Origin of the sequence: Roseisalinus antarcticus (assembly GCF_900172355.1) — a bacterium.
Lineage (GTDB): Bacteria > Pseudomonadota > Alphaproteobacteria > Rhodobacterales > Rhodobacteraceae > Oceanicola > Oceanicola antarcticus_A.
In genome coordinates this window covers 1-49,349 of the sequence record NZ_FWFZ01000026.1, presented here as the reverse complement: position 1 = coordinate 49,349, position 49,349 = coordinate 1, and the positions used below count along the sequence as shown (strand labels likewise).

The 49,349-nt window shown below is 68.0% G+C and carries 54 protein-coding genes; 22 read left to right on the top strand and 32 right to left on the bottom strand.

Annotation, left to right across the window (positions count from 1 at the left end; genetic code table 11):
- Positions 1 to 319: 319 nt before the first annotated feature.
- Positions 320 to 2,059 (top strand): SulP family inorganic anion transporter, encoded by a 1,740-nt coding sequence (locus ROA7023_RS17920; RefSeq protein ID WP_085880400.1) that lies wholly within the window; start codon positions 320 to 322, stop codon positions 2,057 to 2,059.
- Positions 2,060 to 2,236: 177 nt separating this feature from the next.
- Here the strand turns inward: ROA7023_RS17920 and ROA7023_RS17915 are convergent, their stop codons facing one another.
- From ROA7023_RS17915 to ROA7023_RS17885, 7 genes are all read right to left on the bottom strand, one after another.
- Positions 2,237 to 3,472 (bottom strand): cytochrome P450, encoded by a 1,236-nt coding sequence (locus ROA7023_RS17915; protein ID WP_085880399.1) that lies wholly within the window; start codon positions 3,470 to 3,472, stop codon positions 2,237 to 2,239.
- Between the two features lie 15 nt (positions 3,473 to 3,487).
- On the bottom strand, positions 3,488 to 4,195 hold the full coding sequence (locus ROA7023_RS17910) for an ABC transporter ATP-binding protein (protein ID WP_085880398.1): 708 nt from the start codon (positions 4,193 to 4,195) through the stop codon (positions 3,488 to 3,490).
- The gene (locus ROA7023_RS17905) at positions 4,188 to 4,934 is read right to left on the bottom strand and encodes an ABC transporter ATP-binding protein (RefSeq protein ID WP_085880397.1); all 747 of its coding nucleotides are present in this window, start codon (positions 4,932 to 4,934) and stop codon (positions 4,188 to 4,190) included. The genes ROA7023_RS17910 and ROA7023_RS17905 overlap by 8 nt, the downstream gene beginning before the upstream one ends.
- On the bottom strand, positions 4,931 to 5,881 hold the full coding sequence (locus ROA7023_RS17900; protein WP_085880396.1) for a branched-chain amino acid ABC transporter permease: 951 nt from the start codon (positions 5,879 to 5,881) through the stop codon (positions 4,931 to 4,933). The genes ROA7023_RS17905 and ROA7023_RS17900 overlap by 4 nt, the downstream gene beginning before the upstream one ends.
- Before the next feature lies 1 nt (position 5,882).
- A complete protein-coding gene (locus ROA7023_RS17895; protein WP_085880395.1) occupies positions 5,883 to 6,743 on the bottom strand; it encodes a branched-chain amino acid ABC transporter permease in 861 nt (286 codons plus the stop codon).
- Between the two features lie 72 nt (positions 6,744 to 6,815).
- A complete protein-coding gene (locus ROA7023_RS17890; RefSeq protein ID WP_234992297.1) occupies positions 6,816 to 7,988 on the bottom strand; it encodes an ABC transporter substrate-binding protein in 1,173 nt (390 codons plus the stop codon).
- A 116-nt stretch (positions 7,989 to 8,104) separates the two neighbouring features.
- Positions 8,105 to 8,581: a GFA family protein gene (locus ROA7023_RS17885; RefSeq protein ID WP_085880393.1), complete on the bottom strand. Its 477-nt coding sequence runs from the start codon at positions 8,579 to 8,581 to the stop codon at positions 8,105 to 8,107.
- 76 nt (positions 8,582 to 8,657) lie between these two features.
- Between ROA7023_RS17885 and ade the strand changes: the two genes are divergently transcribed.
- Positions 8,658 to 10,352: an adenine deaminase gene (gene ade, locus ROA7023_RS17880; RefSeq protein ID WP_085880392.1), complete on the top strand. Its 1,695-nt coding sequence runs from the start codon at positions 8,658 to 8,660 to the stop codon at positions 10,350 to 10,352.
- Between the two features lie 156 nt (positions 10,353 to 10,508).
- Here the strand turns inward: ade and ROA7023_RS17875 are convergent, their stop codons facing one another.
- The gene (locus tag ROA7023_RS17875) at positions 10,509 to 14,078 is read right to left on the bottom strand and encodes a hydantoinase B/oxoprolinase family protein (protein ID WP_085880391.1); all 3,570 of its coding nucleotides are present in this window, start codon (positions 14,076 to 14,078) and stop codon (positions 10,509 to 10,511) included.
- 75 nt (positions 14,079 to 14,153) lie between these two features.
- Here ROA7023_RS17875 and argE point away from each other — a divergent pair, with 75 nt between their 5' ends.
- On the top strand, positions 14,154 to 15,311 hold the full coding sequence (gene argE, locus ROA7023_RS17870) for an acetylornithine deacetylase (RefSeq protein ID WP_085880390.1): 1,158 nt from the start codon (positions 14,154 to 14,156) through the stop codon (positions 15,309 to 15,311).
- Here the strand turns inward: argE and ROA7023_RS17865 are convergent.
- Positions 15,308 to 17,713 (bottom strand): heavy metal translocating P-type ATPase, encoded by a 2,406-nt coding sequence (locus ROA7023_RS17865; protein ID WP_085880389.1) that lies wholly within the window; start codon positions 17,711 to 17,713, stop codon positions 15,308 to 15,310. The two genes, argE and ROA7023_RS17865, sit on opposite strands and share 4 nt — an antisense overlap.
- Before the next feature lie 174 nt (positions 17,714 to 17,887).
- Between ROA7023_RS17865 and ROA7023_RS17860 the strand changes: the two genes are divergently transcribed.
- From ROA7023_RS17860 to ROA7023_RS17850, 3 genes are read left to right on the top strand one after another with little or no spacing between them, the layout of a single operon-like run.
- Entirely contained in the window at positions 17,888 to 18,658 is a 771-nt protein-coding gene (locus tag ROA7023_RS17860; protein ID WP_234992296.1) for an SDR family NAD(P)-dependent oxidoreductase, read from the top strand.
- Between the two features lie 37 nt (positions 18,659 to 18,695).
- Positions 18,696 to 19,526, top strand: a complete 831-nt coding sequence (locus tag ROA7023_RS17855) for an SMP-30/gluconolactonase/LRE family protein (protein ID WP_085880388.1) — start codon at positions 18,696 to 18,698, stop codon at positions 19,524 to 19,526.
- A gap of 59 nt (positions 19,527 to 19,585) precedes the next feature.
- A complete protein-coding gene (locus tag ROA7023_RS17850) occupies positions 19,586 to 20,554 on the top strand; it encodes an aldose epimerase family protein (RefSeq protein ID WP_085880387.1) in 969 nt (322 codons plus the stop codon).
- On the opposite strand, the gene ROA7023_RS17845 is transcribed toward ROA7023_RS17850, so the two are convergent.
- From ROA7023_RS17845 to ROA7023_RS17825, 5 genes are all read right to left on the bottom strand, one after another.
- Complete coding sequence (locus ROA7023_RS17845) at positions 20,545 to 20,940, bottom strand: ACT domain-containing protein (RefSeq protein WP_085880386.1); 396 nt, start codon at positions 20,938 to 20,940, stop codon at positions 20,545 to 20,547. The two genes, ROA7023_RS17850 and ROA7023_RS17845, sit on opposite strands and share 10 nt — an antisense overlap.
- On the bottom strand, positions 20,937 to 21,863 hold the full coding sequence (gene argF, locus ROA7023_RS17840) for an ornithine carbamoyltransferase (RefSeq protein WP_085880385.1): 927 nt from the start codon (positions 21,861 to 21,863) through the stop codon (positions 20,937 to 20,939). Before argF ends, ROA7023_RS17845 begins: the two co-directional genes overlap by 4 nt.
- Positions 21,864 to 21,939: 76 nt before the next feature.
- Positions 21,940 to 23,118: an aspartate aminotransferase family protein gene (locus tag ROA7023_RS17835; RefSeq protein ID WP_085880384.1), complete on the bottom strand. Its 1,179-nt coding sequence runs from the start codon at positions 23,116 to 23,118 to the stop codon at positions 21,940 to 21,942.
- 96 nt (positions 23,119 to 23,214) lie between these two features.
- On the bottom strand, positions 23,215 to 24,576 hold the full coding sequence (locus ROA7023_RS17830; RefSeq protein ID WP_143535623.1) for an FAD-dependent oxidoreductase: 1,362 nt from the start codon (positions 24,574 to 24,576) through the stop codon (positions 23,215 to 23,217).
- A gap of 8 nt (positions 24,577 to 24,584) precedes the next feature.
- The gene (locus ROA7023_RS17825; RefSeq protein ID WP_085880408.1) at positions 24,585 to 25,391 is read right to left on the bottom strand and encodes an ABC transporter permease; all 807 of its coding nucleotides are present in this window, start codon (positions 25,389 to 25,391) and stop codon (positions 24,585 to 24,587) included.
- Positions 25,392 to 25,529: 138 nt separating this feature from the next.
- Between ROA7023_RS17825 and ROA7023_RS17820 the strand changes: the two genes are divergently transcribed.
- A complete protein-coding gene (locus ROA7023_RS17820; protein WP_085880383.1) occupies positions 25,530 to 26,126 on the top strand; it encodes a GcrA family cell cycle regulator in 597 nt (198 codons plus the stop codon).
- Between the two features lie 46 nt (positions 26,127 to 26,172).
- On the opposite strand, the gene ROA7023_RS17815 is transcribed toward ROA7023_RS17820, so the two are convergent.
- The 3 genes from ROA7023_RS17815 to ROA7023_RS17805 form a co-directional block, all read right to left on the bottom strand.
- Positions 26,173 to 26,649, bottom strand: a complete 477-nt coding sequence (locus ROA7023_RS17815; protein ID WP_085880382.1) for a transglycosylase SLT domain-containing protein — start codon at positions 26,647 to 26,649, stop codon at positions 26,173 to 26,175.
- Positions 26,650 to 26,717: 68 nt separating this feature from the next.
- Positions 26,718 to 27,524: a hypothetical protein gene (locus ROA7023_RS17810; protein ID WP_085880381.1), complete on the bottom strand. Its 807-nt coding sequence runs from the start codon at positions 27,522 to 27,524 to the stop codon at positions 26,718 to 26,720.
- Positions 27,521 to 27,964 carry an ABA4-like family protein gene (locus ROA7023_RS17805; RefSeq protein ID WP_085880407.1) on the bottom strand — a complete coding sequence of 148 codons (444 nt, stop codon included), beginning with the start codon at positions 27,962 to 27,964 and terminating at the stop codon, positions 27,521 to 27,523. Before ROA7023_RS17805 ends, ROA7023_RS17810 begins: the two co-directional genes overlap by 4 nt.
- Before the next feature lie 110 nt (positions 27,965 to 28,074).
- Between ROA7023_RS17805 and ROA7023_RS17800 the strand changes: the two genes are divergently transcribed.
- Positions 28,075 to 28,671 carry a TetR/AcrR family transcriptional regulator gene (locus ROA7023_RS17800; RefSeq protein WP_159458577.1) on the top strand — a complete coding sequence of 199 codons (597 nt, stop codon included), beginning with the start codon at positions 28,075 to 28,077 and terminating at the stop codon, positions 28,669 to 28,671.
- A 312-nt stretch (positions 28,672 to 28,983) separates the two neighbouring features.
- A complete protein-coding gene (gene rimO / locus ROA7023_RS17795; RefSeq protein WP_085880379.1) occupies positions 28,984 to 30,357 on the top strand; it encodes a 30S ribosomal protein S12 methylthiotransferase RimO in 1,374 nt (457 codons plus the stop codon).
- 87 nt (positions 30,358 to 30,444) lie between these two features.
- Here rimO and ROA7023_RS17790 read toward each other — a convergent pair whose 3' ends face one another.
- Complete coding sequence (locus ROA7023_RS17790) at positions 30,445 to 30,978, bottom strand: tetratricopeptide repeat protein (protein WP_085880378.1); 534 nt, start codon at positions 30,976 to 30,978, stop codon at positions 30,445 to 30,447.
- 161 nt (positions 30,979 to 31,139) lie between these two features.
- Between ROA7023_RS17790 and ROA7023_RS17785 the strand changes: the two genes are divergently transcribed.
- Positions 31,140 to 31,508, top strand: coding sequence for a thiol-disulfide oxidoreductase DCC family protein (locus ROA7023_RS17785; RefSeq protein WP_085880377.1), 369 nt, complete (start codon positions 31,140 to 31,142; stop codon positions 31,506 to 31,508).
- Here the strand turns inward: ROA7023_RS17785 and ROA7023_RS17780 are convergent.
- Positions 31,505 to 31,783 carry a DUF6455 family protein gene (locus ROA7023_RS17780; RefSeq protein WP_085880376.1) on the bottom strand — a complete coding sequence of 93 codons (279 nt, stop codon included), beginning with the start codon at positions 31,781 to 31,783 and terminating at the stop codon, positions 31,505 to 31,507. The genes ROA7023_RS17785 and ROA7023_RS17780 overlap by 4 nt on opposite strands.
- A 132-nt stretch (positions 31,784 to 31,915) precedes the next feature.
- Between ROA7023_RS17780 and trhA the strand changes: the two genes are divergently transcribed.
- Positions 31,916 to 32,569 carry a PAQR family membrane homeostasis protein TrhA gene (gene trhA / locus ROA7023_RS17775; RefSeq protein WP_085880406.1) on the top strand — a complete coding sequence of 218 codons (654 nt, stop codon included), beginning with the start codon at positions 31,916 to 31,918 and terminating at the stop codon, positions 32,567 to 32,569.
- Positions 32,570 to 32,577: 8 nt separating this feature from the next.
- Here the strand turns inward: trhA and ROA7023_RS17770 are convergent, their stop codons facing one another.
- A complete protein-coding gene (locus tag ROA7023_RS17770; protein ID WP_085880375.1) occupies positions 32,578 to 33,303 on the bottom strand; it encodes a M48 family metallopeptidase in 726 nt (241 codons plus the stop codon).
- A 147-nt stretch (positions 33,304 to 33,450) separates the two neighbouring features.
- Here ROA7023_RS17770 and ROA7023_RS17765 point away from each other — a divergent pair, with 147 nt between their 5' ends.
- On the top strand, positions 33,451 to 33,690 hold the full coding sequence (locus tag ROA7023_RS17765; RefSeq protein WP_085880405.1) for a DUF8831 family protein: 240 nt from the start codon (positions 33,451 to 33,453) through the stop codon (positions 33,688 to 33,690).
- A gap of 11 nt (positions 33,691 to 33,701) precedes the next feature.
- Here the strand turns inward: ROA7023_RS17765 and ROA7023_RS17760 are convergent, their stop codons facing one another.
- Positions 33,702 to 33,956 carry a DUF167 domain-containing protein gene (locus ROA7023_RS17760; protein ID WP_085880374.1) on the bottom strand — a complete coding sequence of 85 codons (255 nt, stop codon included), beginning with the start codon at positions 33,954 to 33,956 and terminating at the stop codon, positions 33,702 to 33,704.
- Between the two features lie 91 nt (positions 33,957 to 34,047).
- On the opposite strand from ROA7023_RS17760, the gene ROA7023_RS17755 reads away from it, so the two are divergent.
- The 4 genes from ROA7023_RS17755 to ROA7023_RS17740 are packed head-to-tail and all read left to right on the top strand — an operon-like array spanning position 34,048 to position 37,135.
- A complete protein-coding gene (locus ROA7023_RS17755) occupies positions 34,048 to 35,157 on the top strand; it encodes a histone deacetylase-like amidohydrolase (RefSeq protein WP_085880404.1) in 1,110 nt (369 codons plus the stop codon).
- 60 nt (positions 35,158 to 35,217) lie between these two features.
- On the top strand, positions 35,218 to 35,796 hold the full coding sequence (locus ROA7023_RS17750) for a nitroreductase family protein (protein WP_085880373.1): 579 nt from the start codon (positions 35,218 to 35,220) through the stop codon (positions 35,794 to 35,796).
- On the top strand, positions 35,793 to 36,482 hold the full coding sequence (locus ROA7023_RS17745) for an EI24 domain-containing protein (RefSeq protein ID WP_085880372.1): 690 nt from the start codon (positions 35,793 to 35,795) through the stop codon (positions 36,480 to 36,482). Before ROA7023_RS17750 ends, ROA7023_RS17745 begins: the two co-directional genes overlap by 4 nt.
- Positions 36,479 to 37,135, top strand: a complete 657-nt coding sequence (locus ROA7023_RS17740; RefSeq protein ID WP_085880371.1) for a DUF2306 domain-containing protein — start codon at positions 36,479 to 36,481, stop codon at positions 37,133 to 37,135. Before ROA7023_RS17745 ends, ROA7023_RS17740 begins: the two co-directional genes overlap by 4 nt.
- Here the strand turns inward: ROA7023_RS17740 and ROA7023_RS17735 are convergent.
- Positions 37,122 to 37,409, bottom strand: coding sequence for a DUF1467 family protein (locus tag ROA7023_RS17735; protein WP_085880370.1), 288 nt, complete (start codon positions 37,407 to 37,409; stop codon positions 37,122 to 37,124). The two genes, ROA7023_RS17740 and ROA7023_RS17735, sit on opposite strands and share 14 nt — an antisense overlap.
- A complete protein-coding gene (mce, locus tag ROA7023_RS17730; protein ID WP_085880369.1) occupies positions 37,409 to 37,813 on the bottom strand; it encodes a methylmalonyl-CoA epimerase in 405 nt (134 codons plus the stop codon). Before mce ends, ROA7023_RS17735 begins: the two co-directional genes overlap by 1 nt.
- 157 nt (positions 37,814 to 37,970) lie before the next feature.
- On the opposite strand from mce, the gene ROA7023_RS17725 reads away from it, so the two are divergent.
- Positions 37,971 to 38,687, top strand: coding sequence for a response regulator (locus tag ROA7023_RS17725; RefSeq protein ID WP_085880368.1), 717 nt, complete (start codon positions 37,971 to 37,973; stop codon positions 38,685 to 38,687).
- Positions 38,688 to 38,803: 116 nt separating this feature from the next.
- Positions 38,804 to 38,980, top strand: a complete 177-nt coding sequence (locus ROA7023_RS24540; protein ID WP_159458576.1) for a hypothetical protein — start codon at positions 38,804 to 38,806, stop codon at positions 38,978 to 38,980.
- A gap of 20 nt (positions 38,981 to 39,000) precedes the next feature.
- Here the strand turns inward: ROA7023_RS24540 and ROA7023_RS17720 are convergent, their stop codons facing one another.
- The 7 genes from ROA7023_RS17720 to ROA7023_RS17690 all read right to left on the bottom strand — a co-directional run bounded on the left by ROA7023_RS17720 (position 39,001) and on the right by ROA7023_RS17690 (position 44,823).
- The gene (locus ROA7023_RS17720) at positions 39,001 to 39,603 is read right to left on the bottom strand and encodes a sugar transferase (protein ID WP_085880367.1); all 603 of its coding nucleotides are present in this window, start codon (positions 39,601 to 39,603) and stop codon (positions 39,001 to 39,003) included.
- On the bottom strand, positions 39,600 to 40,397 hold the full coding sequence (locus ROA7023_RS17715; protein ID WP_268808012.1) for an NAD-dependent epimerase/dehydratase family protein: 798 nt from the start codon (positions 40,395 to 40,397) through the stop codon (positions 39,600 to 39,602). The genes ROA7023_RS17720 and ROA7023_RS17715 overlap by 4 nt, the downstream gene beginning before the upstream one ends.
- Before the next feature lie 17 nt (positions 40,398 to 40,414).
- Entirely contained in the window at positions 40,415 to 41,584 is a 1,170-nt protein-coding gene (locus tag ROA7023_RS17710) for a DUF1501 domain-containing protein (RefSeq protein WP_085880366.1), read from the bottom strand.
- A gap of 2 nt (positions 41,585 to 41,586) precedes the next feature.
- Entirely contained in the window at positions 41,587 to 42,966 is a 1,380-nt protein-coding gene (locus tag ROA7023_RS17705; RefSeq protein ID WP_085880365.1) for a DUF1800 domain-containing protein, read from the bottom strand.
- A 95-nt stretch (positions 42,967 to 43,061) separates the two neighbouring features.
- Positions 43,062 to 44,105 (bottom strand): succinylglutamate desuccinylase/aspartoacylase family protein, encoded by a 1,044-nt coding sequence (locus ROA7023_RS17700; protein WP_370739244.1) that lies wholly within the window; start codon positions 44,103 to 44,105, stop codon positions 43,062 to 43,064.
- 76 nt (positions 44,106 to 44,181) lie between these two features.
- Positions 44,182 to 44,406 carry a DUF1150 family protein gene (locus ROA7023_RS17695; RefSeq protein ID WP_085880364.1) on the bottom strand — a complete coding sequence of 75 codons (225 nt, stop codon included), beginning with the start codon at positions 44,404 to 44,406 and terminating at the stop codon, positions 44,182 to 44,184.
- A 3-nt stretch (positions 44,407 to 44,409) separates the two neighbouring features.
- The gene (locus ROA7023_RS17690; protein WP_085880363.1) at positions 44,410 to 44,823 is read right to left on the bottom strand and encodes an Hsp20 family protein; all 414 of its coding nucleotides are present in this window, start codon (positions 44,821 to 44,823) and stop codon (positions 44,410 to 44,412) included.
- Between the two features lie 156 nt (positions 44,824 to 44,979).
- Between ROA7023_RS17690 and ROA7023_RS17685 the strand changes: the two genes are divergently transcribed.
- The 3 genes from ROA7023_RS17685 (at position 44,980) to ROA7023_RS17675 (ending at position 46,831) form a co-directional block, all read left to right on the top strand.
- A complete protein-coding gene (locus ROA7023_RS17685; protein ID WP_085880362.1) occupies positions 44,980 to 45,201 on the top strand; it encodes a YdcH family protein in 222 nt (73 codons plus the stop codon).
- A 66-nt stretch (positions 45,202 to 45,267) separates the two neighbouring features.
- Positions 45,268 to 45,768: a 5-(carboxyamino)imidazole ribonucleotide mutase gene (gene purE, locus ROA7023_RS17680; protein WP_085880361.1), complete on the top strand. Its 501-nt coding sequence runs from the start codon at positions 45,268 to 45,270 to the stop codon at positions 45,766 to 45,768.
- On the top strand, positions 45,761 to 46,831 hold the full coding sequence (locus ROA7023_RS17675) for a 5-(carboxyamino)imidazole ribonucleotide synthase (protein ID WP_085880360.1): 1,071 nt from the start codon (positions 45,761 to 45,763) through the stop codon (positions 46,829 to 46,831). Before purE ends, ROA7023_RS17675 begins: the two co-directional genes overlap by 8 nt.
- Here the strand turns inward: ROA7023_RS17675 and ROA7023_RS17670 are convergent.
- Positions 46,828 to 47,607 carry an esterase/lipase family protein gene (locus tag ROA7023_RS17670; RefSeq protein WP_234992294.1) on the bottom strand — a complete coding sequence of 260 codons (780 nt, stop codon included), beginning with the start codon at positions 47,605 to 47,607 and terminating at the stop codon, positions 46,828 to 46,830. The genes ROA7023_RS17675 and ROA7023_RS17670 overlap by 4 nt on opposite strands.
- A gap of 98 nt (positions 47,608 to 47,705) precedes the next feature.
- Here ROA7023_RS17670 and ROA7023_RS17665 point away from each other — a divergent pair, with 98 nt between their 5' ends.
- The gene (locus ROA7023_RS17665; protein ID WP_085880359.1) at positions 47,706 to 48,152 is read left to right on the top strand and encodes an NUDIX domain-containing protein; all 447 of its coding nucleotides are present in this window, start codon (positions 47,706 to 47,708) and stop codon (positions 48,150 to 48,152) included.
- An 89-nt stretch (positions 48,153 to 48,241) separates the two neighbouring features.
- Here the strand turns inward: ROA7023_RS17665 and ROA7023_RS17660 are convergent, their stop codons facing one another.
- Positions 48,242 to 49,096, bottom strand: a complete 855-nt coding sequence (locus tag ROA7023_RS17660; protein ID WP_085880358.1) for a GGDEF domain-containing protein — start codon at positions 49,094 to 49,096, stop codon at positions 48,242 to 48,244.
- Positions 49,097 to 49,349: the final 253 nt, after the last annotated feature.

The window sequence follows — 49,349 nt, the reverse complement described above, 5'->3', positions numbered from 1 at the left end:
ATGGCTCTTCGGAAAATAGGGCCTCAGCCGCGCCATCTGAGCCTCGCTCAGCCAATACAGATCGCTCATCATGCCCCCTTTGGTTCGGGGACGATGAATCACGCAGACCGCGCAGCCTCAACCCGTTTAATGGGTCCTGAGCCTAGGGCCTGGAGCGGGTCACCCGTTCAACCTTCGTCCTCGCCACCGGGGTTCCCGACCGGACGGCAAACATCCAACCTGATGAATGTTTCCGCCGGAGGGGGCTGGTCATAACACATTTCATAATCTAAATGTATCAGCGACTCGGGACCTCTCCCGCAAAGCCGGAAAGACTCAGATGGCGAACAGCATCACAAGATACCTGCCCATTCTCGACTGGGGCCGCCGCTATGACAGGGCCGCCTTCGGCGCGGACATGATCGCGGCGGTGATCGTGACGATCATGCTTATTCCGCAGTCGCTGGCCTATGCCCTGCTGGCCGGCTTGCCGCCCGAGGCGGGGCTCTATGCCTCGATCGTCCCGATCCTCGCCTACGCGGTCTTCGGCACGTCGCGCGCCTTGGCGGTCGGACCGGTGGCGGTCGTGTCGCTGATGACGGCCGCCGCGATCGGCCAGGTCGCCGAGGCCGGGACCATCGGCTATGCCGCCGCCGCGCTGACTCTGGCGCTTCTGTCGGGCGCGATGCTGCTTGCGCTGGGGCTGCTGCGGCTTGGATTCATCGCGAACTTCCTCAGCCATCCGGTCATCGCCGGCTTCATCACCGCCTCCGGCATTCTGATCGCGACCAGCCAGCTGAAGCATATCCTCGGCGTCGAGGCTTCCGGTCACACCCTGCCCGAGATGCTGCACGGCCTCTGGACCCACCTGCCCGAAACCAGCCTGCCGACCCTCGTCATCGGCGTCTCGGCCACCGCGTTCCTGTTCTGGGTGCGCAAGGGGCTGAAGCCGCTGCTGATCCGGTTCGGCCTGTCGCAGGGCGCGGCCGGCATCGCCACCAAGGCCGGCCCGGTGCTGGCCGTCGTCGTCACCACCGCGCTTGTGGCGCTGCTGGGGCTTCAGGACAGGGGTGTCTCCATCGTCGGCGCCGTGCCGCAAAGCCTGCCGCCCCTCACCCTGCCGCCGCTGTCGTTCGAGTTGCTGTCGGCGCTGGCGGTGCCGGCGCTGCTGATCTCGGTCATCGGTTTCGTCGAATCGATCTCGGTCGCGCAGACGCTGGCCGCGAAGAAGCGCCAGCGCATCGACCCCGACCAGGAGCTGATCGGGCTGGGCGCGGCCAACATCGGCGCGGCCTTCACCGGCGGTTATCCGGTCACGGGCGGCTTTGCCCGGTCGGTCGTCAACTTCGACGCGGGCGCCGAGACGCCGGCAGCCGGCGCGTTCACCGCGATCGGCCTGGCCATCGCCGCGCTTGCGCTGACGCCGCTGGTCTTCTTCTTGCCGAAGGCGACACTGGCCGCGACGATCATCGTGGCCGTGCTGTCGCTCGTCGACTTCAAGATCCTGCGGACCGCCTGGACCTACAACCGCGCCGATTTTGCAGCGGTCGCGGCGACCATCGCCCTCACCCTGGGCTTCGGGGTGGAAACCGGCGTGTCCTCGGGCGTGATCCTGTCCATCGCCCTGCACCTGTGGCGCAGCGCCCGGCCCCATGTGGCCGAGGTCGGGCTTGTCCCCGGCACCCAGCATTTTCGCAACCTCAAGCGACACGAGGTCGACCTGCACCCCGAGGTGCTGACACTGCGTATCGACGAGGCGCTGTGGTTCGCGAATGCACGGTTTCTCGAGGACCTGATCCTCGATCGTCTCGCCACCAACGCGAAGCTGCGCGAAGTGGTGCTGATGTGTTCGGCGGTCAACAATATCGACCTGTCGGCGCTCGAAAGCCTCGAGGCGATCAACGCGCGGCTGGCCGACCAGGGGATCCGGCTGCACCTGTCCGAGGTCAAGGGCCCGGTGATGGACCGCCTCAAGCGCTCCCATTTCCTGGATGCGCTGTCAGGCAAGGTGTTCCTGTCCCAATACGATGCCTGGACGTCGATTTGCGACGGTTGTGACAGCCGGAAGGCAGCCGAATAGCAGGTCCGGGCCGGTCGCGGTTCGCTTTACCCAACCTTTACCGGCGCCGTGCAAGAAGCGTCAGGAGCCACGATCCTGACGCAGAATGCGAGCGCGATGCCTTCCACATATGACTTGCCAAGCCGCCTGGCCGGACGGCCCCTTTCCTTGCAACCGTATGCCCCCGACATCCGCCGCCTAGGCCCGGCGGCGGGGCGCGATCCGGACGGGCAACGTGGCCAGCGCACGGATCGCATTGTTGGGCCGCCAGACGGGGGCCCCGTCCAGCTCCAGCACGTCCACCCGGGCGGCAAAGGCGGTCAGGAAAGCGTCAAGCTCGGCCCGCGCCACGGTCTGGCCCACGCAATTGTGCACGCCCACGCCGAAGGCGAGGTGCCCGACGGGCCGCCTGTGCACCACGAAGTCACCGGCATCCGCGCCCCAGCGCTCGGGGTCGAGGTTGGCCGCGCCGAGCGAGCACAGGATCTTGGTTCCCGCCACGATCTGCACGCCCGCGACCTCGGTGTCGCGCCCCGCCGTGCGGCAGAAGCCATGGACCGGCGAGGTGCGGCGCAGAACCTCCTCGATGCATGGGCGCACAAGCTTCGGGTCGGCCTTCAGCGCCTCCAGCGCACCTGGCGTGGTCGCAAGGCACCACAGCGCGTTGCCGATGCCGGTCACGGTCGTGTCGACCCCGGCGGACAACAGCGACCGCACGAGCATGCCGGCCTCTTCGGGGGTGATCTCCTCTTTGGCGGCAGCCTCGAAAATGGTCGCGCCGAAGCCGCCCGGGATCAATTCGTCGCGGGCGCAACGGGCGGTGATCCAGGGCACGATGTCCGGCCCCTTGGCCATGGCCGCGCGGCGCAGCGCATTGTCCGGGCCGAGCGCGTTGAAGACCATGGCGCCGTAGTCCACCAACCGGCGCGGGTCGGTCTGGCGCAGGCCGACGGCCCTGGGAAAGACCGTGGTCGGATAGATCTCGGCACAATCGGCCACCGCGTCGAAGCGGCCTGTCTCCAGCAGACGGTCCACCAGCCGCTCGGCCTCGGTCCGGAACATTTCGGTCATCTCGCGCACCGCGCTGGGCGACAGGGCGCGGGTGATCACCCGGCGGGTCCGGGTGTGATAGGGGGGATCGACCTCGAGCACGATGGACGGGGGGCGCCACGGGTCCTCCAGGTCGAAATCCTGGAGCCCGACGCCCCGGGAGGACACGAAGCGATCGTGATCGGAGAAGACCTCTCGGGTGACGTCATAGCCGCCGCAGACCAACATCCGGTAGTGCGCGAGATAGGCAAAGGGCGATCTGGCGCGGAGGGCTTCGTAGAACGGTTCGGGCGCGGCCAGCGTAGCCTCGGCGTAGGGGTCGACATCCCAGACAGGCACGCCGTCCGGCGGGTCGATGGCGGCATGACCATCCTGCATCTCCATGATCTTCCTTTCGATTCAGACGTCGAGACCGACCCCGACATGACGGTCGAGCAGCGCCGGATCGGCCAGCACGTCGGCGGCCCGACCTTCGTGCACGATCCGCCCGGTATCGAGGATGACGGCCCGGTCGGCGAACCGCAGCGCCAGTTCGGCATGCTGCTCGACCAGCACTATGGTGCGACCCTCGGCGGAGAGACGTTCGAACACATCCATCAGCATCTGGCAGATCACCGGCGCGAGGCCCTCCAGCGGTTCGTCCAGCAGCAGGACCTCGGGCCGGCCCATCAGCGTGCGGGCGATGGCCAGCATCTGCTGCTCGCCTCCTGACAACAGGGCGCCCCCGTTTCGGCGACGCTCCCTGAGGCGGGGAAAGAGGGCATAGGCCTCGGCCAGCGTGCCGCCGCCCCGGGTCTGTCCGGCCAGCAGGTTCTCTTCGACCGAGAGGGAGGGAAAGATGTCCCGGGTCTGGGGCACGATGCCAAGCCCCGATGCCTGGCGCCGATGCGGCGGCAGGCGCGAGATATCGGCCCCCCGTAGCCGCACGGCCCCGGAATGCAGCCGGGTCAGCCCCATCATCGTGGCCAGCGTCGTGGTCTTGCCCATGCCGTTGCGCCCGATGATCGCCAGCCGCTCGCCCTCGGCGAACGACAGGGTCAGATCCTCCAGCACGCGGGTCTCGCCGTAGCCGGCCGTGACGCCGCCGAGGCTCAGCATCTCAGCCATGTCCGGCCCCGAGATAGAGGTCGCGGACCTGCCGGTCGCGGGAGATCTCTCGCGGAGTGCCCTCGGTCAGGATCGCGCCATTCACCAGGACGATGATCGACCGCGCCACCTTGAAGACAAGCTGCATGTCATGCTCGATGATCAGCACGGCAAGGTCCTTGGGCAAACGCTCTATCGCCTCGACGATCAGGTGGTTTTCCGAGGTCGGGACCCCGGCCGCCGGCTCATCCAGGATCAGGATCCGGGGATGCAGCGCGAGGGTCAGCGCCATCTCTATCAGGCGCTGCTGACCGTAGGCGAGGTTTTCGACCGTGGTATCGGCGTGCCGCGTCAGGCGGAACTGATGCATCAGCTCGGCGACCTCGGCCTCGGTGGCCCTGTCGCCATCTGCCCTGCGAAGAAGCTTCAGCCCCTGCCGTTTGCGCTCCGACACGCCGAGGCGGATGTTCTCGCGCACGGTCAGTCGCTTGAACAGGGTTGTGATCTGGAAGGTCTTGGCGATACCGGCCCGCACCCGCTGCGGCTCGCGCAGGCCGCGCAGGTCGCGGCCGTCCAGCCGGATCGTCCCGCTGCTTGGCGGCGCGATGCCGGTGATGAGGTTGGCCAGCGTGGTCTTGCCCGCGCCGTTGGGCCCTATCAGGGCCTTTCGGTCGCCGGGCCCGAGCTCGAACGTCACATCCTTGCACACGGTCAGCCCCCCGAAGCTCTTGTTCAGACCGTTGACTTCGAGACCGCTCATCTTCCGCGCCCCAGACGGGCCAGCGCCCCCGGCACACCCATCAGCCCCGCCGGCACGAAGAACACCACGCCAAGCACCAGCGCCCCGATGATGAACAGCCAGTTGAACGGGTCCACCGCGGCCGCAAGATGCTCGACCGTCATGAACAGAGCGACGCCCAGCACCGCCCCGTAGAGCCTGCCGGTCCCGCCCAGAACCAGCATGATGACGGCCTCGGCGGAATGCTCGAAGCTGTAGACCTCGAGGCTGACCAGCGAGGTGACCTGCGCGGCCAGCGCCCCCGCGACGCCCGCGATCCCGCCCGCGAGCGTATAGATCGCCACAAGCCGGGCATAAACCGGCGTTCCGATGGCCCGCATCCGGGCGGGACTTTCGTGGATGCCCCGGGCCGAAAGCCCGAAGGGCGAGGCGACCACGACCTTCAGCATGACCAGCACCAGCGCCATCACCGTGAAGGCATACCAATAGCCCGTGCGCCCGATGAAATCGAATTCCCATATGCCGAGGACGGGCTCCATCCGGATGCCGCGCAGCCCGTCGGCCCCGCCGGTCACCGGTCGCGCCTTGTTGGCGACCTCCTGCAGGACCTGGGCTACGGCGATCGACAGCATCAACAGGGTCAACCCATGCGCCCGCATCATGATCAGGCCCGAGACCGCGGCGATGGCCGCCCCCGCGACGGCCCCGGCGGCAAGCCCGAGTAGGGGGTCGGCCGAGACATGGATGGCAAACAGCCCGGCGGCATAGGCGCCGGTGCCGTACATCGCGGCATGGCCCAGCGTCGCGATACCAGCGTAGCCGAGGACGAGATCCAGCGAGAGGACGAAGACGACCATGATCAGGATGCGTGTGAGGAACGCCAGATCGTAGGGGAAGACGAAGAAAAGCCCCACGGCCGCGGCGAGGATCACCAGGTCCGGGACCAGTCGGCGTGGGTTCGGGCTCATCTCACACCCTCCCCGACAGGCCCTGCGGCCGCAGGGCCAGCAGGGCGATCACGCAGCAGAAAAAGAAGATCGTGCCGAAATCGGGCACCAGGTACAGGACGGCCTGTTGCAGGATGCCCAGCGCCAGCGCGGCCAGGAAACTGCCCGCGATGGAGCCCATGCCGCCGACGGCCACCACGATCAGAAAGAGGACCATGTAACGCAGGGGGTAATAGGCGTCGATCGGCAGCAGCTCCGCCCCGAGGATCCCGCCGAGCGCCGCGAGCCCCGCGCCCAGGCCGAAGGTCAGCGCAAAGACCCGGCCCGTGTCGATCCCCAGCGCCGAGGCCGTCGCCCGGTTGTCGACGGCCGCCCGAAGGCGGATGCCGAAGCGTGTGCCCTCCACCAGAAGATAGAGCGCCGCCATGATCGCGAGGCCAACGCAGATCACGATCAGGCGGTGCATCGGCAAGGATCGGAACCCGAGGTCGACGATTCCCGTCCAGCTGTCGGGCAGTCGGATCGGCAGCAGGGACGAGCCGAGCCAGAGGTTCACGCTCGCGATCATCAGGAAGGTGATGCCGATCGTGGCCAGCACCTGCTGCAGCTCTCCCATGCGGTAGATGGATCGGTAGAGCACCCGCTCCATCGGCACCGACAGCAGCACCACCAGCGCAATCGCGACCGCCGCGGCGGCCACAAAGGGCAGGCCCAGGACCGCGCCGAAATAATGCACGAAGGCCCCGCCCAGCATCGCGAAGCCGCCATGGGCCAGGTTGATGACCCGCATCAGGCCCATCGTCACCGACAGGCCCACCGAGATCATGAACAGGATCATCCCGTAGGCGACGCCGTCCACGAGGATGTTGAGGATTGTGCCCATGCACCCTATCCGGTCAGTGGTGCGTCGGGCGGGCGGAGGTCTTCCGCCCGGCCCGGCTGGCGCGGCGGCCGGTCAGTAGTCGTTGACCAGCCCGAGGTCGGGCACCTGCTCGACCGTCTCGAACTCGCGGTTGATCAGGTTTCCCGCCTCATCCTTGTCGACCACGCGGATATAGACGTTCTGCGTGACGTGCCGGGTGTCGGGGTCGATGGTGACGGGACCGCGCGGGCTCATCCAGCTCATGCCCTTGACGGCCTCGATCGCGGCGGGGCCGTCGGTGCCGGCCGCGCGGACCATCTCATAGATGACATGGGCCCCGTCATAGGCCTGGACCGAGGCGAAGTTCGCCACCGCGTCCGGGTAGAGCCGGGCCAGCGTTGACAGGAACAACGCGTTCTCGGGGCTCTCATGGGCAGAGGAGTAGTGATAGGCCGTGGTCAGGCCCAGCGCCGCATCGCCCAGCGCCTCGAGCGTCGTCTCGTCGGTTTCCCCGGTGCCGAGGAACTCGATGCCCGCACCGCGCAGATCGTTCTCGTTATAGGCTTTCACGAAGCCGAATGTGGTCGGCCCCACCGGCAGAAAGGCAAAGACCGCGTCGGGCGCCTCGTCACGGACCCGCTGCATGAACGGCGCGAAATCGGTGGTCGCGAGGGGCATCCGGATCGAGTCGGCGATGGTGCCGCCGCCGGCCTCGAACGCGGCGGTGAAGCCGGTCTCCGCGTCGATCCCGGGGCCATAGTCCGAGACGGCGGTCACGACCGTGGTGATACCGTTGGCCAGCGCCCATTCCGCCATCGGCGCTGAGACCTGCCACAGGGTGAACGAAGGCCGGACGAAGAAATCCGATTCCTCGGTGATGATCGAGGTCGCCGCGTTGAAGATCACCGTCGGCGTCTGCGATTGCTCGATAAGCTGGGCGACGGCGAGCGCATTGGGGGTGAAGACGAAACCGCCGAGATAATCGACCTGCTCGCGAATGATCAGCTCTTGCGCGAGGGCGCGTGCCTGGTCGGGATTCGGGCCACCGGAATCGCGATAGATGAACTCGATCGTGTGATCTCCGACGGTGGTCCCGTTGATCTCCTGGTAGGCCGCGATCGCCTCGGAGAATTGTTTGCCGTAGGTGGCGAAGGGCCCCGAGGCCGGGACGATTACGCCGACCTTGATCTCGTCCGCCCGGGCAATGCCCGAGGTGGTTGCCACGGCAAGGACCGCCGCGATACACGCGTGCAGGATGGGTTTCACGGTGTCTCCTCTCAAACTGTGCCGCGCCCGGGTGCAAGGCGCCGTCGCGGCGAACGGCCCCATGATACGGCCCTTCGCCTTCGGGATCGTAGGTTCATGAGTTGCGATGTCAACACCTAGCCCTTCCGGGCAGTTCTGCGCCGGGCGCGGGCGGCATCGGTCCAGACCGTGCCGGGGGGATAGAAGCCCTCAAAGGCCGGGACACCGTCGTCGAGCAGGACCCAGGGCTGGCGGGTCGCGGTAAAGATGTGAACGGACGGCGGGCAGAGGTCGGGGTTGTCCAGCGTCCCGACCTTGACCCAGACGAAGGCCTCGCCCGAGGCATGGTAGACGTTCCAGAGAATGGTGCCACAAAGCGGGCAGCCTGTCGCGTCCAATCCGGTGCCCGAGCCGGTCGGCCGGGCAAAGCTCGTCGTATCCCCGGCGAGGTCGATTTCGGTGCGCTCGATCAATGCGTTCAGGGCAAAGCTCGCCCCGGCCTCGCGCTGGCATTGCCGGCAGTGGCAGCAATGGACGATCATCGGCGGGCGGTTGAGCGTATAGCGGGCCGCGCCGCAGGCGCAGCGGCCGGTGGCAAAGACTGTCTCGGCCATGGCTCCGATCCCCGCGCTCTGGACGTAGGGCGCAGTCTGGGGTCATCTGACCGGACAGGCAAGCACAGGAGGGCGCATGGCACCGCTGGAAAAACGGATCGCGCAGGGGCGCGGGGATGAGCCCGCCGACCTGGTGCTGCGCGGGGGTCAGGTCCTTGACCTTGTGACCGGCGACCTGGTGCCGGGCGACGTGGCGATCTGCGGCGATACGATCGTGGGGATCGGCGAGGCCTATGACGGGGTCGAGGTGATCGACGTCAGCGGCCTGACCCTGGTGCCCGGGTTCATCGACACGCATCTGCACATCGAAAGCTCTCTGGTGACCCCGTTCGAATTCGACCGCTGCGTGGCGCCGCGCGGGGTCACGACGGCGATCTGCGATCCGCACGAGATCGCGAACGTGGTCGGCGTCGACGGAATCCGGTATTTTCAGACGGCAAGCGAGCGGACAGTGATGGATATCCGCGTGCAGCTGAGCTCTTGCGTGCCGTCGTCGCACATGGAGACCGCGGGGGCGGAGATCCTGGCCGCCGATCTGGCCGGACTGCGCGGCCATCCCTCGGGCATCGGGCTGGCGGAATTCATGAATTATCCCGGCGTGATCCATCGCGACGGGGCCTGCATGGACAAGCTGCGGCTGTTCGAGGGCGGGCATGTCGACGGCCATTGCCCGCTGTTGTCGGGCAAGGACCTCAATGCCTATGCCGCCGCCGGGATCCGGACCGAGCACGAGGCCACCTCAATGGCCGAGGCCCGCGAGAAGCTTCACAAGGGCATGCGGGTGCTGATCCGCGAGGGGTCGGTGTCGAAGGACATGCATGCGTTGCAGCCGCTGCTGACAGAGCGGACCGCGCCCTACATGTGCCTGTGCACGGACGACCGGAACCCGCTTGATATCCACGAGCACGGGCATCTCGACTACATGATCCGCACGCTGATCGCGCTCGGGACGCCGGTGCTGGCCGCCTATCGCGCCGCGTCGCTGTCGGGGGCGGAGGCTTTCGGGCTGACCGATCGCGGGCTGGTGGCGCCCGGGCGGCGCGCGGATATCGTCGCCATCAGATCGCTGGAGGCCTGCGAGGTAGAAATGGTGCTCTGCGGCGGGATCGTCGTGGGACCCGAGGCCTTTGCCGCGCGCGAAGAGATCGCGCCGATCGGGCGGCACTCGGTCTCGGCGCCAACGCTGGCGCCGGAGGATTTCCGCAGCACGGGCAACCGGGAAGAGACCGATGTGATCGGCATTCGCGAGGGCCAGATCCTGACGGATCACCTGCACGAGACGATCCCCATTGAGGATGGCGACAAGCGTCCGGACCCCGCCCGCGACCTGATCCGCATCGCCGTGGTCGAGCGGCACGGCAGGAACGGGAACATGGCGACGGGCTTCGTGAAGGGCTTCGGCATGCGTTCGGGCGCGATCGCGGGGACCGTCTGCCATGACCACCACAACATTGCCTGCGTCGGGGTCGATTATGCCGACATGGCGCTTGCGGCGAACCGGCTGTCGGAGATCGAGGGCGGGTTCGTCGTGGTGCGCGGCGGAGATGTGCTGGCCGAACTGGCGCTGCCGGTGGCGGGCCTGATGTCTCTGAAGCCGTTCGAGACGGTTCGCGACGACCTGGTCGCGCTTCGGGCCGCGGCCAGGAGCCTGGGCGTCACACTTGAAGAGCCGTTCCTGCAACTGGCGTTCCTGGCATTGCCCGTGATCCCGTCGCTGAAGATCACCGACCGGGGGCTGGTGGATGTTCTGAAGTTCGAGATCATCGGCTGAGCCGGTTTCGCCGCGCAGGACGCGCGGCGACCGGCCGGGGGCGCTGCCCCCGGACCCCCGGGATACGGGAGACAATGAAGATCTTTCCCTGACGCCTCTGTCCTGTGGCCCGTTTCGCATTGAGAGCGATGAGGGCCCGGGCGGTGACGTCGGCGATCAGTTGTCGTCGCCGGTGCCCCAACCGCCGCCGCCCGGCGTCTCCATTTCGAAGGCGTCGCCTGCGGCGAGCTCTGTCTGCGCGTTTCCGGGCCGGATCTCAGTGCTGCCGCCGGCGCGGATCACGCGATTGATGCCGATCGCGCCGGAGGCGCCGCCGTCCCCGCCGAAGGGCGCCGTGACCCGGTGCGAGCAGAGCGTCGTGACCGTCACGTCCTCCAGGAAGCGCAGGCGGCGGACGAGCCCGTCGCCGCCGCGCCAGCGCCCGGCCCCGCCTGAGTGGGAGCGGACGGAGAACCGCTCCACCCGAACCGGGAAGCGGCTTTCGAGCACCTCGGGGTCGGTCATCAGGGTATTGGTCATGTGGCTGTGGACCGCGCTTGCCCCATTGAAGCCCGGCCCCGCGCCGGTGCCGCCGGCGATGGTCTCGTAGTTCTGGAACCGCGCGTTTCCCCAGACGAAATTGTTCATCGTCCCCTGGCTGCCCGCGATCACGCCCAGTGCGCCGAACAGGCAATCGGCGATGGCCTGGCTGACCTCGGTATTGCCGGCGATCACCGCGCCCGGATGGACCGGATTGATCATACTGCCCTCGGGCGCGATGATCTTCAGGGGTTTGAGGCAGCCTTCGTTCAGCGGGATGTCCTGCCCGACCAGCGTCCGGAAGACGTAGAGCACCACCGCCCGGCACACCGCGAGCGGCGCGTTGTAATTGCCGGAATGCTGCGGCGAGGTGCCGGTGAAGTCGATCTCTGCCCGGTCGCCCTGTACCCGGATCGCGACGCGGATCTCGGCGCCGTGGTCGAGCTGATAGGTGAACGACCCATCCCGCAGGCGGCCGATCACGGCGCGGACGGAGGCCTCTGCATTGTCCTGCACATGGCCCATGTAGGCCTGCACCACTTCTATCCCGTGGGCGGCGATCATCTTGCCGATCTCGTCAGCGCCGGTCGCGTTCGCGGCCAGCTGCGCAGAGAGGTCGGCGATGTTCTGGTCGATGTTGCGACAGGGATAGGCCCCCGAGGCGAGCAGCGCCCGTGTTGCCTCTTCCTGGAAGATGCCGTCCGCCATCAGGCGAAAATTGTCGATGACGACGCCCTCTTCCTCGATATGGGTGCTGTCGGGCGGGGCCGAGCCGGGGGTGCGGCCGCCGATATCGGCGTGGTGCCCGCGCGAGCCGACGTAGAACAGGATGGTGCCGTCCGCGCCGAAGACCGGGGTGATCACGGTCACGTCCGGCAGATGCGTGCCGCCGTTGAACGGGGCGTTCAGCATGAAGGCATCGCCCGGCTTCATCCCGGGGTTGAGGCGGATCACCGTGCGGACCGCCTCGCCCATGGAGCCCAGGTGGACCGGCACGTGGGGCGCGTTGGCCACAAGTCCGCCGGTGGGGTCGAAGATCGCGCAGGAGAAGTCAAGCCGCTCGCGGATGTTCACCGAATAGGCGGTCTGGGCCAGTGTGGTGCCCATCTGCTCGGCGATGGACATGAAGAGGTTGTTGAAGACCTCCAGCAGGATCGGGTCGACCTGGGTGCCGGCGGCAAAGCGGCTCTCGCGCGGAGTGACGCGGGTCAGGATCAGGTTGCCGGAGGGGTCGGCCTCGGCCTGCCAGCCGGGTTCGACCACATTGGTGCCGGTGGGTTCCGTCAGGATCGCGGGGCCCGACACCGGGCCGCCTGGTCGAAGCGCGGCGCGGGGCAACAGGCGGGTCGGCCGGGTCTCGCCGTCGAAATGGGCCGACACGGCCAGGTCCGGATCCTCGGCCGGATCGGGGCGGGCGTCGACCGTCGTTTCGGCGGCCGCGCCGATGCCCTCGGCGGTCAGGCTGTCGATGGTCACGGCACGGTCCGGCGTGGCAAAGCCGAAGCGGGCGCGGTGTGCGGCCTCGAAGGCCTCGCGCAGCTCGGGGGCCGTGCCCCAGGCGACCTCGAGCGTCTGGTGCGAGCCGGCATAGCGCAGGTGGGCGCGGGTCTCGACCCGGATCCGGCCGCCGCCCTGGGCGGCGACTTCGGCGCGGGCAGCCTCTTGCAGGACCTGGACATCGACGGACCCCGCCTCCTCCAGCGGTGCGTTGACCTGGCGCTCCTCGATCGCGCGGATCTCGGCCAGGCCCATGCCCAGCGCCGAGAGCACGCCCGCGAAGGGATGCAGGAACACCCGGTCCATGCCCAGCGCGTCGGCCACTTGGGTCGCATGCTGCCCGCCCGCGCCGCCGAAGCTGACGAGGGTATAGCGGGCGATGTCGCGCCCGCGCTCGACGCTGATCTTCTTGACCGCGCGGGCCATGTTCTCGACGGCCACGCGGAGGAACCCCTCGGCCAGCGCCTCGGGGGTCAGGGACTGGCCGGTCTGGTCGGCGATGGTCTGGGTCAGCTCGGCGAATTTCTCGCGCACGATGCCGGCGTCCAGCGGCTGATCGCCGTCCGGCCCGAAGACATGGGGGAAATGGTCGGGCTGAAGCCGCCCGAGCATCACGTTGCAATCGGTGACCGTCAGCGGCCCGCCCCGGCGATAGCAGGCCGGGCCGGGATCGGCGCCCGCGCTTTCGGGGCCCACCTGCGTGCGCCCGTCCTGCCACTTGAGGATCGACCCGCCGCCCGCGGCGACGGTGTGGATGTCCATCATCGGAGCCCGCAGGCGCACGCCGGCCACGACCGTCTCGAACGACCGCTCAAAGGTGCCGTCGTAGTGGCAGACGTCGGTCGAGGTGCCGCCCATGTCGAAGCCGATGAGCCGGTCGAAGCCCGCCGCCCCCGCCGTCGCGGCCATGCCCACCACGCCGCCGGCCGGGCCGGAGAGGATGGCGTCCTTGCCCTGGAATCGGCCCGCTTCGGTCAGGCCGCCATTGGATTGCATGAAGAACAGCCGCCCGGCATCCTCGCCCAGCTCGGTCGCGACCTGATCGACATAGCGGCGCAGGATCGGCGAGAGGTAGGCATCCACCACGGCCGTGTCCCCGCGCCCGACGATCTTGATCAGTCGCGACGCCTCGTGGCTGAGAGAGACCTGGGTGAAGCCGATCTCGCGGGCGATCTCGCCGATGCGCCGTTCATGGGTCGGGTTCACGTAGGCGTGCATCAGGGCGACGGCCACGCCGCGGATGCCTGTCGCGTGGATCGCCGCCAGCGCGGCCTCGGCGGCGGCCTCGTCCAGCGGTGTCAGCACCTCGCCCGCCGCATCCAGCCGCTCGGGCACCTCGGCGACCTGTTCATAAAGCAGATCGGCCAGCTTGATCTCCAGGTCGAACAGGCGCGGGCGGTTCTGGTAGCCGATCCGCAGCACGTCGGCGAAGCCTTCGGTCACCAGCAGCGCGGTGCGGTCGCCCGCCCGCTCCAGCAGCGCGTTTGTGGCCACGGTCGTGCCCATCTTGACCGACGCGATGTGCGCACCGGGGATCGGATCGCCCCCGGCCACGCCCAGCAGGTCCCGGATGCCTTGGGCGGCGGCATCGGCGTAGCGGCCCGGATTCTCGGACAGCAGCTTGTGCGTCACCAGCCGCCCGTCCGGATCGCGGGCGACGATGTCGGTGAACGTGCCCCCCCGGTCGATCCAGAATTGCCACTGGCCCATGTGCGTCTCCTTCGTTACCCCTGTCCTAACCTTGCCGCCGCCAAGAGAAAAGCGAGGCCCGTCGGAAGGAGCATCATGACAGGACTGACAGAGACAATCGCCCATCTCGGCCGCCTGGTCGCCTACCCGACCGTGTCCACGGACAGCAACCTCGCGCTGATCACCGACACGGCCGAACGGCTAGAAGCGCTTGGCGCGAAGGTCGAGATCCTGCATGACACGACCTGGTCCAAGGCCAACCTCTGGGCGACCTTCGGCCCCGACGTGCCCGGCGGGATCGTGCTCTCGGGGCACACGGACGTGGTGCCCGTCGACGGCCAGCACTGGTCGAGCGATCCGTTCCTGCTGACCGAGACCGACAACGGCCTCGCGGCCCGCGGGGCCTGCGACATGAAGGGCTTCATCGCCGCTTGCATGGCCATGGCGCCGCGCTTTGCCGAACGGGCCACCCAGCGGCCCGTCCATTTCGCCTTCACCTATGACGAGGAGGTCGGCTGCATTGGCGGGCAGGCGCTGGTCGATGCGCTGCGCACCCGCGGAGCCCAGCCCGCGATGGCCATCATCGGAGAGCCGACCTCGATGCAGGTGATCGAGGGGCACAAGGGCTGCTGCGAATATTCCGTGCGCTTCACCGGGCTGGCCGGTCACGGATCCTCACCCGATTGCGGCGTGAACGCGGTGGACTACGCGGTGCGCTATGTCACGCGGCTCCATGCGCTGGCCGAGGATCTGAAAGGCCGCACGCCCAGGGGCTCGCGGTTCGAGCCGCCCTGGACCACGATCAACGTCGGCCGCCTGAACGGCGGGCAGGCGCACAACGTCATTCCAAGCGAGGCGGACCTGTCCTGGGAGATGCGCCCGGTGCAGCCCTCGGACACCGATTTCGTGCGCGAGGCCATCGAGAGCTATGCCAGCGGCACCCTGCTGCCTGCCATGCGCGCGGTCCATCCCGAAGCCGCCATCGAGACCGAGGTCATCGGCGACGTGCGCGGGCTGGAGCCGATGGAGCCGAATGCCGCCCGCGACCTGGTGGCCGAGCTGACCGGGGCCAACGGCGCGGGCACGGTTCCTTTCGGCACGGAGGCGGGGCTGTTTCAGTCGATGGGCCTGTCGGCGGTGGTCTGCGGCCCGGGATCCATCGACCAGGCGCACAAGCCAGACGAGTGGATCGCCAAGGACCAGTTGCAGGCCTGCCTCGCCTTCCTGGACCGGCTCAGCACCCGGCTGTCCTAGCGTGCCGCGCGTTTCAGGCGCAGCGCGTTGCTGACCACCAGCACGCTGGAGGCGGCCATGGCGCCGGCGGCCAGCGCGGGCGACAGCATCGGCCCGCCAAAGATCGCCAGTGCGCCCGCCGCGACCGGGATCAACAACACGTTGTAGCCGAAGGCCCAGCCGAGGTTCTGGCGGATATTGGCCATGGTCGCGCGGCTGAGCGTGAGCGCCCGGGCGACTGTCCCCGGATCGCCCGAAACCAGCACGACATCGGCGGATTCGACGGCGATGTCCGTCCCGGTCCCGATCGCGATGCCGACATCGGCCGCGGCGAGCGCCGGCGCGTCGTTGATGCCGTCGCCGACGAAAGCCACCGGGCCGTCGGCCTGAAACCCGCGCACGGCGGCGACCTTGCCGTCGGGCAGGACGCCGGCGATCACCTCGTCGATGCCAAGGAGCGCCGCCACGGCCCGCGCCGCCGCCTCGGTATCGCCGCTGACCATCGCCACCCGCAGGCCTTGTGTTTTCAACCGCGCGACAGCCTCGGCCGCGCCCGGCTTGATCGCGTCGCTCACCCCCAGAAGGCCCCGCGCCACACCGTCCACGGCGACCAGCACCAGGGTCTGCCCCTCGGCCCCAAGGGCCTTGGCCCGGTCGCCCAGATCGCCAAGCGCCACGCCCTCCTCGGCCAGGAACCGGGCGGAGCCCACGAGCACCCTGCGCCTCTCCGACATTGCCCCGATGCCCTGCCCCGTCACTGACCGGACCTCCGTGACCTCGGGCCGCGCCAGCCCCTCGGCCGCGGCGACGACGGCCCGCGCCAGCGGGTGTTCGGACCGCGCCTCGATGGCGGCGGCGAGCGCGAGGATCTCCTCCGGCGCCTCGACCGTGACGACCGAGGGTTTGCCCTTGGTCAGGGTGCCGGTCTTGTCGAACACCACCCGGGTAACCCGATGAAGCGCCTGCAACGCGTCGCCCTGGCGGAACAGGACCCCGATCTCGGCTCCCCGCCCGGTGCCCACCATGATCGACACAGGCACGGCGAGGCCCATGGCGCAGGGGCAGGCGATGATCAGCACCGACACCCCGGCCACCAGCGCCCGGGTCAGCGCCGGATCGGGCCCGAACGCCAGCCACAGGCCGAAGGTCAGCACCGCCACGCCAAGCACCGCGGGGACGAAGACCCCGGTGATCCTGTTGACCAGGTCCTGCACCGGCAGCCGGGCGCCCTGCGCGTCCTCGACCATCGCGACGATCCGCGACAGGACCGTCTCGGCGCCGACGGCCCCGGCCCGCATGGTCAGGGCACCGCCGCCGTTCAGCGTGCCGCCGGTCAGCGCGGCGCCGGGGCCTTTCTCGGACGGCATCGGCTCTCCGGTCAGCATGGATTCGTCCACGTGGGACCGGCCCTCGATCACCGCGCCGTCCACCGGCACGCGCTCGCCCGGACGGACCTGCACGACATCGCCCCCCACGACCTCCGCCAGCGGGACATCGACGAAATCGCCGCCCCGCCGAACCCGCGCCACCGAGGGCGCGAGCGCCATCAGTGCCCGAATCGCCTCGCCCGTCCGGCCCCTGGCCCGCGCCTCCAGCCAGCGGCCCAGCAGGATGAGGGTGACGATGACCGCCGCCGCCTCGAAATAGACCGCGACCGCGTCGGGCGGCAGCAGGTCCGGCGCCAGCGTCGCCACGGCGGAATAGCTCCACGCCGCGCCGGCGCCCAGCGCAACCAGAGAATTCATCTCGGGGGCACCATGCAACAGGGCCGGCACGCCGATTCGGAAGAACTCCCGTCCCGGCCAGGCCAGCACAATTGTCGTCAGCATCATCTGGATCAACCATGCGGCCTGCATCCCGATCGACCCGGCGATGGCGTGGTGGATCGGGGGAAAGACATGCCCGCCCATCTCGGTCACGAAGACCGGCAGTGTCAGGGCCGCCGCCGTGAGGAAGCGCGTCCGCTGCCGCCGGGCTTCGGCGGCCTGCCTGTCGTCGCTCCGCACCGCATCGGTGACAGGACGCGCGGAGTAGCCCACGTCGCCCACCGTCTCGATCAACGCCGCGTCGTTGTCCGACAGCGTCTCGACCTCGGCGCCGTTGGTGGCCAGGTTCACCTGGGCGGACAGGACGCCGGGCACCCCTTGCAGCGCCCGCTCGACCTTGCCGAGGCAGGAGGCGCAATGCATGCCCTCGATCTCCAGCCGGACGCTGCGCGGCACGGCCGGATAGCCTGCCCGGGCGAGGGCCTCCGAAAGGTCCGTGGCACCGGCCTGCCCAGCGACCCGGGCGTTGCGGGTGGCGAGGTTGACCTGCGCGATCTCCACCCCCGGCACGGCCGACAGGGCGCGCTCGGCCCGGCCGACGCAGCCCGCGCAGGACAGTTTGTCGACGCCGAAGCTGAAATGTTCCTGCTTGCCCATGATCGTCCTTTCCGGCGCCAGATCGCCTGCTGCGCACAAGTTAGGTCCGATCCGTCCGGTCCACCAGCCGCCCGCCTGCACGCAAAGCCTCTCCCGGGCGCACAAAGTTCGCCCGAGCCCCCTTTCAACCCCCGACCGGTTGCGCATATCGTCAGGTGGAGGAGGATCCTGACCTTGCATGGCCACAGTGCGAAATTCGCCGACCTTTCAGGCGCGAGCGTCTTCATCTCGGGCGGCGGGTCCGGCATCGGCGCCGCGTTGACACGCGGCTTCCTGGAGCAGGGCGCCCACGTCGCCTTCATCGGGCGGTCCGATTACAGCGCCTTCACGGACGAGGTGGCGCGCGAAACCGGCCTCCGCCCGCTGGCGATCCGGGGCGACGTGACCGACACCGCCCGGCTTCAGGCCGCCATCGGAGAGGCCGAGGCAGCCCACGGCCCGCTTGATGTCCTTATCAACAACGCGGCCAATGACCAGCGGTTGGAACCCATGGACGTCAAGGATGCGGAGTGGGACGCCATGCAGGCGATCAACCTCAAGCATTTCTTCTTCGCCTCCCAGCGCGCGGCCGAGACGATGAGGGGCCGCGGCGGGAGGATCGTCAACCTGTCCTCCATCGTGTCGACGCTCGGGTCCGGAGAGCTGGCTGTCTATGCCACCGCGAAGGCGGGGATCGTCGGCCTGACCCGCTCGCTTTCGCGAGCCTGGGGGCCGGATGGAATTCGGGTCAATGCGCTGCTTCCGGGGATGGTCTTGACCCAGCGACAGCTCGACCTCTGGATCGACGACGAGGCCCGCGACAGCATGCTGGCGCGACAGGACATCAAACACGCGATGAGCGCCGAGGACATGGTGGGACCGACCCTGTTTCTGGCGTCGGACGCCAGCCGCATGATCACCGGCCAATGCTTGATCGCCGACGGCGGTGTCGTCAGCGGCACGTGACAGGGCGCCGGAGACCGAAAACCGGAGGGGACGGGGCATGATATTCGACGACACGATCTGCACGCTCGGCGAAGGACCGCTGTGGCACCCGGAACGGGGGCAGCTTTTCTGGTTCGACATTGCGAACTGCCGTCTGCACACGTCGGGCAAGCAATGGGACTTCGACCTTCCCGTCTCGGCGGCAGGCTGGGTCGACCGGGATCGAATGCTGATCGCCTCGGCCCGCGGGCTTCACCTGTTCGACATCGAGACAGGGGCCTTCGAAGATATCTGCCCGCTCGAGGCTGACCGCGACACCACGCGGTCCAACGACGGCCGCGCCGACCCGCAGGGCGGTTTCTGGATCGGGACTATGGCGCAGGACGAGACCCAGACGGCCGGGGCGTTCTATCGCTTCTATCGGGGCGAGCTGCGTCAGCTTTGGGCCGGCATCGCCATCCCCAACGCCACCTGTTTCGCGCCGGACGGCAGGACCGCCTATGTCGCAGACACCGGCGCGCGCGTGATCTGGAAGGTCGCGCTCGATGGCGAGGGTTGGCCCGACGGCGAGCGCGAGGTTCATATCGACCTGACGGCCGAGGGGCTGAACCCCGATGGCGCGGTGGTCGACGCCGAGGGTAACCTCTGGAACGCCCAATGGCAGGCGCACCGGGTGGCGGCCTACGGGCCCGACGGGCGCTATCTGACCGCCATCGGCCTGCCGGCGGCGCAGACGACCTGCCCGGCGTTCGGCGGGGCTGATCTCTCGACGCTTTACTGCACCTCGGCGGCCATCGGGCTGGACGATCCGCTGAACCCGCATCATGGCAAGACCTTCGCCGTGGCGACGGGAGCGAAGGGCCAGGCAGAGCACAGGGTCATCCTCTAGGGTCACATGAGCGACCTTGATGTCAAGATAGAACACTTTAATAGGATTGGCGGCGACATATGACCCCATTCGGAACCCTTCGGGACGGCCGGGCCGTCCATGCCATTCCGCTGTCGGCGGGAGATCTCTCGGTGACGATACTGACCTATGGTGCGGTGATACAAAGCGTCACGCTGGCCGGGTCGGAGCATTCGCTGACGCCGACCTCCGACCGGATCGAGGACTGGGAGAATGGGACCCTGGTCTATGACGGTGCGCTCGTCGGCCCCGTCGCGAACCGGATCAAGGGGGCGCGAGCCAGTCTGGACGGGGCAGAGATCGCCTTCGAGGCCAACCAGGAGGCGCTCCATACCCTGCATTCCGGCAGCGCAGGCGTTCACATCAAGGTCTGGGATGTCCTCGACGAGGGACCGGATTTCGTGGTGCTGGGGTTGGACCTGCCCGCGGGCGAGGGCAACTTTCCGGGCAACCGGCAGATCCGGGCGCGGTTCGAGGTTCTGGCCCCGGCGACCATCCGGATGACGCTGACCGGCACGACCGACGCGCCGACATTCCTGAATCTGTGCAACCACGGATCATGGAATCTTGACGGAACGCAGAACTGGACCGGGCATCGGATGTGGATAGATGCCGAGCATTATCTGCCGACCGACGAGACCGCAGCGCCGACCAGAGAGATCGCCAGCGTCGCCGGGACCGACATGGATTTCCGGACCGAGAGGAGCTTCGGCAACGGGGCGCCGGCGATGGACCACAATTTCTGCCTCTCCGACGGGCCCCGGCCCTTGCGCGAGGTGTTGCGGCTGACCGGCGCCTCGGGCACCTCGCTGACCCTCGCCACGACCGAGCCCGGGGTGCAGATCTTTGACGGGCGCAAGGGCAAGATCCCCTACCGGGCGATCGCGATCGAGGCCCAGGGCTGGCCCGACGCGGCCAATCAACCCGCCTTTCCGTCGATCGTGCTGGAGCCCGGAGAGACCTACCGGACGATCACCGAATGGCGGTTTGCCCGCGGCCCTCAGGCCTGACCGGCGGTCTCGGCCTGAAGAGCCCGGAGCAGGTCCATCGCCCGGGCCGCCATCGCCTCGGGCACGAACAGGTGGTCGTGGTGACAGGCCGCGACCACGTTGCAGGGGATCTCGGCATCGGCCAGCGTCCCGGCCACGGCGGCGGTGAGCCCGACGCCTTCGAGCGCGGAATGGACGCCGAGGGTGATCCGCCGCATCCGGAGCGCCGACGCAGGGGCAAGCTCTGCCGGCACGATCAGCGACAGCCCCTCGTCCTCGCGGAAGGTGGCGAGGGCGGCGTCCCGCTCTGCGGGGCCCCGCATCAGGGTGAAGGCCCAGGGCCGGGGGTCGAGGACCGGATCCATCGCGGCGATCATCTCGCGCCGGCCGTGGACCGGGCCGGTCATACCCCGAGGCACCAGCGCATGATCGCCTTTTGCGCGTGCAGGCGGTTCTCGGCCTCGTCGAAGATCACCGAATGGGGGCCGTCCATGACCTCGGAGGTCGCCTCGTCGTCGCGGTGGGCGGGCAGACAATGCATGAAAAGCGCGTCGGGCTTCGCCCCGGCCATGAGCGCCGCGTTCACCTGATAGCCGCGCAGCTGGTTATGGCGCCGTTCCCGCGCGGATTGCGGATCGTGCATCGAGACCCAGGTGTCGGTGACGACCAGATCGGCGCCCTCGACCGCCTTGTGCGGGTCGCGGACGATCTCGATATTCGCGCCTTTGGCACGGGCCTCTTCGATGAAGATCCTTTCGGGATCAAGCGGTTCGGGCCCGGTAAAGGTGAGGTCGAAGCCGAATTCCCCGGCCGCGTGGGCGAAGGAGTTGAACACGTTGTTGCCGTCCCCGGACCAGACCACCTTCTTGCCCCGGATCGGGCCGCGATGCTCTTCGAAGGTCATTATATCGGTCATGATCTGGCACGGATGTGAACGGTTCGTCAGCCCGTTGATGACCGGCACGGACGCATGCTCTGCCATCTCGAGCAGGGTCGCCTCTTCGAAGGTGCGGATCATGATCAGGTCGACGTAGCGCGACATCACGCGGGCGGTGTCGGCGATGGTCTCGCCGTGGCCGAGTTGCATGTCGGCGCCCGAGAGCACCAACGTCTGGCCACCCATCTGGCGGACGCCCACATCGAAGGAGACCCGGGTCCGGGTGGAGGGCTTTTCGAAGATCAGCGCGACCATGCGGCCCGCGAAGGGCTGTTCGTCGTCCGGGGCGCCCTTGGGGCGGCCGTTGCGGCTGTCCTTCATCGTTTGCGCGGCGTCGATGATCTGCCGCAGCGCGCCGGCGTCGGTCTTGTTGATGTCTAGGAAATGGGTCATGGGACAGGCTTTCTTGCCGGCCGGGTCCGGGGGCTCTGCCCCCTTTCCCCCCGGGATATTTGGAACCAGAAGAAGATCAGGCAGCGGCCTCTAGGCGGGCCGCGGCGCGGTCGAGGCGGTCGACGGCCTCGGCGAGATCTTCGTCGGTGATCGTCAGGGCCGGCAGCAGGCGCACGACATTGTCCGCCGCGGCCACGGTAAGGATCTCCTCGGCATAGGCGGCATTGACCAGGTCGGTATTGGGCGCCTTGCAGCGGAGGCCGAGCATCAGGCCCGTGCCGCGCACTTCGGTGAAGATGTCGGGATGCGAGGACACGAGACCTTCGAGCTTCTGGCGCAGGAGGCCGGCCTTGCGGTTCACATCCACCAGGAAGTCCGGATCCGAGACGATCTCCAGCACCTTGGCGCCCACGGCGCAGCCCAGCGGGTTGCCGCCGTAGGTCGATCCGTGGCTGCCCGCGGTCATCGGGCCGGCCGCGCGTTCGGTGGCCAGGACCGCGCCGAGCGGGAAGCCGCCGCCGATGCCCTTGGCAACCATCATGATGTCGGGCGTCGCCCCGGACCATTCATGGGCGAAGAGCCGGCCGGTGCGGCCCACCCCGCACTGGACCTCGTCGAAGATCAGCAGGGCGCCGGTCTCGTCGCAGAGGTCGCGCAGGCCCTTGAGGCAGGCGTCGGGCAGCGGGCGGATGCCGCCTTCGCCCTGCACCGGCTCGACCATGATGGCGGCGATGTCGGGGGCCTGGGCTGCCTCGCGCAGGGCATCGTGGTCGCCGAAGGGAAGCTGGGTGAAGCCGGGCAGAAGCGGTCCGAAGCCCTTGGTCATCTTTTCCGTGCCCGCCGCGGCGATCGCCGCCGAGGAGCGGCCGTGGAAGCAGCCCTCGAAGGTCAGGATCCGGGTCCGTGCGGGGTCCCGCTCGGACCAGTAGCGGCGGGCCATCTTGACGGCGAGCTCGCAGGATTCCGTGCCCGAGTTGGTGAAGAACACCGTATCGGCGAAGGTCAGGTCGACCAGCATGTCGGCAAGCTTCTGCTGCTCGGGGATCTGGTAGAGGTTCGACAGGTGCCAGATCCTGTTGGCCTGTTCGGTCAGGGTTTCCACCAGCGCGGGGTGGGCATGGCCCAGCGCGTTGACCGCGATCCCGGCGCCGAGGTCGAGGAAGCGTCGCCCGTCCGTCGCCACAAGCCAGGAGCCGGTGCCGGTCTCGAACGAGAGCGGCGCACGGTTGTAGGTCGGCAGAATGGACGGGATCATCACGAGAGTCCTCTTGAGAAAAGAAGGCCCGTTCGTGCAGCAGGGCGGCGTCCAAGTCAATTCCGCTTGGCGCAGATCCGTGCAGGTCAGTGCAGGTCAGTGCAGGCGGACCCCTTGCGCGGCGAGCGTGTGCTGCAGGCGGGCGATGTCGAGCCGGTCGAGCGGCGTATCGGTCGCCACGGCCTGCGCGGCGGCGACGCCCGCGCCCTGCCCGGTCACAGCGCAGCAGGCCATGTTGCGGGTGGCCGCATGGGCCAGGGGATCACCGCCGATGGCGCGGCCCGCGACCAGGAGGTTGTCCACGCCCTGCGGCAGCATCGACCGGTAGGGGATGTGCATGTAGCGGCCGGTGGTCGGCAGGATCAACACGCCGTAGCCGTCGATGAACTCCGGATAGATGCCGATGCTGTCGTCGAAGCGGGCCTGGTGGCGCACATCCGCCTCGGTCATGTCATAGCGGGCCAGGATCTTGCGGGTGTCGCGGATGCCGATGGACATGCCGAAGTTGCGCAGCCGGACGCCGGCGCAGCCCGGCATGTGCGCCCGCAGAGCCTCGACGGCGAGCATTGCCTGGCGGCGGCCCTCGATTTCGCCGCGGGTCATGCTGTCGGGGTCGGTGCCGTCGACCTCGGCCAGGTGGACGAGGTTCATGTAGGTAAGCTCTCCGGTGTCATGAACCGCGCCCCAGGTCCCGGCGATGGTCGTGAGGTCGGCCGGGATCAGCCCCGCCCGGCGGGCGGCCTCGAACGGCTTCTTGAGGAAGGGCGAATACATCGCGTCTTCCTTGCCGGAGGTCTCGACCGTCCATTCGCCGGTGGACCAGTTGCTGTAGGTTTGCGGATCGGTGGCCACGGCTGCCCGGAAGGTGCGCAGGTCGACGCCGGCAAGGTGGAACATGACGCTGGCGGCCTGCATATCCTCGACCGGGGTGGTCTTGGTCGGCGCACCGGCGCGGTGGGCGATGTCGGCATCCCCGGTCGCGTCGATCACGACCCGGGCGAGGATCGCCTGGCGCCCGGCTTTCGATTCGACGATCACGCCCCGGATCGCATTGCCCTCCATCACAGGGGCCACGACCTGGCGGTGCAGCATGGCGTGGATGCCGGCCTCGGCGACCATCTGGTCGGCCACCACCTTGAAGCCTTCGCTGTCGATCTCATAGCTCAGCGACTGGCTTTCGGGGGTTGCGGCGCCCATCGCCTTCGCCCGCTCCTCATACTCTCGCGAGATACCTCCAGCCTCGACCGTCTGCTCGTGGCGATACCAGGCCAGCCCCTCGACGCCGACGACGGTCATGTTGCCGCCGAAGCACCCGAAACGCTCCACCAGGGTGACCTCCGCCCCGGCGCGGGCGGCGGCGAGCGCGGCGGCGAGGCCCGCAGGCCCCGCGCCCACGACAAGAACGCCGGTGCGGTGGATCACGGGCGTCTCGCGGGCCGGCTCATGGATCGCGTACACGGAAGGCCTCAGGACTTGAGCCGGTAGCCGCGCTTGAGCATCTGCCAGACGATCGTCAGCACCGCGGCGCAGGCCAGTAGGCAGACCACCAGCCCCAGCCAAGGAGAGCTGTCGGACACGCCGATCATGCCATAGCGCACCCCGTCGATCATGTAGAACATCGGGTTGATGTGGCTGAGGGTCTGCATCAGCGGGGGCAGCGCCTCGATCGAGTAGAAGGTGCCGGACAGGAACGCGAGCGGGGTGACGACGAAATTGCTGACCGCCGCGAGCTGGTCGAATTTCTGCGCATAGATGCCGGCCATCAGGCCGAGCGCCCCCATGAAGGCGCCGCCCAGGATGCTGAACAGCAGCACGATGAAGACGTTGTGCGGCACGATGCCGAGAAAGACCCAGACGCCGATGGCGATCACGATGGCCACCAGCAGACCGCGCAGGACCGCACCGGCGACATAGCCGATCGTCAGTTCGATCGGCGAGAGCGGGGGCATCAGCGTGTCGACGATATGGCCGTTCACCTTGGCCGAGGTGATCGACGACGAGGTATTGGCGAAGGCGTTCTGGATCACGGTCATCGTCATCAGCCCCGGCGCGATGAAGGTCGTGAACGGCACGCCCATCACGGCGCCCCGGCCTGGCCCGATCGCGATGGTGAAGATCAGCAGCAACAAGCCTGCGTTGATCAGCGGCGCCATCACCGTCTGCGACCAGACGTTGAGAAAACGCATGACCTCGCGCACTGTCAGGGTCCAGAGACCCAGCCAGTTCACCTGGCCGAAGCGTCTGACCCCCATCTGCGTGTCCATGTTGCTCATCTTCACCCTCTGCATTGTCCGAATCGTTCGCCCCGCCTTGTATCCGGCGAATCGAGGCTTAGAATAGGGGGCCAAGCCATCAAGACCGGAGACGGCGCGTGAGGCGCCCCGGTGCTATCTCCGAGCGAAGGAATACTCATGTCCTGGACCGACGAACGTGTCGAGCTTCTCAAGAAGATGTGGAGCGAGGGGCAATCCGCCAGCCAGATCGCCAAGGAGCTTGGCGGCGTCACCCGCAATGCGGTGATCGGCAAGGTGCATCGCCTGGGCCTGTCGAATCGCACCGCCCCCGCGGGCGGCGCCGAATCGGCCCCGGCGGCGGCGGAGCCAGCGCCCGCGCCCACCCCGGCGGCCAAGGCCAAGGCTGCCCCCAAGCCGGAGCCCGAACCCGAACCCGCCGCGAAGACCCCCGAGGTCGCGGTGGAACCGCCCGCCCCGCCCATGAGCCCTGCCCGCCGCGCGATCATTCCCGCCGGTCAGCCGCTGCCGCCGCAACCCTCGGCGAACGAGATCAGCCCGGAAGCGTTCGCCAAGGTCAGCGAGGTTGAGAAATCGGCCAAGCGCATCACCCTGATGGAGTTGACCGAGCGGACCTGCAAATGGCCGATCGGCGACCCGGCCACCGAGGATTTCTGGTTCTGCGGCCTGCCGGTCCAGCAGGGAAAGCCCTATTGCGAGGCCCATGTCGGCGTTGCGTTCCAGCCCATGTCCTCGCGCCGGGACCGCCGCCGATAATCAACGCGGCCGCGCGGCGCCTTGACATGGGGCGTTTCGCGCGGCGCTAGCGGCAGCGGCGGGCGATCTCGCGGTTGCGCAGCCCGGTCTCGACCAGCATGCACCGGTCCCGGGCCTCGTAGTAATAGCCCCTGGCGTAGTGCATCACCGCCGCGTCGTAATCGCCGCCCGACAACAGCCAGGCCCCGCGCAGGTATCTGACCCCGTAGGTGAGGTTCACCGCCGGATCCAGCAGTTCTTCGGCCGCGCCGTCATGGCCCATGGTGCGGGCGGTCTCGGGCAGGATCTGCATCAGGCCATAGTAGGGCCCGTTGCGGGCCCGCGCCCGGTAATCGCTTTCCCGCTGCACCACCCGGTGGATCAGCGGGGCCGGCACGCCATAACGGGCGGAAAAGCTGTTGATCATCTCGCGCATCTCCCGCGTCTCGCCGGGAAAGAGGGCGCTGGACCGTGTGTTGCCCGGCGTCTCGCCACGAGAGCAGGCGCCGAGCAGGATCAGGGACAGAAGGACTATGCGGATCATGAAGACGTCGTATCGCCGGGATCGCGCATCGCCTAGAATCTTGTGACCGGCATCGGCGGGTATCCGCCTCAGAGCCGGATCATCGGCACCCCCATCAGCGCCTGGGCGAAGACCGCCGCCGTCACCGCGAGATAGGCCAGCGCCGCCGCGTCGACGATCCGCAGTGCCGAGGCGGTGCCTCGCCGGTCAAGCCAAAGGCCGAGCAGGGGCAGCACCTGCATGGCGTGCAGCGACAGGAAATGCGCCGGACGCAGGTCCCCCACCTCGGTCGACCATCCTGCGAGCGGCAGGGTCAGGCCATGGGCAGGCTCTCCGACCAGGCGGCCGAAGTTGCTCATGTAGCCGGCGGTGACAAGGGTCGCCCCGAAAGAGATCAGGAACCCCATGCCAATCCCCCGCCGCAACGCCGGCGTCAGCCGCGCCCCATCATCGCGCCAGGCCAGAACGCCGACGATCGCGACACCAAGGACGAGAATCAGAGCGCCGGCGCCCATGACGCTTTGGTACATGAACGTGTGCAAGGGCGTGGAGCTGTTGAAATGCGACGGCTCGCCCCGGGCCGCCATGAGCGTGATATAGGCCATCTCGGCGGTGAAGGCCGCCCCCATGGCCAGGACCGTCCCGTTCAGAATCCTGCCCTCCGTGACCCGGGCGCTGAGGCGCGACTCGACCATCGCGAGGGTGGCGAACAGAACCCCGAAGGACAGCGCGAATTTCAGCGGCTTGGCCGTGACCGGCACGCCGTCGATCAGCCGGGCCTCGAACGGGACCCACGCCAGCAGGACCAGCAACAGCGCGACCGACAGCGCCGCAAGGGACCAGAGCGGCCGGGGCGGCGTTTCGTCCCGGTCGCGGGCGGTGTCGAGGGCGCTCATGTCACTGCCCCCTGCGGAATGATGCGGGTGACCGGGCGCAGCCCCGCCTCGGTCAGCACCGCGAGCAGCAGGCCCAGCGGGCCGAACATCAGGATCGCGCAAAGGACCGGCGCCTGCCACGGGCGCTGCACCCCTGCCCGGTCCATCCGCTCGGCCATGATCGCGCCGATCATCAGGTCGAAGGCCAGGCAATGTGCCCAACCGGCCACCAGCACCTGGTCGGACGCGAAGAGCTGGCGGACCTCGGCGATGGAGCCGTAGCCGCCGCCGGATGCGGAGAAATTGGCGAGGACCAGCCCCGAATAGAGAACCGAGAGCGCCAGCGGGATCGCCCAGCGCGGCACGCCGTTGAGCAGCGGCCAGCGCCGCGGCGCGAAGATGAGGATTGTCCAGCCGACCATGGCCGCAAGGCTTGCGATGCTGAATGACGTGTCGGGCATACCGCGATGTCTCCATTGTATATATCCAATGGAAATATCGTGTAGCGCCTTCCAGCTTGCATGCCAAGCCACAATATTTACACTGGCAATATGAAAACGAGAAGAAGCTGATGTCCAAGGAAAAATCCTATCACCACGGCGACCTGAAATCGGCGCTGATCGAGGCGGGCCTGGCGATTCTCGAGCGCGACGGCCTCAAGGGGCTCGGCCTGCGGGCGATCGCGGCCAAGGCCGGCGTCAGCCATACGGCGCCGCGCAACCACTTCGGCTCCCTTCGCGGCCTGCTGACGGCGATCGGCGCCGAGGGCTATCGCCGGCACGCGGCCTTCATGCGCGAGGGGCTGTCCGACGCCTCCACGGGTCCCGACCGGTTGCAGGCGGCGATGGAGGGCTACGTCCGGTTCTCTGCGGCCCATCCCGCTTTGTTCAAGCTGATGTTCTCGGATTATTACTGCGACTTCGAAGATGCCGAGTTGCAGGAGGCCGCGGCGGGAAGCTACGCCGTGCTGACCGAGGTGGCGACCGGGCTGGACTGGGACAAGGCCGCTGCGCCGGACGCCCAGCACCGCGCGGAGATGATGCTTTGGTCCTTCGCCCATGGCTTCGCGACGCTCTCGGCCTCGGGCCAGTTCGGGCCCGGTGCCGAGGGTGCGAACATTCCGACGATCTCAGATGTCCTGCCGACATTCCGCTATCGCGACCGCTGATCCGCCCTTTGCCCCCCCCCCGGACCCTTGCAAAGGTCCGCTCTCGTCCCGGCCGCGGGTCGCTTGCAAGTGCCGGCCTGCCTCCGGCGGGGATATGGAAGGCAATGAAGGACGACGCCCGCGCCACCGGCAATCGACGCACGCGTGGCCATGTCAGAGCGACAGGGGCCGCGGGCGGCAGCGGCCCGGATCTCTCCGAAGGAGAGGCCGGGGAAACCCCGTGCGCCGAAGGCGCGCTATTTCGTTGGGATGTGGCCGGTCATCGCGACGCAATGGCTTTCAACGGACACGGCAGACGGGTAAGAGCGCTCCATGTCCCAGAACCCGCCCGACCTGCGTCCCGATCTTGCGCCCCGACTTCGGCTCGACGCCCCGGCCCGCCCGGGTCAGCCGACTATCGGCATGGTCTCTCTCGGCTGCCCCAAGGCGCTTGTGGACAGCGAGCGCATCCTGACGCGGCTGCGGGCCGAAGGCTATGCCATTTCACCCGATTACGGCGGCGCGGATGCGGTCATCGTGAACACCTGCGGCTTTCTCGACAGCGCCAAGGCCGAGAGTCTCGAGGCTATCGGCGAGGCGCTGGCCGAGAACGGCCGGGTCATCGTGACCGGCTGCCTGGGCGCCGAGCCCGACTACATCACCGGGGCGCATCCGAAGGTGCTCGCTGTCACCGGCCCGCATCAATACGAACAGGTCCTCGACGCCGTCCACGCCGCGGTGCCACCAAGCCCGGACCCGTTCATCGATCTGCTGCCGGCCTCGGGGGTCACACTGACCCCGCGCCACTACAGCTATCTGAAGATTTCCGAGGGCTGCAATCACCGGTGCAAGTTCTGCATCATCCCGGACATGCGGGGCCGGCTGGTCTCGCGGCCCGCCCACGCCGTGGTCCGGGAGGCCGAGAAGCTGGTCCAGAGCGGCGTGAAGGAGTTGCTGGTCATCAGCCAGGACACCTCGGCCTACGGAGCCGACATCCGCTTTGCCGAAGACCGCGGACACCGGGCCCATATCGACGATCTTGCCCGCGATCTGGGCGCCCTGGGGGCTTGGGTCAGGCTGCACTACGTCTACCCCTATCCGCGTGTCCGCAACCTTGTCCCGCTGATGGCCGAGGGGCTGGTCCTGCCCTATCTCGACATTCCGTTCCAGCACGCGCACCCTGAAACGCTCAAGCGCATGGCGCGTCCCTCGGCCCAGACCGAGACGCTGGCCGAGATCGCTGCCTGGCGGGAGATCTGCCCGGACATCACCCTGCGCTCCACTTTCATCGTCGGCTACCCCGGCGAGACCGAGGCCGAGTTCCAGTTTCTGCTCGACTGGATGGACGAGGCGCAGCTCGACCGGGTGGGCTGCTTTCAGTACGAGGACGTGTCAGGTGCGCGGTCAAACGCCCTGCCCGGTCACGTGGCCCCCGAGGTCAAGCAGGAGCGCTGGGACCGGTTCATGGAGAAGGCCCAGTCGATCTCGGAGGCGAAGCTCGCCGCCAAGGTCGGCTCGCTTCAGCAGGTGATCGTGGACGACATAGACGCGGACGGGATCGCCACCTGCCGCACCAAGGCCGACGCACCCGAGATCGATGGCAACCTGTTCATCGACGAAGGGACGAATCGACTGCAGGTCGGCGAGATCGTCACCGTCGAGGTGGACGAAGCCGGCGAGTATGACCTTTGGGGGCGGCTGGTCTGACCGCCGCCGCACCCCCAGGCGCCAGCCAGGCGCACCATCGAGGCGGAGCGGCATCGGCCGTGGCAACCACGGCCGAGGCGCAGCGGATCAGTAGGTGAAGCCTTGGCCCGTGTCGATCGCCATGCGAAGGCTGACTTCGGCCCAGGTGCCGCGCCCGCCCCGCCGGCGGATTTCGGACAGTTCCGCCGATGCAAGCACGAGGTCGCCGGCCTCGGCATGGGCCTGCCCCTTGTAGGAGCGGGCAAGGAAGTAGTCCGGATCGGCCTCGAGCGCAGCCGCGTAATAGGACATGCCGCCGTCCAGGTCCCCCATCTTGCGCGTGGTGAAGCCCATGTAGGTGAGTACCCAAGGGTCCGACTGGTCCGGCATCAGGCGCAGTACCGATTGCGCGTCGGCGTAGCGGCCGAAATAGGCCAGCTCGCGGATATCGTCCAGCATCGCCTGCTCGGGGTTCGTGCTCTGCTCGGGCGGCAGGCAGGTCTCGGTCGCGAGGTCGAAGACCAGACCCTCGGTGCAGGTGGTGGTGGTTTCGGACGGGGCCGGCGGCGTGTCGTCCTGGCTGCCGACGGCCAAGGCCGATACGGGGAACAATGCCAGGGCGACGATCAGATGGGCACGCATGGGGAACTCCTGTCAGTGCGGAACCGGGCAGTAGTCAGAAAGGTAGCACGTCCGCGCCGGTACGCAGTCACGGTTTCGTGGGTCGCCCCCGCCCGAAGGGCAGGCCCGCCGCGACAGTGGGCCGCAGCGGTCGGCGCGGCCCCTCGCCCCATGTCTAGTCTATGACAGAAGAAACACGCGTGCTCTATAACGGCGATTGCCCGGTCTGCTCGTTCGAGATCGACCGGTATTCCGCTTACTCCGGCCGTCGGGGGCTGCCGATCCGCTTCGACGATCTGAACGGGCCGCGCCTGTCGGACTGGGGTCTGACGGAAGACCAGGCCGCCCGCCGCCTCTATGTGCTGCACGACGGAGAGGTGCGGTCGGGAATAGACGGGTTCATCGTTCTTTGGCGCCAGATGCCGCGGACGCGCTGGCTGGGCAGGATCGTGGCCCTGCCCGGCGTGCGCCAGGTGGCCTCTGTCCTCTATGACTACGCCGCCGCCCCCTTGATCTATCGCTGGCATCTCCGACGGCAGGCGCGAGCCTAGGCCGCCACCGTCCCGCCCGGCTGTCGTGTCGCGAGATCGAGAAGGAACGCCGCGTTCCGGCAATATGCCGGCGGCGTCATATCGTGTTGGGGCCGGGCGAGCCATTTCCGGCAGGCGCCGGGGCGCGAGCACTTGCGGCACTCCGTGACGGTGCAAGCCCATGTCTCGGCATCGAGCGTGCCATCGTCCCAGGCGGTGGCCAGATCGGCGCCCAGCCGCTTCGACATGGCAAGAGTCAGCCAATAGTGCGGCATCGGATCTCCGAGGTTTTGCATGCTGTTTCCCTTCGCTGTTAGGAAGAGCATAGCCCGCCCTGGCACACGGCGATTTGAGCCGGATCAACTCGGCGGACGCACGGTAACACTTTTATCAGGGATCAGGACGCATAGTCTGGAGTTATGGACGTCATGAGCAACACACCAGCCATTCCGCAGGTCAGCCGGGCAGAGCGTATCGCCGACGGCGTGATGCATGCCATGGGCACATCGCTCGCCATCATCGGCGCGGTGATGCTCATCGTGCTCGTCGCCGGGCAGCAATCCGGGGTGACGGTGGCGTCCGTCTCGGTCTACGGCGCGGCCCTGATCGTGAGCTTTGTGGCCTCGGCGTGCTATCACATGGCCCCGTGGGAGGTGGCGCGACCGACCCTGCTGCGGATCGACCACGCGGCCATCTTCCTCAAGATCGCAGGAACCTACACGCCCCTGGTGGCGCTGATCGGCACCGCCTTCGGCTGGATCGTGCTAGGGGTGGTCTGGACCGTGGCCGTGCTGGGCGCGGGCATGCGGCTGTTCCTGGCGCGGGGGCCAAGCCGGTTCACGACGGCGATCTACCTGGTTCTGGGCTGGTTCAGCCTGGCGCTGATCTGGCCGCTCGCGCAGAAACTGCCTGTGGGCGGCACCACACTGATCTTCGTGGGCGGGCTGCTCTATACCGCCGGAACGGTGTTTCACAATTGGGAAAGGCTGCGGTTTCAGAACGCGATATGGCATGCCTTCGTGCTGGCGGCCTCGACCTGCTTTTTCGGCGCCATCGCCTGGGGCCTCGCGGTTCAGGGCTGATGCAGGGCCTAGCGGCCCAGCCGCGCCACTGTCCGGCGCACGTTCGCCACGCGTTCCTCGTTCGGTGGATGGGTGCTCAGGAAGGCGTCGGAGGGCTCGGGGATGCGAAAGAAGAACTCCGCCCCCACCAGAGGGTCGAACCCGGCCTCCTTCGCGATCAGCGTGCCCAGGGTGTCGGCCTCCAGCTCGAAGGCCTTGGAGTAGGACCGCGCCCCGACCGCCGCGCCGATCTCCTGCGCCGCGCGTAGCTCCGCGGGGGTCCGGGCGCCCAGCGCACCGGCCAGCTGGCCGAACACGATCGCCCCGGCATCCGCGTTCTGGCGCTGCCGGTCGAGATGTCCCTGGATATGATGCGCCGCCTCGTGGCTCAGGACGAATGCCAGCTCGTCCTTGTTCCGGGCGTCGGCGATCAGAGAAAGGGTGAAGGCCACCACTGGCCGCCCACTGTCGTCGAGGGTCTGGAAGGCGTTCGGCGGCATCCCCGCCCGGTCGTCCACGACGATACGGAAATCGCAGTTGAGTGACGGCGCTCGGGCGCGGCATTCCCGCTCGGCGATAGGCTCCACGTCTTCCACGACCGAGATAAAGTTGCGGGCCGTGGTGCGCGTGTCGAGCGCCGAGCTGACCGCGCGAATCGGGCTGATTTTCTCGACCGCCGACGTGTCGGGCATCGCGGCACAGCCCGACAGGACGGCCGCGGCGGCGAGGACAGAAAACAGGCGGCTGACAGCCATGGACAGGGCTCCCCCCCGATTGAGCGCTGCCCGTTCCTACCACGCTGGTTCCGCGCGGCCAGCCCGAAGCCCGTCACGGTCACGGAAATGGCAACGAAGCGCCGGCCCCACTTCTCCGCCCGGACGGTTGGGGCTATGCTCGTTGCCATGTTTACGATCGAGCACGATTTCGACGCGACGACGGTCACCTTGGTGGATGACGGCAGCGCTCCGCTGCGCGAGGATGTCATCGTCCACGCGTTCGAGGATTGCGTGACCCTGACCCAGTTTGATTCGCGCACCGACCGCGACGTGACGATCACCCTGTCGCTGGAACAGGTCCGCGACATGGGCGCCGCGCTGGACCTGCCCGAAGGCGCCTATCGCCTGCAGGCGGCCAAGGGCTGATCCGGCCAGGGTCAGTCCAGCCGGAACACCTTGTCCCGCGACCCGGCCCCGCGCAGCAATGTCAGACGCGATTTCGCAACGCCCAGCGCCCGGGCGAGCAACCGGGCGATGGCCACATTTGCCTTGCCGTCCTCGGGCGGGACGGTGACGTAGACGCGCAGGGCGCCGTCCTCGGCCACGATTCGATCGCGCGAGGCGCGGGGTGTGGCTCGCAGCGCAATCTCGGCACCGGGCACCGCGAGATGGGCAAGTGCGGATTTTTCCATGCAAAAACGGCTAGCGCAGGCCATCGAATGACGCCAGCCTCTTGAGCCCGGGTGCCATGGCGGTGAAAGTAGGGTGGAAAGCGAGGACGACATGACCACGGGTTTCTTCTGGGCCGAGCATTGTTTTTGGCAATCAGGCGGCAACTACGCCGGCAATACGCCGGTTGGTGGCTTCGTTCAGCCCCTCGCCGCCGGTGGCCTGCCCGAGAACCCCGAGGGCAAGCGGAGGCTCAAGAACCTGCTCGATGTCTCGGGACTGTCCGATGATCTGCAGATGTCCACGGCCGTAGCATTGCCGCGCCAGGACCTCGAACTGGTGCACGACACCGCCTATCTCGACCGGTTCGAGCAGATGAGCCGCGAGGGCGGCGGCGAGATCGGCCTGCGCGCCCCCTTCGGCCCGGACGGCTATCCGATCGCGGCGCTGTCGGCGGGGCTTGCCGCCGCGGCGGTGGATGCAGTGCTGGTCGGGCAGATGCGCAATTCGTACGCGCTGTCCCGCCCCCCCGGCCACCATTGCAGTGCCGAGCTGCCCAGCGGGTTCTGCCTGTTGAACAATATCGCCATCGCCGTGGTCCGGGCCCGCTCCGAAGGCCGCGTAGGCCGTGTCGCCATCCTCGACTGGGATGTCCATCACGGCAACGGGACCGAGGCGATCTTCTACGCCGAACCCGAGGTCCTCACCGTCTCGATGCACCAGGAACGGAATTTCCCCCTCGCAACGGGCAGCAGCGCGGACCGGGGCGAAGGCGCGGGCGAAGGCGCCAACCTCAACATCCCGCTGCCGTCCGGGGCCGGCCACACGACCTGGCTTGAGGCGCTCGACCGGATCGCACTGCCTGCGATAAGGCGATTCGAGCCGGACCTGATCGTGGTGGCCTGCGGCTACGACGCCGGTCTGATCGACCCGCTCGGCCGGATGCTGTGCACCGCCCAGACCTTCCGCGAGATGGCGCGCCGCACCGTGGCGCTCGCCGACGACATTTGCGGCGGGCGCTTCGTCGCCGTCCACGAGGGCGGGTATTCCGAGGTCTACGTGCCGTTCTGCGGCCATGCCGTGCTCGAGGAGATGTCGGGCAGCGCGATCGGGGCCCCCGACCCGTTCGCCGCGACCTTCCACGCCCGTCAGCCCGGCCCCCGGTTCGAGGCCTTTGCCAGCGGCCTGATCGCCGAGATGGCGGAGGCCGCGGGCCTGCCCTGACACTGGAATTCCGGCACGCAACGGCATAGCTGCCAGAGGGCCTATCCGAAGGAGAGATCCATGCCGCCCCGCAACGATGCCGCCCTGCAATTCCTGCTGACCAGACGGTCGCGCCCGGCCAAGACCCTGGGCCTGCCGGTGCCGGACCGCGCCACCGTCATGGACCTGCTGACCGCCGCGGCCCGCAGTCCGGACCATGGCAAGCTTGAACCCTGGCGCTTCGTCGTGCTGACCCGGCCCGCGCTGGAGCGTCTGGCCGCGGCCGTGCCCGGACGCGGCGCCGAGCTGGAGATCGAGCCCGAGAAGATCGCCAAGATGGAGGCGCAATTCGCCGCGGCGCACCTTGCCGTGGCGGTGGTGTCCGCGCTCAAGCCCTCCGACAAGATCCCGCAGATCGAGCAGGTCTATTCCGCCGGCGCGGTCTGTGTCGCCCTGCTGAACGCGGCCCTCGCCGCGGGTTGGGGCGCCAACTGGCTTTCGGGCTGGGCCTCGCACGACCGGATCTTCGTGGAGACGACGCTGGGCCTCGGCCGCAGCGAGTCGATCGCCGGTTTCATCCATATCGGCACCGAGACCTCGGCCCCGCCCGAGCGGCCGCGCCCGGACCTCGAACGCATCACCACCTGGGTCGAGGCATGATCTTCGCCGACTTCCTGAAGGCGGTGCGGCAGCTGTCAGACCCGCGGTTTCGCCGGGTCTTCTGGCTGGGCATCGCGTTGACACTGGCACTGCTGGTGATGGTCTACGCGCTGCTATTGTGGGTCATACAAAGCGTCTCGGACGGGGCGCTGACCCTGCCGGACGGCCGCGCGATCACCTGGGTCGGGGACTTGCTGAGCATCGGGTCCATCTTCCTGATGATCGTGCTCTCCGTCGTGCTGATGGTGCCCGTGGCCTCGGCCATCACCTCGCTGTTTCTCGAGGACGTGGCCCAGGCCGTCGAGGATCGCCACTATCCCGGCCTGCCCCCCGCGCCCGGCCTGTCCTTCAGCGACGGGCTGCGCGACACGGTCAATTTCCTGGGCACGCTGCTGGGGGCGAACCTGGTCGCAATCGTGCTTTATGTCATGCTGCCCTTCGCCGCGCCGTTCATCTTCTACGCGCTCAACGGCTTTCTGCTCGGGCGGGAGTATTTCCAGATCGCCGCCATGCGGCGAGAGGGACGCGCCGGCGCCAAGGCCCTGCGGCAGAAGCATATTCTGACCATCTGGTTCGCCGGTTGCCTGATGGCAGTGCCGCTCACGATCCCGCTGGTGAACGTGCTAGTGCCGATCCTGGGGGCGGCGACCTTTACCCATCTCTACCACCGCCTGCGGCCGGCGTGACTTGGCGGGCAGCCGTCCTCGGCGCACTCGGCCCCGGCCTTCTGGCGCTCGCAGCGCTGCCCTTCGCGCTTTATGCGCTGGATTTCGGAACGGCCGGGCTGCGCCATGACCTGTCGGGCGAAAGCCGCCTTTTCCTGCCCGGGCGCGCGGGGGCGAACGACGCGATCTCGGTCCACATGGTCGCGGGTGGGCTGATCACCATTCTGGCCCCGCTGCAAGTGATCCCGGCCCTGCGCCGCCGCCTGCCGGGCTGGCACCGCTGGGCCGGGCGCCTGACGGTGGCGCTGGCACTCGGGGCCGCTGTCGCCGGGCTGATATTCATCGCCCTGCGGGGCACGATCGGCGGGCCCGTGATGAACGCGGGGTTCGCGCTCTACGGCCTCTGCATGGGCCTCTCCGCGCTCCAGACGATCCGGTTTGCCCGGGCGCGGGACTATCGCCGGCACCGCATCTGGGCCCTGCGCCTGTTCGTGCTGTGCATCGCGTCATGGCTTTACCGCGTGCACTACGGCCTCTGGGAGGTGCTGACCGGCGGCCTCGGGACGGCCGAGGATTTCACCGGGCCGTTCGACCGCGTCCAGGTCTTTGCGTTTTTCCTGCCCTACCTCGCGCTGGTCCAGCTTTGGGTCTGGCGCCGCCCTACTCCGCCGTGACCTCGGGCGTGGACATGCGGTGGAACCAGTCGAAATCGCGCACCTCGATCACGCCCGACAGGATCGTGCCAGCCACGATCACCCAGATCCCCAGCGCCCAGACGGTCGTCACCCGCGCCTTGCGGCCGATCCGGGCGTCGGCCGGGGCGGATTTGTGGGTGCCGGGCACGACGTTCCCGGCCTCCCCCTGGGTCGTCAGGCGCAGGGGCAGGACCACGAAGAACACCATGAACCAGATCACGGCGAACAGCACGAGCGCGGATGTCGGTCCCATCAGACTTGCTCCAGCTCGATGAGGCAGCCGTTGAAATCCTTCGGGTGCAGGAACAGCACCGGCTTGCCATGGGCGCCGATCTTCGGCTCTCCGCCGCCCAGCACCCTCGCGCCGGTTTCGATCAGGTGATCGCGCGCCACCAGAATGTCCTCCACCTCGTAGCAGACATGGTGAATGCCGCCCGAGGGGTTCTTGTCGAGGAACCCCTGGATCGGACTCGCCTCGCCCAGCGGATACAGCAGCTCTATCTTGGTGTTCGGCAATTCGATGAACACGACGGTGACGCCGTGGTCGGGCTCGTCCTGCGGGCCGCCGACAGTAGCGCCGAGGGCATCGCGGTATTGCGCCGAAGCGGCCTCGAGGTCGGGCACGGCAATGGCGACATGGTTCAGGCGACCGATCATGGGGCTCCTCCGTCTGGCTGGGCACCTTATGAGCCCGCGAACGGGCATCGGCAATCCAACTCGGCCAAACCGCGCGGAGAGGTCGCGGACGGTTAACCGGGCATTCACCACCATCGGCGATTGTTTTCCCATGATCGCTATTGCTGGGGATGGAATCATGGACACTCTCGACACCTTTCTGATGAGCAGACCACCGACGGCCGCGCACCCGCTTCTGGGGGTGACCGTCCTTGTGGTCGAAGACAGCCGGTTCGCCTGCGAGGCCATGCGCCTGATGTGCCTGCGCTCGGGGGCCCGGATCCGGCGGGCCGATTCTCTGGAACACGCGCGGCGGCACCTTCGGGTCTATCGTCCGACCTGCGTCATCGTGGACCTTGGCCTGCCCGACGGACGGGGCGAGGAATTGCTGAAAGAGCTCTCGACACCGTCTGCGCCGATCGAGGTTCTGCTGGCCACCAGCGGCGACGCGGACGCCGAACAAAGCGCGATGGAGGCCGGCGCCATGGGCTTTCTCGCCAAGCCGATCCTCTCCATCGCTGTGTTTCAGCAGGCGATCCTGTCGCGCCTTCCGCCCGAACGGCAGCCCAGGGGCCCGCGCGCGGCGATCGCCGAGGGGGTCGCCCCCGATCCCCTGGCCCTGCGCGACGACCTGGCCGCGGTCGCCTCCACGCTGCAGGACGACGCCGAGGGCACGACCGTCGACTACGTCGCGCAGTTTCTCGGCGGCGTCGCCAGAAGCGCGGGAGACGAGGATCTGTCCGACGCCGTGCGTGCCTTGATCGCGCGGCGGGCGGAGGGGCGACAGGGGCGCGCGGAACTCGCCCATCTGACGTCGATCGTGCACGACCGGCTCGACGCGGCCGTGCCCATCTGAGCGCCCCGTCAAAGACCACAAAGCTCCCCTCTGCCGGCCAATTGGCGCCCCAATTCGCCGGCAGATTGATCCGTGACGCAGCCAATGCCCACGCCAAGAGGATGGAGACCCGGAGAATGGCCAGGATCATCGAAACGTTCTGCAACGACGAGAACGGCAATGCCACAACCGACTGGCTCGTGCTGGCCGCCGGGGTCCTGATGCTTGGCACGGCCATCTTCGCCACGGTCGCGCCGGACAATCGCGACCTCGCCTCGGACGAGGGGCACATCGTTCTGACCGAAGGGGTCTGATCCCCAACGCCGGGGGCGAGCTAGCGCCGCGGCGACACCGTTCGCCACATGAGCAAGACATCCCAGCACAGGGTCCGGTTGTCCCGGTAGATCATGTCGAGCGTCGCCTTGCGCGGCACACAGGCCCGGGCATAGACGGCATCGGTTTTCTCGGTGGTCTTGCACCGGGCCAGCAGGGCCTCTTCGTGGGAATGATAGACCAGGGTCGCCAGACCCGTGATCCCGGGCCGCGCCTTGAGCACTTCGGCATAAAGCTCGGGGAATTGCTCGACATACTGGCGCAGGGGCGGCCGCGGTCCGACAAAGCTGATATCGCCGCGCAGCACGTTCCAAAGCTGCGGCACCTCGTCCAGCCTCGTGCGGCGCAGAAAGCGGCCCGTCGGGGTGATCCGCGCCGATTTGTCGCCGCCCGAGACCCCGGAATCGGCCTCGACGACCGTCATCGAGCGGAACTTGACCAGGCCGAAGCCCTCCTCCGGCGTCCGCATCCGCTCGGACACGTAGAACACCGGCGCGCCGTCCTTCAGCCGGATGGCGACGAAAAGCACCGCCACCACGGGCACCAGGAACAGGCCCAGGAACAGGGCTGCACAGATGTCGAACACGCGTTTGGTCCAAGTCATGCGGGGTCCTTGAGCCCTTGGCCCTCGGCGATCAAGACCCCGGCCGCCGAAGCATCGGCGCGAAACCGGTGAAGCGCGGCCAGACGGCCACAGTCGAGCGTCACGTTCTGGACTGCCGCCCCGGGCGCCGGCTGCCAGCCCCATTCCGCGCCCGAGGCCCGCAGCAGCGCCTCCATCGTGACCGGCCCGGGCGCGGCCAGGTTCAGCACCGGTGGCAGGGGCGCGGGCGCATGGGCCAGGGTCTCCAGCACCGCGGCGAGGGTGCGCGGCCCGATGTAGCTGCGCACCGGGCCGGCCCCGTCGGCGAACCGGTCCAGGGTCACGCGCTGGCCCGGCACCATCCGGCCCAGCAGCGCGTCAGCCCAGGCCACGTTGCCGATCCGCAGGCAGCAGACCTCGACATCCGCGCCGACGACGGTGCGCTCCATCTCCAGCTTGGCCGCGCCGTAGGCATTGACCGGGCGGCAGGGGTGATCTTCGTCCATGGAGGCGCCGGGCCCGTAAACCGCCGAGGATGACGCGAGAATCACCCGCCGGGCGCCCGCCGCCTGGGCCATCCGAACCGCCGCCACACCTAGGTCCACGTTCAACCCGGCATCGACCCCGTCGCGCGGCACAACCCCCGCGAAACCGAAGATCACATCCGCGCGGACCGGAATCGCCGGATCCAACGGGTCCCAGGCAAGCAGCCCCGGCCCTTCGCGGCGCGATTGCGCGATCAGGCGCACGCCCGCGGGCGGCGCCGCGGCCCACTGCCGGAACAGCATCCGGCCAATGCGCCCGGTTGCGCCCAGAAACAGCCAGTCCCGGGTCAGAGCAGCAGCCCCGGATCCGTGCCCATTTCCATGCCGGGAAAGACCGCGCCCTCGATCGTGCCTGTCGACAGACCGAACAGCCCGCGCATGAGCCAGCCCGCATGGGCCCGGACATCCCGCGTCGGCATCAGGTCGCGCCGGTCGTATAGGTCGCCTTCCTCCAGACCCGGCCAGTCGCTGATCACGCGACCGCCGCGCACGGCGCCCCCGGCCAGCAGCATCGCCCCCCCGGTGCCGTGGTCGGTGCCGTCGCTGCCGTTCTGGCGCGCGGTGCGGCCGAATTCTGTCATGCAGACAACCGTGGTCTTGTCCCAGACGTCGCCGAGATTCGCCTTGAGGGTCAGGATCGTGTCGGACAATTCGCCCAGCCGACCGGGCAGGCCCCGGTGCTGGCGATTGTGCGTGTCCCAACCGGAGATCGAGAACGAGGCGATGCGCGTGTCTCCGACCAGTCGCGACGCGGCAAATTGCGCCATCGTGACGGAATTTCCCCGGCCGACCCGTTCGCCCATCATCTCGCCGCCCGCCGCGACCTCGGCGGCGATGGCGATGGCGTCGGCGCTGGCGTCGCGGAACAGCGGATCGCTGTGTTGCACGTATTCCAGCAGCCGTTCGGTCGCCGGGCTCAGTTCCAGCCGGGTGTTGGGCGCCCAGCTCGACACCGGCGCGTCCCCGGACAGGATCAGCATGCGCTCGCGCCCCACGGCAAAGGCGATCTCGCTCTCCAGCCCCGGCACCGTCGCCAGCATCCGGTTGAGCCAGCCATCGCGCAGCCCCTCGTCCAGCCCGGCTATCCCGGCCTCCAGCAGGTCCTGACCGTCGAAATGGCTCCTCCGGTCGCGGTAGGGCGTGGAGACGGCGTGGACGAAAGACATCTCTCCCGCCTGCCAGAGCGGCAACAGGGCCGAGAGCCCGTCGTGCATCGCGAAGAACCCGTCGAGCGCGTGATGCGGGGCCTCGGCGGTCAGCCCGGGCCGCAGGTCGGCGAAGGCCGGGTCGCCCACGGGCCGGATCACGTCGAGCCCGTCCATCGCCCCGCGCAGCAGGATGACGACCAGCCGATTGTCCCAGGGGGCGCTGGCGAAGGCCATGGGCGTGATCAGCGGGCTTGCCGCGATGGAACAGCCCAGCGCCAGCCCGCGCGACAGAAACATTCTGCGATCCATGGTCATCTCCTTTGAAACGCGGCGGAGGCGAGGACGAGGCCGATCCCCTCGCGGCGGCCCTCGGCGGCGCGGGCGGCGAAGGCGACCTCTTCGGGCGGCTCCGGCCCGAAGGCCGCCACGAGAAAGTCGCGCGGATCGGGCAAGGGCTCCACCAGGTGCTGCGGCACCTGCATGGACCAGTCGATGCGGCCGGCCAGGGCCTGCGGGGTGACCCAGGCCTCGGGCTCTTCCGGCCAGCCTTCGGGGCTGAGCGGCCGTTCCCATTCCTGCCCCATGCGGCGCAGGTGTTCATAGAACCAGGCGCGCATCTGCCGCCCGCCCAGGTCCCGGACGGAAGCCGGATCGACATCCAGCGCCCGCATCGCCGATTGCATGAAGTCCAGCGGTTTCTTGACCTTGCGCCGCTCCGGCGCCCAGGCGGCCGGATGCTGCAACAGCGCCTCGTAGGTCGCGAGCAGCCGCCCGCCCGATTGCAGGTAGACGGCGGCGACGGCATCCACCAGATCGGGGTCCGGCGTGTCCGAGACGAAATGCACGACAAGCTTGGTGGCAAGGTGCCGCGCCGTCGCCGGGTGCAGTGCCAAGTCGTGCAGTACGTCGACGATGGCGTCGAGCGATTCCTCCTCGCCGCCATAGCTGCGCCCCAGCACCTGTTCCGGCCCCGGTTCGGCCGCGCGGGTGCGAAACACCAGGCCTCGGTCGGGCCGCCAGTAGAGACCGGTCAGCAACTCGGCAAGCTGGCGCACATCGGCTTGGGAATAGGGGCCTTTGACCCCCACCGTATGCAATTCCAGCAATTCACGCGCGAGATTCTCGTTCAGCCCGAGGCCGTTGTTCAGCCCCATCCGGCTGTTCGGCCCGATCGAGCGGTGCTGGTCGAGGTAATATCCCATCATCGGGTGGGTCGTCACCGCCACCAGAAGATCGCTGAACCGCCCGGTGAGATTGGGGCGAATGGCCTCTTCGACGAACGGCCCGACCAGGTGCCGGGTCACGCCGCCGCGGGCCCGCACGGTGAAATGATCGGCCCAGAAGGCGGTCAGCCGCTCCCGCATCCCGTCGGGCGAGCGGACGGCCCGCATCAGGGTCGCGGTCAGCCCGTCATGGCGGATCCGGCGGGCCTGGTCCTGCAGGATCTTGCGCAGGGCCACCGCCTCTTCGCGCGCGGCCTCGGTTTCGGCGTTGCGGACATCGGCGGTCGCCTTGCGCAGCTCGCTGGACGACGGCGTCACATCGGAATAGGGCGGAATCGGCATCTCTGACCCGGCGGCGTCCGGCGACGACAGGCGGATCAGCAGGTCATCGACCTGTCCGGGCAGGGGGAAACGCGGAGACAGCCCGGTGCCGAACCGGATTTCCGCGAGAATCGGATCAAAGGTCACGTCGTTCGGTCCCGTTCAGAACGTTCGCGCCATCATACCCTGTCCCGCAGCGCCGCGCACGGGCCGTTTAGGCAGGTGGCGAAAACGTGTCCCGGTCAGATGATCTCGTCCTCGTCGAACAGCGGATCGTTCGAGTGATGATCGAGGTTTTCCACCATCGCCGCCCCCACCGCGTCTGGCCGCGAGACCCGCGCCAGGTGAAAGATCGCGTCGCCCTCGTTGACTACGGGCAGCACCGCGCGGCCGATGATCAGCCCCGAGAAGGGCGCGGTGACCTCGGTGTCGGTCTCGCCGAACGGGTCGCTGACGGCGGCCATCACCGCGCCTTTCTCCACCGCCTCGCCATCGCCGCGAAATGTCCGCAAGAGCCCACCGCGCGGGGCCCGCAGCCACGAGGTGTCGGAGGCCACCACCGGCAGGGATTTGGGCTGGGAGATGCCCTTGGCCGGCAGCATCCTGCGGTGCCGCAGCACCCGCAGGATGCCCGCGACACCGGTGCGCACGGCGATCTCGTCGAACCGCAGCCCCTCTCCGGCTTCGAACAGCAGCATTTCGACGCCACGCTCCTTGGCCTCGGCCCGCAACGACCCCGCCCGGACCGGCGAGGTCAGGATCACCGGCGCCCCGAAGGCGCGGCCCAGCTCTTGCAGGACCGGATCGCCCGGCGTGATGCGGATCTGCGGCAAGTTGGTGCGGTGAACGGCGGCGGAATGCAGGTCTATCCCAAGGTCGCACCGCAGGACGATCTCGGTCAGGAACAGGTGCGCCAGCCGCGAGGCGAGCGACCCGCCCGCATTTCCCGGGAAGGCCCGGTTCAGGTCGCGCCGGTCGGGAAGGTAGCGAGAGCGGTTCAGGAAGCCGAAGGCATTGACGATCGGCACCACCAGAAGCGTGCCCCTGAGGCCCTTGAGCTGCGGCGAGCGCAAAAGCCGCCGCGCGATTTCGACCCCGATCACCTCGTCGCCGTGGACGGCCGCGCTGACGAAGACCGCCGGGCCGGGCCGGGCCCCGTGGATCACCTCCACCGACAGGTTGACGGGCGTGTGATCGGACAGGACAGAGACAGGCAGGTCCACGACCATGCGCGTCCCCGCGGGGACCTTCGCGCTTCCGATCTCGAAAGGGGGACGTTTGGTCACTGGTGTTTCCTTGCCGACGTGTCGGCAAGAACGACATGGACGACCCCCGGGCGCAACCCCGGGGACCCATCTGGGTTCAGTGCACGGTCATCGGCGACATGTCGTGTTGCCGCGCAAGCTCGAAAGCGAGGTTCTTGTCCGCAACCAGGGCAAGCTGTTCTCCTTCGGCGTTGTGCACCGCGAAGATCTGGGTCAGGCCCTCGGCCTTTTCCTGGACCTCCTGCGGCAGGTCCGCGACGGCCACGGGTTTCACGTAGACGAGATTCCCGTCCTGCTGGTCGAAATTCAGTTTGGTATTCATCGCTCACTTCCTCCGTATCTGGATCGTCTGGACGACGCTTTCCGGCACCTGCCGGTTCAGATCGACGTGCAGCAGCCCGTTTTCCATGATCGCCTCGCCGACATCGACGCCATCTGCCAGAACAAAGCTGCGCTGAAATTGTCGCGCGGCAATACCCCGGTGCAGAAACAGCCGGCCTTCGTCGTCGTCCTGCTGTCGCCCACGTATCACCAGCTGGTTGTCCTCGACCGTGATCGCCAGGTCCGAGATGGAGAACCCGGCAACGGCCAGCGTGATGCGATAGGACGTCTCGGACGTCTGTTCGATGTTGTAGGGGGGATACCCCTCATTCCCGCTCTTGGCGGTCCGCTCGACCAGCCGTTCCAGCTGTTCGAAGCCAAGCAGGAACGGATGTGCCCCAAGCGTGAGTTTCGTCATTCGGACATGTCCTTCATCAAGCGACTGTCGATCATTCGGCCCCGTTATGGCGACCTTGATGCAAATATGGGGTCGGTCAGAGTGTCCCGCAAGTCCGAGGGGGCTAGGCCGAACGCCCTCGCTAGGCTATCTTCAAGGCCTTGAGGGAGCCCAGCCATGAATACATCCGCCCGGATGGAACAACTTGAGGTCTTGGTCATCGAACTTGGGGTGCTGCGCCAGCAGCATCGCGATCTCGATGACGCGATCCATGCCCTTCAGGAGAAGGGGCCCTCGTCCGATGTGCTGACGATCCGCCGTCTGAAAAAGCAAAAGCTCCACCTCAAGGATCGCATCGCCGCGCTCGAGGATCGGATTACACCGGATATCATCGCCTGAGCCGCTTGCGCGGGAGGATGTCGCGCCTATAGTGCCGCTTCCGTTTTCCGGGGGAGAGCCACAAGGATGGCCGACGCGCAAACTGATCCGAAGGTCGGTATCGTCATGGGAAGTCAGTCCGACTGGCCGACCATGAAGGAAGCCGCCGCCGTTCTCGACGAGCTTGGCGTGCCGTATGAGGCCCGAATCGTCTCGGCGCACCGCACCCCCGACCGGCTGTGGGATTACGGACGCACGGCGGCCGGGCGCGGCCTGCAGGTGATCGTCGCCGGGGCCGGGGGGGCCGCGCATCTGCCCGGCATGCTCGCGTCCAAGACCCGGGTGCCGGTGATCGGGGTTCCGGTGCAGACCCGGGCGCTGGGCGGGGTCGACAGCCTCTATTCCATCGTCCAGATGCCGCGCGGTTTTCCGGTTGCCACGATGGCGATCGGCGGGGCCGGTGCCCTCAACGGCGGGCTGATGGCCGCCCAGATCGTCGCCCTGGGCGACCCTGGGCTCGGTGCGCGGATAGATGCCTGGCGGGCCGCGCTTTCGGCCTCGATTCCCGAGGCGCCCGTCGATGACTGAGCCGCTGCCCCCCGGATCGGTGATCGGCATCCTCGGCGGCGGCCAATTGGGCCGCATGCTGGCGCTTGCCGCGGCCCGGCTCGGGCTGGTCTGTCATATCTACGACCCTGCCCCGTCGCCGCCCGCGGCCCAGGTGGCCGCCGCCTGCACCACCGCCGCCTGGAACGACGCAGAGGCGCTCGCGGCGTTCGCGAAAGCGGTGGACGTCGTGACTTACGAGTTCGAGAACGTGCCCGCCGCGGCGCTTGACGCGATCGAGGCGGTGCGGCCGATCCGGCCCAACCGCAAGGCGCTTGCCACGTCGCAGGATCGCCTGACGGAAAAGACCTTTCTTGCCTCTCTGGGCCTTGCGACGGCGCCGTTTGCGCCGATCTCGAATGACTCCGAGATGACGGCCGCGGTCGCACAGATCGGCGTGCCTGCGATCCTCAAGACCCGGCGCCTGGGCTATGACGGCAAGGGCCAGGCCCGGCTGACCACGCCGACGGACGGGGCGGAAGCGTGGGCTTCGATGGCCGGGGCCGAGGCGATCCTGGAGGGGTACGTCGAGTTCTCCGCCGAGATCTCGGTGATCGGCGCCCGTGGCCTCGATGGCGCCGTGGCCTGTTTCGATCCAGGCAGAAACGTCCATCAGGATGGAATTCTGCAGCGCACGACCGTGCCGGCATCGGTCCCGGCGACGGTTGTAACGGATGCCGTGTTGTTGACCGCGAAGATACTCAATTCGCTGGATTATGTCGGCGTGATCGGGGTCGAGCTGTTCGTGACGCCGGCGGGTCTGGTGGTGAACGAGTTCGCGCCGCGGGTGCATAATTCCGGCCATTGGACCCAGACTGGCTGCACCATCTGCCAGTTCGAGCAACATGTCCGTGCCGTCGCCGGCTGGCCCCTCGGCGACGGACAACGCCATTCCAATGTCGAGATGGAAAACCTCATAGGTTTCGATGTATGCCGGGTTCCGGCGCTGGCGGCCGAGGGCGCGGCGCTGCATCTCTACGGCAAGGCCGAGGCCCGCGCGGGGCGCAAGATGGGTCATGTGAACCGGATCACCGGACCCGCCTAGAGCGGCAGCGCGGCCCGGGCATAGGTCATCTGCCGGTCGAACTGCCCGGTCTCGAGGAAGTGCAGGACCTCTGCGACCACAAGCGGGTTGTTCATCAGGAACGTGTGGGTGACCGGCAGGGTGATGTGGTCGGTCATGCCCGAAACCCGCGTCGAGCTGACTGCGACCTTGCCGTCGTCGGGGCCGCTGATCATGCTGGAATAGATTGGGTTCAGGCTGACCCTGCCGGCGATGACCCCGATGTCATAGTCCGGCGGCGGCAGGGAGGCGGGCAGGTTTTCAGGGGCGGTCCCCAATTGCCGGGCGGCCGGTCCGTTCAGCCAGGTGAAGGCCGCGTAGGGCGTGAGCGTATCCACGAGTTCCGATCCGGCATTGGGCGGGGCAAGCTGCACGACCCGGCCCATCTGCTCGGGCCGCGTCTCGGACAGCCAGGCCCGGGCGAGGATACCGCCCATCGAATGGGTGACAAAGTTGACACGACGGTCGCCGCATTTTTCCACTTGGGCCGGCAGGGTGGTGACGAGGTCCTCGATCGGTGCGGCGGTCGACGGATAGCCCTCGTTGACGACCAGATAGCCCGCGTTCTCAAGTGCGGCCTGCATCAGCATCAGCGACGCGTCGGTCCGGGCGAGCCCGTGGAGCATCACGATGCAGTCGTTCCGGTCGGCGGATACGCCGCCGGGGACCGGCCCCGCGACAAGCCGCAGGGCAAGCACGCCAACCGCGGCGGCCATGAGGACCGCGGCAACAAGAACGGCGTAAAGTAGCCTGATCATTATCGTCACTCTCCCATCACGCGGCCTATATAGGATGACGCCGGGGCAGGCGCAAAAGTTCCCTTGCGTCGCGGTTTCAGACAGCGGAGCATCTGCCCATGTCACGTCAGATCCGCCTTGCCGTCCGGGCCGTGCTGCTTCGGTCAGACCGCCTGCTGCTGGTCAATGCCTATCGCGGGCGGCAAGATATCTGGTGCGCCCCGGGGGGCGGGGCCGAGCCGCACAGCCCGCTGCCCGAGAACCTTGTGCGCGAAGTCCACGAGGAAACCGGCCTGGAGATTGCGGTCGGGCGACCCTGTCTCGTCAACGAGTTTCACGATCCGGAACGCGATTTTCATCAGGTCGACATCTATTTCCGGTGCGCACTTCTTGCCGGGGATCCGGACGGGGCCTGGACCGATACGGAAGGAATCGTGACACATCGGCGGTGGGTCACCCGGTCCGAGATGTCGGCACTTCGGGTCAAGCCGGACATGCTTGCCGAGGTGGCCTGGTCCCCGGACGCACCGACCGCATACGACCCTCTCGAGCCGATCCTGCGCTAGATCCCGGAGCGCCAAAGATTATTCGCGAATAATCTGCCCCCTGATCCAAAGCGCTTGCTCAATTCAACCCCGGGGGCGGGGCTCTGCCATCAGGCCGCCCTCTGGCCACCGTCCTCCGCGCCGCAGATTCGGTCACAGCCCAGATCCTTGGCCCGGCCCAGCTCCGCCTCGGCGATCTCGAGCGCGGCATCGATGGAATCGCCGCCAGGGTGTGCGGCGAGACCGATGGAGGCCGTCAGCATCAACCCGCGAACAGTGACGGACTGCGTGATCTCGCTGCGGAGCCGCTCGGCCACGCGCCCGGCCACATGGCGCGGCGCACCGGGCAGAAAGACGAGGAATTCCTCTCCCGCAAAGCGAGCGAAAAGGTCGTCCTGCCGCAGGATGTTGGCGCAGACCTGAACGACCTCCCGTAGGATACGGTCCCCCTCGGCCATGCCGTTGCGGTCGTTTACGAAGCGGAACTGGTCGAGGTCCATCAGCAGGATCCAACCCGCTGGCGCGTCGCGCAGCAACCGCTCCGCGCCGCGCCGGTTCAGGGCGCCAGTGAGGGGATCGGTGTCGGATTCGCGGCGGGATTGGTCGAGGGTGCGCTGCGCCCGGGCCATCAACCGGTTGGTCCGGACCATCAGCAGCCCGACCTCGTCCTTGTAATCTTCCGGCAGGATCTGGACCTGCCCGGTGCGACCCCAGCGGTCGAGCACGCCGGTGACCATTAGCATCGGCTCCAGCATGGCGCGAAGCCCCAGCAGCACCAGGACCATTCCCGCGCAGCTGGCGGCGAAAAGCACGCCGAGAAGGCTTCGATCCACATTGGCGCCGCTGCCCACGGAATAGAGCACCAGCCCCGCAAGAGGGACGGCGAAACCGACGAACACGACGAGAAAAAGCTTGGCGAGATAACTCGCGGGAAGAAAGCGCGACAAGAAGCGGTAGAGGGTCATCGGCAAGGCCAGAGCAATTGATCTGGCTGGACACTACGCCCCCAGGCCTTAACGTCCGGTTGACGTCCAAGAACAGCCACGAAAAGGTGCGCAGGACCGCCCGGAAAACCCGGCCCCGAACGTCGAAAGGGCGCCCCAAGGGACCAGCCCCTTGCGCTGAATGTTGAAGCTTGCGACCGCATGGTCGCGAGCTTCTTTCGTTTCTGGTCGTTCAACCAATATGCTCACCGAGAGTGTGGCACGAGGCGCGTGC

What these genes read in the sequence shown, in the direction of transcription:
- ROA7023_RS17920 (WP_085880400.1), top strand. Translation starts at nt 320, where the DNA reads ATGGCGAACAGCATCACAAGATACCTGCCCATTCTCGACTGGGGCCGC.
- ROA7023_RS17915 (WP_085880399.1), bottom strand. Translation starts at nt 3,472, where the DNA reads ATGGAGATGCAGGATGGTCATGCCGCCATCGACCCGCCGGACGGCGTG.
- ROA7023_RS17910 (WP_085880398.1), bottom strand. Translation starts at nt 4,195, where the DNA reads ATGGCTGAGATGCTGAGCCTCGGCGGCGTCACGGCCGGCTACGGCGAG.
- ROA7023_RS17905 (WP_085880397.1), bottom strand. Translation starts at nt 4,934, where the DNA reads ATGAGCGGTCTCGAAGTCAACGGTCTGAACAAGAGCTTCGGGGGGCTG.
- ROA7023_RS17900 (WP_085880396.1), bottom strand. Translation starts at nt 5,881, where the DNA reads ATGAGCCCGAACCCACGCCGACTGGTCCCGGACCTGGTGATCCTCGCC.
- ROA7023_RS17895 (WP_085880395.1), bottom strand. Translation starts at nt 6,743, where the DNA reads ATGGGCACAATCCTCAACATCCTCGTGGACGGCGTCGCCTACGGGATG.
- ROA7023_RS17885 (WP_085880393.1), bottom strand. Translation starts at nt 8,581, where the DNA reads ATGGCCGAGACAGTCTTTGCCACCGGCCGCTGCGCCTGCGGCGCGGCC.
- ade (WP_085880392.1), top strand. Translation starts at nt 8,658, where the DNA reads ATGGCACCGCTGGAAAAACGGATCGCGCAGGGGCGCGGGGATGAGCCC.
- ROA7023_RS17875 (WP_085880391.1), bottom strand. Translation starts at nt 14,078, where the DNA reads ATGGGCCAGTGGCAATTCTGGATCGACCGGGGGGGCACGTTCACCGAC.
- argE (WP_085880390.1), top strand. Translation starts at nt 14,154, where the DNA reads ATGACAGGACTGACAGAGACAATCGCCCATCTCGGCCGCCTGGTCGCC.
- ROA7023_RS17865 (WP_085880389.1), bottom strand. Translation starts at nt 17,713, where the DNA reads ATGGGCAAGCAGGAACATTTCAGCTTCGGCGTCGACAAACTGTCCTGC.
- ROA7023_RS17855 (WP_085880388.1), top strand. Translation starts at nt 18,696, where the DNA reads ATGATATTCGACGACACGATCTGCACGCTCGGCGAAGGACCGCTGTGG.
- ROA7023_RS17850 (WP_085880387.1), top strand. Translation starts at nt 19,586, where the DNA reads ATGACCCCATTCGGAACCCTTCGGGACGGCCGGGCCGTCCATGCCATT.
- ROA7023_RS17845 (WP_085880386.1), bottom strand. Translation starts at nt 20,940, where the DNA reads ATGACCGGCCCGGTCCACGGCCGGCGCGAGATGATCGCCGCGATGGAT.
- argF (WP_085880385.1), bottom strand. Translation starts at nt 21,863, where the DNA reads ATGACCCATTTCCTAGACATCAACAAGACCGACGCCGGCGCGCTGCGG.
- ROA7023_RS17835 (WP_085880384.1), bottom strand. Translation starts at nt 23,118, where the DNA reads ATGATCCCGTCCATTCTGCCGACCTACAACCGTGCGCCGCTCTCGTTC.
- ROA7023_RS17825 (WP_085880408.1), bottom strand. Translation starts at nt 25,391, where the DNA reads ATGAGCAACATGGACACGCAGATGGGGGTCAGACGCTTCGGCCAGGTG.
- ROA7023_RS17820 (WP_085880383.1), top strand. Translation starts at nt 25,530, where the DNA reads ATGTCCTGGACCGACGAACGTGTCGAGCTTCTCAAGAAGATGTGGAGC.
- ROA7023_RS17815 (WP_085880382.1), bottom strand. Translation starts at nt 26,649, where the DNA reads ATGATCCGCATAGTCCTTCTGTCCCTGATCCTGCTCGGCGCCTGCTCT.
- ROA7023_RS17810 (WP_085880381.1), bottom strand. Translation starts at nt 27,524, where the DNA reads ATGAGCGCCCTCGACACCGCCCGCGACCGGGACGAAACGCCGCCCCGG.
- ROA7023_RS17805 (WP_085880407.1), bottom strand. Translation starts at nt 27,964, where the DNA reads ATGCCCGACACGTCATTCAGCATCGCAAGCCTTGCGGCCATGGTCGGC.
- ROA7023_RS17800 (WP_159458577.1), top strand. Translation starts at nt 28,075, where the DNA reads ATGTCCAAGGAAAAATCCTATCACCACGGCGACCTGAAATCGGCGCTG.
- rimO (WP_085880379.1), top strand. Translation starts at nt 28,984, where the DNA reads ATGTCCCAGAACCCGCCCGACCTGCGTCCCGATCTTGCGCCCCGACTT.
- ROA7023_RS17790 (WP_085880378.1), bottom strand. Translation starts at nt 30,978, where the DNA reads ATGCGTGCCCATCTGATCGTCGCCCTGGCATTGTTCCCCGTATCGGCC.
- ROA7023_RS17785 (WP_085880377.1), top strand. Translation starts at nt 31,140, where the DNA reads ATGACAGAAGAAACACGCGTGCTCTATAACGGCGATTGCCCGGTCTGC.
- ROA7023_RS17780 (WP_085880376.1), bottom strand. Translation starts at nt 31,783, where the DNA reads ATGCAAAACCTCGGAGATCCGATGCCGCACTATTGGCTGACTCTTGCC.
- trhA (WP_085880406.1), top strand. Translation starts at nt 31,916, where the DNA reads ATGAGCAACACACCAGCCATTCCGCAGGTCAGCCGGGCAGAGCGTATC.
- ROA7023_RS17770 (WP_085880375.1), bottom strand. Translation starts at nt 33,303, where the DNA reads ATGGCTGTCAGCCGCCTGTTTTCTGTCCTCGCCGCCGCGGCCGTCCTG.
- ROA7023_RS17765 (WP_085880405.1), top strand. Translation starts at nt 33,451, where the DNA reads ATGTTTACGATCGAGCACGATTTCGACGCGACGACGGTCACCTTGGTG.
- ROA7023_RS17760 (WP_085880374.1), bottom strand. Translation starts at nt 33,956, where the DNA reads ATGGAAAAATCCGCACTTGCCCATCTCGCGGTGCCCGGTGCCGAGATT.
- ROA7023_RS17755 (WP_085880404.1), top strand. Translation starts at nt 34,048, where the DNA reads ATGACCACGGGTTTCTTCTGGGCCGAGCATTGTTTTTGGCAATCAGGC.
- ROA7023_RS17750 (WP_085880373.1), top strand. Translation starts at nt 35,218, where the DNA reads ATGCCGCCCCGCAACGATGCCGCCCTGCAATTCCTGCTGACCAGACGG.
- ROA7023_RS17745 (WP_085880372.1), top strand. Translation starts at nt 35,793, where the DNA reads ATGATCTTCGCCGACTTCCTGAAGGCGGTGCGGCAGCTGTCAGACCCG.
- ROA7023_RS17735 (WP_085880370.1), bottom strand. Translation starts at nt 37,409, where the DNA reads ATGGGACCGACATCCGCGCTCGTGCTGTTCGCCGTGATCTGGTTCATG.
- mce (WP_085880369.1), bottom strand. Translation starts at nt 37,813, where the DNA reads ATGATCGGTCGCCTGAACCATGTCGCCATTGCCGTGCCCGACCTCGAG.
- ROA7023_RS17725 (WP_085880368.1), top strand. Translation starts at nt 37,971, where the DNA reads ATGGACACTCTCGACACCTTTCTGATGAGCAGACCACCGACGGCCGCG.
- ROA7023_RS24540 (WP_159458576.1), top strand. Translation starts at nt 38,804, where the DNA reads ATGGCCAGGATCATCGAAACGTTCTGCAACGACGAGAACGGCAATGCC.
- ROA7023_RS17720 (WP_085880367.1), bottom strand. Translation starts at nt 39,603, where the DNA reads ATGACTTGGACCAAACGCGTGTTCGACATCTGTGCAGCCCTGTTCCTG.
- ROA7023_RS17710 (WP_085880366.1), bottom strand. Translation starts at nt 41,584, where the DNA reads ATGGATCGCAGAATGTTTCTGTCGCGCGGGCTGGCGCTGGGCTGTTCC.
- ROA7023_RS17695 (WP_085880364.1), bottom strand. Translation starts at nt 44,406, where the DNA reads ATGAATACCAAACTGAATTTCGACCAGCAGGACGGGAATCTCGTCTAC.
- ROA7023_RS17690 (WP_085880363.1), bottom strand. Translation starts at nt 44,823, where the DNA reads ATGACGAAACTCACGCTTGGGGCACATCCGTTCCTGCTTGGCTTCGAA.
- ROA7023_RS17685 (WP_085880362.1), top strand. Translation starts at nt 44,980, where the DNA reads ATGAATACATCCGCCCGGATGGAACAACTTGAGGTCTTGGTCATCGAA.
- purE (WP_085880361.1), top strand. Translation starts at nt 45,268, where the DNA reads ATGGCCGACGCGCAAACTGATCCGAAGGTCGGTATCGTCATGGGAAGT.
- ROA7023_RS17675 (WP_085880360.1), top strand. Translation starts at nt 45,761, where the DNA reads ATGACTGAGCCGCTGCCCCCCGGATCGGTGATCGGCATCCTCGGCGGC.
- ROA7023_RS17670 (WP_234992294.1), bottom strand. Translation starts at nt 47,607, where the DNA reads ATGATCAGGCTACTTTACGCCGTTCTTGTTGCCGCGGTCCTCATGGCC.
- ROA7023_RS17665 (WP_085880359.1), top strand. Translation starts at nt 47,706, where the DNA reads ATGTCACGTCAGATCCGCCTTGCCGTCCGGGCCGTGCTGCTTCGGTCA.
- ROA7023_RS17660 (WP_085880358.1), bottom strand. Translation starts at nt 49,096, where the DNA reads ATGACCCTCTACCGCTTCTTGTCGCGCTTTCTTCCCGCGAGTTATCTC.